This window comes from Achromobacter sp. JD-1, assembly GCF_038594925.1.
In the GTDB taxonomy this organism is placed as follows: domain Bacteria; phylum Pseudomonadota; class Gammaproteobacteria; order Burkholderiales; family Burkholderiaceae_B; genus Achromobacter; species Achromobacter spanius_C.
This window is the reverse complement of the sequence record NZ_JBCGCS010000031.1, coordinates 1-55,797: the sequence shown is the minus strand read 5'-3', so window position 1 is coordinate 55,797 and position 55,797 is coordinate 1. Positions and strand designations below refer to the sequence as shown.

The 55,797-nt window shown below is 63.7% G+C and carries 56 protein-coding genes (1 of these 56 only partly in view); 32 read left to right on the top strand and 24 right to left on the bottom strand.

The window, feature by feature from the left end; all coding sequences use genetic code 11:
- From WBR68_RS29050 to pcaH, 5 genes are all read right to left on the bottom strand, one after another.
- Positions 1-972, bottom strand: the 5' portion of a protein-coding gene (locus WBR68_RS29050) for a Bug family tripartite tricarboxylate transporter substrate binding protein (RefSeq protein WP_050449592.1). 45 nt of this gene lie to the left of the window's left edge; only the first 972 of its 1,017 coding nucleotides appear in the window; it begins with the start codon at positions 970-972; its stop codon lies off the left edge, out of view.
- 244 nt (positions 973-1,216) lie between these two features.
- Complete coding sequence (gene pcaC / locus WBR68_RS29045) at positions 1,217-1,591, bottom strand: 4-carboxymuconolactone decarboxylase (RefSeq protein ID WP_050449591.1); 375 nt, start codon at positions 1,589-1,591, stop codon at positions 1,217-1,219.
- The gene (locus WBR68_RS29040) at positions 1,584-2,984 is read right to left on the bottom strand and encodes a 3-carboxy-cis,cis-muconate cycloisomerase (protein WP_050449589.1); all 1,401 of its coding nucleotides are present in this window, start codon (positions 2,982-2,984) and stop codon (positions 1,584-1,586) included. The genes pcaC and WBR68_RS29040 overlap by 8 nt, the downstream gene beginning before the upstream one ends.
- Before the next feature lie 10 nt (positions 2,985-2,994).
- The gene (pcaG, locus tag WBR68_RS29035) at positions 2,995-3,585 is read right to left on the bottom strand and encodes a protocatechuate 3,4-dioxygenase subunit alpha (protein ID WP_050449588.1); all 591 of its coding nucleotides are present in this window, start codon (positions 3,583-3,585) and stop codon (positions 2,995-2,997) included.
- A gap of 2 nt (positions 3,586-3,587) precedes the next feature.
- Complete coding sequence (gene pcaH / locus WBR68_RS29030; protein WP_230695977.1) at positions 3,588-4,298, bottom strand: protocatechuate 3,4-dioxygenase subunit beta; 711 nt, start codon at positions 4,296-4,298, stop codon at positions 3,588-3,590.
- A 96-nt stretch (positions 4,299-4,394) separates the two neighbouring features.
- On the opposite strand from pcaH, the gene WBR68_RS29025 reads away from it, so the two are divergent.
- From WBR68_RS29025 to WBR68_RS28960, 13 genes are all read left to right on the top strand, one after another.
- Positions 4,395-5,336 carry a LysR substrate-binding domain-containing protein gene (locus WBR68_RS29025; RefSeq protein ID WP_050449585.1) on the top strand — a complete coding sequence of 314 codons (942 nt, stop codon included), beginning with the start codon at positions 4,395-4,397 and terminating at the stop codon, positions 5,334-5,336.
- 70 nt (positions 5,337-5,406) lie between these two features.
- Positions 5,407-5,721 carry a hypothetical protein gene (locus WBR68_RS29020; protein WP_050449584.1) on the top strand — a complete coding sequence of 105 codons (315 nt, stop codon included), beginning with the start codon at positions 5,407-5,409 and terminating at the stop codon, positions 5,719-5,721.
- 570 nt (positions 5,722-6,291) lie between these two features.
- The gene (groES, locus tag WBR68_RS29015; protein ID WP_006221616.1) at positions 6,292-6,579 is read left to right on the top strand and encodes a co-chaperone GroES; all 288 of its coding nucleotides are present in this window, start codon (positions 6,292-6,294) and stop codon (positions 6,577-6,579) included.
- 37 nt (positions 6,580-6,616) lie between these two features.
- The gene (gene groL / locus WBR68_RS29010) at positions 6,617-8,257 is read left to right on the top strand and encodes a chaperonin GroEL (RefSeq protein WP_104142010.1); all 1,641 of its coding nucleotides are present in this window, start codon (positions 6,617-6,619) and stop codon (positions 8,255-8,257) included.
- A 261-nt stretch (positions 8,258-8,518) separates the two neighbouring features.
- A complete protein-coding gene (locus WBR68_RS29005; protein WP_230695976.1) occupies positions 8,519-9,442 on the top strand; it encodes a YihY/virulence factor BrkB family protein in 924 nt (307 codons plus the stop codon).
- Positions 9,443-9,571: 129 nt separating this feature from the next.
- Positions 9,572-10,528 (top strand): LysR substrate-binding domain-containing protein, encoded by a 957-nt coding sequence (locus WBR68_RS28995; protein ID WP_050449581.1) that lies wholly within the window; start codon positions 9,572-9,574, stop codon positions 10,526-10,528.
- A gap of 215 nt (positions 10,529-10,743) precedes the next feature.
- Positions 10,744-11,280, top strand: coding sequence for a 3-hydroxyanthranilate 3,4-dioxygenase (locus WBR68_RS28990; RefSeq protein WP_050449580.1), 537 nt, complete (start codon positions 10,744-10,746; stop codon positions 11,278-11,280).
- A gap of 126 nt (positions 11,281-11,406) precedes the next feature.
- Positions 11,407-12,408: an amidohydrolase family protein gene (locus tag WBR68_RS28985; RefSeq protein WP_230695975.1), complete on the top strand. Its 1,002-nt coding sequence runs from the start codon at positions 11,407-11,409 to the stop codon at positions 12,406-12,408.
- Between the two features lie 74 nt (positions 12,409-12,482).
- Complete coding sequence (locus WBR68_RS28980) at positions 12,483-13,676, top strand: ABC transporter substrate-binding protein (RefSeq protein ID WP_230695974.1); 1,194 nt, start codon at positions 12,483-12,485, stop codon at positions 13,674-13,676.
- Positions 13,677-13,716: 40 nt separating this feature from the next.
- Positions 13,717-14,637 (top strand): branched-chain amino acid ABC transporter permease, encoded by a 921-nt coding sequence (locus tag WBR68_RS28975; protein WP_230695973.1) that lies wholly within the window; start codon positions 13,717-13,719, stop codon positions 14,635-14,637.
- 10 nt (positions 14,638-14,647) lie between these two features.
- A complete protein-coding gene (locus WBR68_RS28970; RefSeq protein WP_230695972.1) occupies positions 14,648-15,643 on the top strand; it encodes a branched-chain amino acid ABC transporter permease in 996 nt (331 codons plus the stop codon).
- Complete coding sequence (locus WBR68_RS28965; protein WP_230695971.1) at positions 15,640-16,446, top strand: ABC transporter ATP-binding protein; 807 nt, start codon at positions 15,640-15,642, stop codon at positions 16,444-16,446. Before WBR68_RS28970 ends, WBR68_RS28965 begins: the two co-directional genes overlap by 4 nt.
- The gene (locus WBR68_RS28960) at positions 16,443-17,153 is read left to right on the top strand and encodes an ABC transporter ATP-binding protein (protein WP_230695970.1); all 711 of its coding nucleotides are present in this window, start codon (positions 16,443-16,445) and stop codon (positions 17,151-17,153) included. Before WBR68_RS28965 ends, WBR68_RS28960 begins: the two co-directional genes overlap by 4 nt.
- On the opposite strand, the gene WBR68_RS28955 is transcribed toward WBR68_RS28960, so the two are convergent.
- The 9 genes from WBR68_RS28955 to WBR68_RS28915 all read right to left on the bottom strand — a co-directional run bounded on the left by WBR68_RS28955 (position 17,150) and on the right by WBR68_RS28915 (position 27,235).
- Complete coding sequence (locus tag WBR68_RS28955) at positions 17,150-18,202, bottom strand: Ldh family oxidoreductase (RefSeq protein ID WP_050449573.1); 1,053 nt, start codon at positions 18,200-18,202, stop codon at positions 17,150-17,152. The genes WBR68_RS28960 and WBR68_RS28955 overlap by 4 nt on opposite strands.
- Before the next feature lie 72 nt (positions 18,203-18,274).
- The gene (locus WBR68_RS28950; RefSeq protein WP_050449600.1) at positions 18,275-19,795 is read right to left on the bottom strand and encodes a mannitol dehydrogenase family protein; all 1,521 of its coding nucleotides are present in this window, start codon (positions 19,793-19,795) and stop codon (positions 18,275-18,277) included.
- Between the two features lie 162 nt (positions 19,796-19,957).
- Positions 19,958-21,493: a UxaA family hydrolase gene (locus WBR68_RS28945; RefSeq protein ID WP_230695969.1), complete on the bottom strand. Its 1,536-nt coding sequence runs from the start codon at positions 21,491-21,493 to the stop codon at positions 19,958-19,960.
- A gap of 50 nt (positions 21,494-21,543) precedes the next feature.
- Positions 21,544-22,410 carry a fumarylacetoacetate hydrolase family protein gene (locus tag WBR68_RS28940; protein WP_050449570.1) on the bottom strand — a complete coding sequence of 289 codons (867 nt, stop codon included), beginning with the start codon at positions 22,408-22,410 and terminating at the stop codon, positions 21,544-21,546.
- Positions 22,411-22,441: 31 nt separating this feature from the next.
- On the bottom strand, positions 22,442-23,188 hold the full coding sequence (locus WBR68_RS28935) for an SDR family oxidoreductase (RefSeq protein ID WP_230695968.1): 747 nt from the start codon (positions 23,186-23,188) through the stop codon (positions 22,442-22,444).
- Positions 23,189-23,201: 13 nt separating this feature from the next.
- On the bottom strand, positions 23,202-24,611 hold the full coding sequence (locus WBR68_RS28930; protein WP_127185762.1) for a TRAP transporter large permease: 1,410 nt from the start codon (positions 24,609-24,611) through the stop codon (positions 23,202-23,204).
- A gap of 58 nt (positions 24,612-24,669) precedes the next feature.
- On the bottom strand, positions 24,670-25,320 hold the full coding sequence (locus tag WBR68_RS28925) for a TRAP transporter small permease (protein ID WP_083447543.1): 651 nt from the start codon (positions 25,318-25,320) through the stop codon (positions 24,670-24,672).
- 78 nt (positions 25,321-25,398) lie between these two features.
- Entirely contained in the window at positions 25,399-26,373 is a 975-nt protein-coding gene (locus WBR68_RS28920) for a sialic acid TRAP transporter substrate-binding protein SiaP (RefSeq protein WP_050449567.1), read from the bottom strand.
- Between the two features lie 127 nt (positions 26,374-26,500).
- The gene (locus tag WBR68_RS28915) at positions 26,501-27,235 is read right to left on the bottom strand and encodes a FadR/GntR family transcriptional regulator (protein ID WP_050449566.1); all 735 of its coding nucleotides are present in this window, start codon (positions 27,233-27,235) and stop codon (positions 26,501-26,503) included.
- A gap of 200 nt (positions 27,236-27,435) precedes the next feature.
- Between WBR68_RS28915 and WBR68_RS28910 the strand changes: the two genes are divergently transcribed.
- From WBR68_RS28910 to pyrF, 3 genes are read left to right on the top strand one after another with little or no spacing between them, the layout of a single operon-like run.
- A complete protein-coding gene (locus tag WBR68_RS28910; protein WP_050449565.1) occupies positions 27,436-27,834 on the top strand; it encodes a diacylglycerol kinase in 399 nt (132 codons plus the stop codon).
- A 48-nt stretch (positions 27,835-27,882) separates the two neighbouring features.
- Positions 27,883-29,202: an NAD(P)/FAD-dependent oxidoreductase gene (locus WBR68_RS28905; protein WP_050449564.1), complete on the top strand. Its 1,320-nt coding sequence runs from the start codon at positions 27,883-27,885 to the stop codon at positions 29,200-29,202.
- An 8-nt stretch (positions 29,203-29,210) separates the two neighbouring features.
- Complete coding sequence (gene pyrF, locus WBR68_RS28900; RefSeq protein WP_050449563.1) at positions 29,211-30,029, top strand: orotidine-5'-phosphate decarboxylase; 819 nt, start codon at positions 29,211-29,213, stop codon at positions 30,027-30,029.
- 41 nt (positions 30,030-30,070) lie between these two features.
- On the opposite strand, the gene WBR68_RS28895 is transcribed toward pyrF, so the two are convergent.
- The 6 genes from WBR68_RS28895 to ribBA all read right to left on the bottom strand — a co-directional run bounded on the left by WBR68_RS28895 (position 30,071) and on the right by ribBA (position 34,563).
- Positions 30,071-30,628 (bottom strand): CinA family protein, encoded by a 558-nt coding sequence (locus WBR68_RS28895; RefSeq protein ID WP_050449562.1) that lies wholly within the window; start codon positions 30,626-30,628, stop codon positions 30,071-30,073.
- Positions 30,625-31,161, bottom strand: a complete 537-nt coding sequence (locus WBR68_RS28890; RefSeq protein WP_230695967.1) for a phosphatidylglycerophosphatase A family protein — start codon at positions 31,159-31,161, stop codon at positions 30,625-30,627. The genes WBR68_RS28895 and WBR68_RS28890 overlap by 4 nt, the downstream gene beginning before the upstream one ends.
- A gap of 66 nt (positions 31,162-31,227) precedes the next feature.
- Positions 31,228-32,193 carry a thiamine-phosphate kinase gene (gene thiL / locus WBR68_RS28885; protein ID WP_230695966.1) on the bottom strand — a complete coding sequence of 322 codons (966 nt, stop codon included), beginning with the start codon at positions 32,191-32,193 and terminating at the stop codon, positions 31,228-31,230.
- Between the two features lie 174 nt (positions 32,194-32,367).
- Positions 32,368-32,877: a transcription antitermination factor NusB gene (gene nusB, locus WBR68_RS28880; protein WP_230695965.1), complete on the bottom strand. Its 510-nt coding sequence runs from the start codon at positions 32,875-32,877 to the stop codon at positions 32,368-32,370.
- Positions 32,846-33,376, bottom strand: a complete 531-nt coding sequence (gene ribH / locus WBR68_RS28875; protein ID WP_050449558.1) for a 6,7-dimethyl-8-ribityllumazine synthase — start codon at positions 33,374-33,376, stop codon at positions 32,846-32,848. Before ribH ends, nusB begins: the two co-directional genes overlap by 32 nt.
- A complete protein-coding gene (gene ribBA / locus WBR68_RS28870; RefSeq protein WP_230695964.1) occupies positions 33,373-34,563 on the bottom strand; it encodes a bifunctional 3,4-dihydroxy-2-butanone-4-phosphate synthase/GTP cyclohydrolase II in 1,191 nt (396 codons plus the stop codon). Before ribBA ends, ribH begins: the two co-directional genes overlap by 4 nt.
- Positions 34,564-34,711: 148 nt before the next feature.
- On the opposite strand from ribBA, the gene WBR68_RS28865 reads away from it, so the two are divergent.
- The 9 genes from WBR68_RS28865 (at position 34,712) to WBR68_RS28825 (ending at position 45,162) form a co-directional block, all read left to right on the top strand.
- Positions 34,712-35,548, top strand: a complete 837-nt coding sequence (locus WBR68_RS28865; RefSeq protein ID WP_230695963.1) for an HAD-IIB family hydrolase — start codon at positions 34,712-34,714, stop codon at positions 35,546-35,548.
- A 13-nt stretch (positions 35,549-35,561) separates the two neighbouring features.
- On the top strand, positions 35,562-36,377 hold the full coding sequence (locus tag WBR68_RS28860; RefSeq protein WP_230695962.1) for an IclR family transcriptional regulator: 816 nt from the start codon (positions 35,562-35,564) through the stop codon (positions 36,375-36,377).
- Positions 36,378-36,535: 158 nt separating this feature from the next.
- Positions 36,536-37,534: a phosphate/phosphite/phosphonate ABC transporter substrate-binding protein gene (gene phnD, locus WBR68_RS28855; RefSeq protein ID WP_050449554.1), complete on the top strand. Its 999-nt coding sequence runs from the start codon at positions 36,536-36,538 to the stop codon at positions 37,532-37,534.
- A 6-nt stretch (positions 37,535-37,540) separates the two neighbouring features.
- Positions 37,541-38,311, top strand: a complete 771-nt coding sequence (phnC, locus tag WBR68_RS28850) for a phosphonate ABC transporter ATP-binding protein (protein ID WP_050449553.1) — start codon at positions 37,541-37,543, stop codon at positions 38,309-38,311.
- A 29-nt stretch (positions 38,312-38,340) separates the two neighbouring features.
- Positions 38,341-39,192, top strand: coding sequence for a phosphonate ABC transporter, permease protein PhnE (gene phnE / locus WBR68_RS28845; RefSeq protein ID WP_230695978.1), 852 nt, complete (start codon positions 38,341-38,343; stop codon positions 39,190-39,192).
- Positions 39,189-40,013: a phosphonate ABC transporter, permease protein PhnE gene (gene phnE, locus WBR68_RS28840; RefSeq protein ID WP_050449551.1), complete on the top strand. Its 825-nt coding sequence runs from the start codon at positions 39,189-39,191 to the stop codon at positions 40,011-40,013. The genes phnE (WBR68_RS28845) and phnE (WBR68_RS28840) overlap by 4 nt, the downstream gene beginning before the upstream one ends.
- Positions 40,014-40,253: 240 nt before the next feature.
- Positions 40,254-41,912, top strand: a complete 1,659-nt coding sequence (locus tag WBR68_RS28835) for a CYTH and CHAD domain-containing protein (RefSeq protein ID WP_127185768.1) — start codon at positions 40,254-40,256, stop codon at positions 41,910-41,912.
- Positions 41,913-42,747: 835 nt separating this feature from the next.
- Entirely contained in the window at positions 42,748-42,927 is a 180-nt protein-coding gene (locus tag WBR68_RS28830; RefSeq protein WP_230695961.1) for a hypothetical protein, read from the top strand.
- A gap of 36 nt (positions 42,928-42,963) precedes the next feature.
- Positions 42,964-45,162: a phosphocholine-specific phospholipase C gene (locus WBR68_RS28825; RefSeq protein ID WP_230695960.1), complete on the top strand. Its 2,199-nt coding sequence runs from the start codon at positions 42,964-42,966 to the stop codon at positions 45,160-45,162.
- 58 nt (positions 45,163-45,220) lie between these two features.
- Here the strand turns inward: WBR68_RS28825 and ftsY are convergent, their stop codons facing one another.
- Positions 45,221-46,312, bottom strand: coding sequence for a signal recognition particle-docking protein FtsY (gene ftsY, locus WBR68_RS28820; protein ID WP_342490523.1), 1,092 nt, complete (start codon positions 46,310-46,312; stop codon positions 45,221-45,223).
- Positions 46,313-46,340: 28 nt separating this feature from the next.
- Here ftsY and WBR68_RS28815 point away from each other — a divergent pair, with 28 nt between their 5' ends.
- The 5 genes from WBR68_RS28815 to WBR68_RS28795 all read left to right on the top strand — a co-directional run bounded on the left by WBR68_RS28815 (position 46,341) and on the right by WBR68_RS28795 (position 49,421).
- A complete protein-coding gene (locus tag WBR68_RS28815) occupies positions 46,341-46,676 on the top strand; it encodes a hypothetical protein (RefSeq protein ID WP_342490522.1) in 336 nt (111 codons plus the stop codon).
- 48 nt (positions 46,677-46,724) lie between these two features.
- Positions 46,725-47,291, top strand: coding sequence for a 16S rRNA (guanine(966)-N(2))-methyltransferase RsmD (gene rsmD / locus WBR68_RS28810; protein ID WP_050448038.1), 567 nt, complete (start codon positions 46,725-46,727; stop codon positions 47,289-47,291).
- Between the two features lie 58 nt (positions 47,292-47,349).
- Positions 47,350-47,853 (top strand): pantetheine-phosphate adenylyltransferase, encoded by a 504-nt coding sequence (coaD, locus tag WBR68_RS28805; protein WP_046807920.1) that lies wholly within the window; start codon positions 47,350-47,352, stop codon positions 47,851-47,853.
- A 105-nt stretch (positions 47,854-47,958) separates the two neighbouring features.
- On the top strand, positions 47,959-48,210 hold the full coding sequence (locus tag WBR68_RS28800) for a YfhL family 4Fe-4S dicluster ferredoxin (protein ID WP_006221659.1): 252 nt from the start codon (positions 47,959-47,961) through the stop codon (positions 48,208-48,210).
- Positions 48,207-49,421, top strand: a complete 1,215-nt coding sequence (locus WBR68_RS28795; RefSeq protein ID WP_230695958.1) for a benzoate/H(+) symporter BenE family transporter — start codon at positions 48,207-48,209, stop codon at positions 49,419-49,421. The genes WBR68_RS28800 and WBR68_RS28795 overlap by 4 nt, the downstream gene beginning before the upstream one ends.
- Positions 49,422-49,499: 78 nt before the next feature.
- Here the strand turns inward: WBR68_RS28795 and WBR68_RS28790 are convergent, their stop codons facing one another.
- Together WBR68_RS28790 and WBR68_RS28785 are read right to left on the bottom strand one after the other, a co-directional pair.
- Entirely contained in the window at positions 49,500-49,886 is a 387-nt protein-coding gene (locus tag WBR68_RS28790) for an MOSC N-terminal beta barrel domain-containing protein (RefSeq protein WP_050448040.1), read from the bottom strand.
- Positions 49,883-52,381 (bottom strand): AsmA family protein, encoded by a 2,499-nt coding sequence (locus WBR68_RS28785; protein ID WP_230695957.1) that lies wholly within the window; start codon positions 52,379-52,381, stop codon positions 49,883-49,885. Before WBR68_RS28785 ends, WBR68_RS28790 begins: the two co-directional genes overlap by 4 nt.
- A 419-nt stretch (positions 52,382-52,800) precedes the next feature.
- On the opposite strand from WBR68_RS28785, the gene WBR68_RS28780 reads away from it, so the two are divergent.
- Positions 52,801-54,399 carry an MDR family MFS transporter gene (locus WBR68_RS28780; protein WP_050448042.1) on the top strand — a complete coding sequence of 533 codons (1,599 nt, stop codon included), beginning with the start codon at positions 52,801-52,803 and terminating at the stop codon, positions 54,397-54,399.
- 3 nt (positions 54,400-54,402) lie between these two features.
- Positions 54,403-54,849, top strand: a complete 447-nt coding sequence (locus WBR68_RS28775; RefSeq protein WP_230695956.1) for a MarR family winged helix-turn-helix transcriptional regulator — start codon at positions 54,403-54,405, stop codon at positions 54,847-54,849.
- A 20-nt stretch (positions 54,850-54,869) separates the two neighbouring features.
- Here WBR68_RS28775 and WBR68_RS28770 read toward each other — a convergent pair whose 3' ends face one another.
- A complete protein-coding gene (locus WBR68_RS28770) occupies positions 54,870-55,778 on the bottom strand; it encodes a Fic family protein (RefSeq protein ID WP_230695955.1) in 909 nt (302 codons plus the stop codon).
- Positions 55,779-55,797: the final 19 nt, after the last annotated feature.

Here is a 55,797-nt window from a genome sequence, read left to right as displayed (position 1 = left end):
CTTCCCCTCTGCCTCAATTGCACCCCGGTAGGCTTCCGGAGTGCCGCCTACAGGCTCTATTCCAAGGGTGTTGAACTGCTTCACCACAGCGGGATCTTTCACCGCCTTTGCGATTTCTTCACTCATGCGTTTGACTGCGAATGGAGGTACTCCCGATGCCCCCAACGCGCCCACCGTGACAGCGAAGTCGAATCCCGGAACGATCTCGGCAATAGCGGGAACGTTGGGAGCAAGCACAGACCGCTTTCCGCTGTTGGTCGCAAGGATCTTTGCCTGTCCCTTTTCCGCGAAGCCAGACAGTGACGGAAGCGCTGCGAACACCACATCGACCTGCCCCCCGATCATCGCGGGAACAGACTGCCCCGAGCCGCGGAAAGGAACGTGGGTAACCTTGGAATTGAGGGCAACGTTGAGCGCCTCCATAGTGAGATGATGCGTGCTTCCCACTCCGGAAGATCCATAGTTCATCTTCGCACCATCGCGCTTCGCGCGATCTACAAACTCCTGAAGCGTATTGATATTGCTCTGGCTGTTAGACGCCAGAAACAATGGAGATGTGGCGATCAACGAGACGGGAACAAAATCCCGCTTTGGGTCATAGGAGAGGTCTTTGTACAGTGCGGGGTTGATGGACATCATGGAGCCATCGGTCACGAGGTACGTGTAGCCATCGCGCGGGCTGCTGGTAAGCGTCTGCGCGGCTATCACACCATTGGCGCCGGGCTTATTCTCCACAACGACAGCCTGACTGAGATTCTGGCTGACGCGCTGAGCAACGACGCGCGCGACCGTGTCCGGAAGTCCGCCTGCGGCGTATGGAACGATGAAGCGGATGGGACGATCTGGGAACTTCGCTTCGTCGTTGGCGAAAGCGGCTTTCGACGACGTCACGGCGGAGAGAATGGCTATGAGTGCAAGCCCCAGACGAGCGGCATGACAGGATGCGGGGAGCTTCGAAAAATTCTTGAACATGTTTGTCTCCATTAGGTCTGCGCCTTCTCGTAAAGGGAAGTTCCGACGTTCTATGTCGTCTGGAACATCCCAAGCGCGTACCGAGAATAATATTAGAGACCTAAGTATTGTTCAATAAATTGATGCGCGTCTACCCGTTCACGTTTTCCCTGAAAACACACCGCCAGCGCAAGCTTTCGCGGGACGAGCGCAGGCGTCCCTGCGAACAAACGCAGGGACGCTAAAGGACTTTTGTCGAGCGAAACTACTCAGAAGCCAATGAACGCTCAAAGAGATGAAATGCTGAGTTTGCCGCAGGCACTCCGCAGTAGATGGCCGTCTGCAGCAGTACCTCTTTTATCTCATCCGTAGATACGCCATTGTTCTTTGCCGCGATGAGATGTAGCAGGAGTTCCTCTTGGCGATTTAGGGCAACCATCAGACCAATAGTGATGAGACTACGCGTACGCCTCGGCAATCCATCCCGCGTCCAGATCTCTCCCCACGCATAGCGCGTTATGAGATCTTGAAAATCCGTGTTCACTGAGGTGCGATTATCTAGAGAGCGCTGTACGTGCGTGTCCCCGAGCACCTCGCGCCGGACTGCCAATCCTGCCTCATATCGGTCATGTTCATTCATCGCCTTCCTCCACCTCCTGCTCGACCTGGCGGCCCATGTTTGGCCCATTTACGCGTAGCTGGTATCTAGCCAGCACAGCATCGACATAGCTCATAGACTGGCCGCAATAGTTGAGCGGACTTAGCAACTCGACAAGCCGCCCATGGGATAGAAATTTGGTTACCGCTCTGTCTTGTGTGAGCACGTCTAGCAATGAGAGCTCTGACTCTACGGCACGCTGAGACGCCTTTTCGAGCAATTCGTGCGCTGAACTTCGCCCCATGTGTCTTCCGAGCTCAAGCATTACTGCTTCCGCCTGAATCACGCCTCGGGTCAAATTTAGATTTCGCATCATTTGGTCTGAGTGCACTTCCAGCCCTGACATGATGTCGGCAGTCGTCGCTACGGCGCCACAAGCTATCAATGCGAGCTCTGGCAAAACATCCCACTCGGCCTGCCACCCGCCTAGCGCCCGTTCGTGCTCTTGAACCATGCTGCTGAAGATGCTCGAGACCAGGTGTGGCGCCTTTACACCTGCACTGAGCACAGCCGCACAACCAACGGGATTTCGCTTATGCGGCATGGTAGATGAGCCACCCTTACCTCTGCCGCTTGCTTCTGCGACCTCACCGACCTCCGTCTGAGCCAGCAAGCTCATATCACGAGCCATCTTGGCGCAAGCTCCAATTAGCATGCCCATGAATGCCGCCACGGATACGAGGCGATCCCGTTGGGTGTGCCAGGGAATGTCTGGCAGCGACAACCCGAGATTGCACGCCAGAGAACGAGAAACAGCAGGCGCGTGCTCTCCCAGACTAGCCAGCGTGCCCGCCGCGCCACCAAACTGTAAGACCGCGACGCTTTCTTGATGCGTCACGAGGGAATCATGTAATCGACCGACGGCGTCTAGGTACTGAGCGAATTTCAACCCGAAAGTCATTGGTAGAGCCTGCTGCAACCACGTCCGCCCCACTGTCGGCGTACTACGATGCTCTATCGCCTGCGCAGCCAGGCTTGATGCAAGACGGTCCACTTGCTCCCGAATAATCACGAGTGATGCACGCAGTTGCAGTACGAGCCCCGTATCGATGATGTCTTGGCTTGTGGCCCCCCAGTGCACGTATCCGGCTGCCCTGCTATCAATGCGCCTCACCTCTGCCGTGAGTTGCCGAACTAGCGGGATTGCCACATTCCCGCCAGCAGTGGCACCCTTTCTCAGGGCGTCCATATCGAACAAATCAGCGCGACATGCGGTCACTATCGGAGCAACAACATCACCCGGAATGACACCGCTTTCAGCGCAACTTTTTGCCAATGCAGCCTCGACATCGAGCATAGCCTGCAGCGTTTCGACGTCAGACCAAACAGCGTTCATGGCGGGATGGCCGCGTAGCAGATCTGTCAGCGTGCGCATCGTCGCTCCATCAGTAGTCAAAGAAAACCGTCTCTTCTGGACCTTGAAGATGGATGTCAAATCGATATAGCTTCACACCCGCTCTATCGTCGAGTTTCGCGATGAGAGTCTGTCGGCGAGCAGAAGGAACACTGTTAAGCACTGGGTCATCATCATTGGCTGCGGACTCATCTTCGAAATATAGCCGCGTGAACGCGTGCATCAACATCCCGCGCATGTGGAGAATTATGTCGATATACGGAGCAGAACCGACGCTAACCGATCCAGGTTTGATCGTACGTATCACGAACCTGTTTCCCTCTTCTGTGCCGGTTCCGACTCGACAGAAGCCAGAGAATCCCCGAGCGGCCGCGTCGTCTTGACTGGCAACGTATTGGCCCGCGGCATCCGCCTGTAGGGTCTCCACAATGGCGTCACCCACAGCACCGCCGCTACCGTCGTAGACCGATCCCATGACAATGATGTGTTCGCCGATGGCGTTAGGCGCGGCGGCATTCGCGGTGAAAAGGCTCTTAAAATCAAAGTTGTATTGCTCGGGACAGAGTCCGTAGGCAAAAAATGGACCGACCGTTTGAGATGGGGTCTGTTTGAGCTCACTCATGATCACTCCGTAGGCGTCTGGCGCACACCGCGCAACACGATGTCAAATTCGTAGCCGAGTGCCACCCCTTCCTGGGTCGCTTCGAGAGAAAAACGTGCTACGAGGCGGTCACGCGCATGTTCTGGAACTCCCTGGAATATCGGATCCAGCGAGAGCAATGGATCGCCCGGAAAGTACATCTGCGTCACTAGCCGTGAGGCAAAGTACTGACCGAAAAGAGAGAAGTGAATATGGTTGGGACGCCAAGCGTTGCTATGGTTTCCCCACGGATATGCACCCGGCTTGATAGTGGTAAAGCGATATCGCCCCTGATCATCCGTAATGCAGCGACCCGCCCCGAGAAAGTTGGGGTCAAGCGGTGCGTCATGCTGGTCACCCTTGTGTACGTACCGACCAGCCGCGTTGGCCTGCCAGATCTCCACCAGTGTGTGTCGTACCGGCCTGCCTGATTCATCGAGCACACGGCCCGTCACAATAATTCGCTCGCCGATGGGCGCGCCATTTCTAGCCGCGTTGACAGTTAGGTCATTGTCCCAATCTCCGATTCGGTCGTTCCCGTACACCGGCGCGAGCCGATTGCCAAGTGCCCCTTTGAGCGGCACTAGCGGCTGGGATGGGCTTCGCAATATGGAAGATTTGTAGGCGGGATGCCTGTATGGAGGATTTGCTTGCCAATCCCGCGGGGTGAGGAGGATTGCGTCTTCTTTGCTCAAAGTGTTCCCCATTTCATAGACTGAATGGGATGACTTTAACCATGGCTCAAAGTTATATATAGTGATCTTTTCTACCTGAAAGCAGTCCGATAAGTTATGGATCTAGACATCCAAGGCAATCGAATCAAACTTCGGCACCTTCAATGTTTTATAGCGGTTGCCCAGTTGCACAGCCTACAAAAGGCGAGTGAAGCGCTTTCCATCACACAACCTGCCGTTTCCAAAACTCTGGCGGAACTGGAGACGGCGACTGGCACCAGGCTGTTCGAGCGAGGGCGAAAAGGAGCTGAACTTACCGATCAGGGTCGAATGTTTGCCCCCTACGCGAATGCGGCCCTCTCGGCTCTCCAAGAAGGCGTGCAAAAGCTACAAGGAGGAAGTCACCGAGTGCCATCTATCGTGCGCGTTGGGATTCTTCCCACCCTTGCTCGTGTGTTGTTCCCTTCGGCCTTGGCGGCCTTCAGAAGGTCTTTCGTCGCGGTCAGCATCGAAGTTCATACCGGCCATAATTTGGAACTGCTTCGAAGCCTCAAGGCGGCTGAAGTCGATTTTGTCGTAGGCCGGCTTGGCGAGCCGTCGTCCATGACCGGCATGAGTTTCGAGCACCTCTTTCGAGAGCCACTCACGATTGTCGTCCGCGCGGGGCATCCCATACTCCGCGGCCCCATAACGGCAAGCACGCTCGCCTCCTACGACCTTGTTTTGCCCCCTATTGGCACACTCATTCGCCAGTCTGCGGACAGCGTACTCGCTGCATTAGGTGCACCAGAGCGTGCATCAGTGATCAGCAGCCTTTCGGTCTCCCTAAACCTCCAACTTACCCTTCACAACGAGGCGATTTGGTTCGTTCCGGCCAGTTTGGTCGAGAGCTACGTGATCGACGGTGAACTGATGCGCGTTCCGATGCCCGCGGGTGGAACTGATGAGCCAATAGGCCTACTGAGGCGCACCGACGTGGCGCTTTCATCCCATGGAGCCGCGCTCTTCGAGGCGTTCAAAGCCGCGGGCATGGAACAAAATCGCCGACGCAGTGCTTGAACGCGGCCTGCAAATCAACAAACAGTTCCTTCGCCTGCACGAATAGGCGATACGGTGCGAAAAGTGGGTCATGGAGGGGAACTACACGAGCTGCATTGATCAACGGCTCGAGCGCGCCACCGGCTTCATCCTGCTCGATGTGTCGACAGCCACCAGCCTCTTTCGATACTTTCGCCGAACCTTGTTCGAACGCGACCGGCACGGCGCGCTTGAAGGAAACCTGGACTCCCTGAAATGGCGAATGATCAGGCACATAACAGTTGCCACCCCGGCCAACCGACGGCGTTATGCAGAGATGTACGAGAGAATTGTCCTGCCCAAACTGAAACTGGCGACGATGTCGGACCTCAGGAACTTCTATCGAGCAGAGCAACTGAGCGTCTAGGCAGTGCATCGGGCTCGGATTCCGGAGCTTTAAGCCCGTATTAAAAAACCGCTTCGGGTCGCAAGCGGCCGGACGTGAGCGCGGTCATCCTAGGGTTGCGGTGGGGGAGACCGTCAATCTCCGGCCATCGTCCGGAAACCGCTGGCGTGCTTACTCGACGGTAGACCCATCCCTCCTTACTGAGCACGGTCACAGCCGCTACTGCCAGCCACCGTATAGCCAAATTTACCTGCTCCGGCTTCAAAGTCGCGCGATCTGCGAAGTCTGTGCCCCAAATCGAGGCCGCTTTCGGTAGACGCGGAGTTCCACTTATGAATGCGAGGCTTCCATGCCCAAATGCGCTGCTGTGTTGACTCTTCAGGGATAGAGAGTTCCAAACTCAATGACAGAAATTCCAAACTCAATGAAATTCGACAATCGGGCCACCCCTCAAATATGTAACAGCCGCCCTTCCCCCCCTTGAACCCTGGAACATCATCCCTATAATTAGCACTCGACACCGGTGAGTGCTAACAGCCCTCCCGGGGCTAACCGATCATTCACTTTCATTCAAGTAAACAGGAGTTCCTCATGGCCTTGCGTCCCCTGGGCGATCGCGTGATCGTCAAACGCCTCGAAAACGAGCGCAAGACTGCCTCGGGCATCGTCATCCCCGACAGCGCCGCTGAAAAGCCTGATCAAGGCGAAGTCGTGGCCGTCGGCCCCGGCAAGAAGACCGAAGACGGCAAGATCCTGCCGGTCGACCTGAAGGCTGGCGACAAGGTTCTGTTCGGCAAGTATGCCGGCCAGTCCGTGAAGGTTGATGGCGAAGAGCTGCTCGTCATCCGCGAGGACGAAATCCTCGCCGTGGTTCAGTAATCCCCGCCTCAAACGAATTTTCGAAGGAAGCTAAGAAATGGCTGCCAAGCAAGTATTGTTCGGTGACGACGCCCGTGTGCGTATCGTCCGCGGCGTGAATGTTCTCGCCAACGCTGTTAAGACCACCCTGGGCCCCAAGGGCCGTAACGTCGTTCTGGAGCGCTCGTTCGGCGCCCCGACCGTTACCAAGGACGGCGTGTCCGTCGCCAAGGAAATCGAACTGAAGGACAAGTTCGAGAACATCGGCGCACAACTGGTCAAGGACGTTGCCTCCAAGACCTCCGACAACGCCGGTGACGGCACCACGACCGCCACCGTGCTGGCTCAAGCCATCGTCATGGAAGGCCTGAAGTACGTTGCCGCCGGTTTCAACCCGATCGACCTGAAGCGCGGCATCGACAAGGCTGTCGCCGCCGCCGTGGCTGAACTGAAGAAGCAATCCAAGCCGGTCACGACCAGCAAGGAAATCGCTCAAGTCGGTTCCATCTCGGCCAACAGCGATGCCTCCATCGGCCAGATCATCGCTGACGCGATGGACAAGGTTGGCAAGGAAGGCGTCATCACCGTCGAAGACGGCAAGTCGCTGGAAAACGAGCTGGACGTCGTCGAAGGCATGCAATTCGACCGCGGCTACCTGTCGCCCTACTTCATCAACAGCCCGGAAAAGCAAGTTGCCGTGCTGGAAGATCCGTATGTCCTGATTTTCGACAAGAAGATCAGCAACATCCGTGACCTGCTGCCCGTGCTGGAGCAAGTTGCCAAGTCGAGCCGTCCGCTGCTGATCATCGCCGAAGACGTCGAAGGCGAAGCGCTGGCCACCCTGGTTGTGAACAACATCCGTGGCATCCTGAAGACCACCGCCGTCAAGGCGCCGGGCTTCGGCGACCGCCGCAAGGCCATGCTGGAAGACATCGCCATCCTGACGGGCGGCACGGTGATCTCCGAAGAAACCGGCATGTCGCTGGAAAAGGCCGGCCTGGCTGAACTGGGCCAAGCCAAGCGCATCGAAGTGGGCAAGGAAAACACCACGATCATCGACGGCGCTGGCGACAGCAAGTCGATCGAGGCTCGCGTCAAGCAAGTCCGTATCCAGATCGAAGAAGCCACGTCCGACTACGACCGTGAAAAGCTGCAAGAACGCGTGGCCAAGCTGGCCGGCGGCGTTGCCGTGATTCGCGTTGGCGCTGCCACCGAAGTCGAAATGAAGGAAAAGAAGGCTCGCGTCGAAGACGCCCTGCACGCTACCCGCGCCGCAGTGGAAGAAGGCGTTGTGGCTGGCGGCGGTGTTGCACTGCTGCGCGCCAAGCAAGCCATTGCTGAACTGAAGGGCGACACGCCTGACCAGAACGCCGGTATCAAGCTGATCCTGCGTGCTGTGGAAGAGCCGCTGCGCACCATCGTCACGAACGCCGGCGAAGAAGCCAGCGTCGTGGTCAGCAACGTGCTGAACGGCAAGGGCAACTACGGCTACAACGCCGCAACTGGCGAGTACACCGACCTGGTTGAGCAAGGCGTTCTGGATCCCACCAAGGTGACCCGTACCGCCCTGCAAAACGCTGCCTCGGTTGCCAGCCTGCTGCTGACGGCTGAAGCCGCCGTGGTCGAACTGGCCGAAGACAAGCCCGCTGCTCCGGCCATGCCGGGTGGCATGGGCGGCATGGGCGGCATGGACTTCTAAGTCCCGCTTTCCTTGCACGGCCTCCCCGGCGTCACAGCCGGGGAATGCAGTATCTGAAAAACCCTCGGACCTTCGCCCCGGGGGTTTTTCTTTTTTTGTCGGTCGCCAACGTGCACAGCGTGGCGGCCGCAGTGTTTTGCCTGTTGTGACCAGGGAGCGTCTACCCGCCCCGCGCGCACACGTTTGCGCACAAACTCACGGTTTCCCCAGGGCACATGCGTCCCTACAATGAAGGCTTCTTCGCCCCACGCCGCCCAGCCCATGCGCCTTCCCCAAAGCCTGCGAGCCCTGCGTCCGTCCGAGATCGGCGGGCTGTTAATGGATTCCGCCAACCAGTGGTCGACCCATCGCGCGTCCAGCAAGGGCGCCGCGCTGGCGCTTTACATGGTGTTTTCACTGGCGCCGATGCTGATCCTGGTGATCGCGGTGGCGGGCGCGTTCTATGGCGAAGACGCGGTGCGTTCCGAACTGTTCCTGCAAATGCGCGACTTGACCGGAGAGCGCGGCGCGGAAGTGATTCAGACGGTATTGGCCAGCGCCCATGAATCGGGCGGCGGGTGGATTGCCGCGCTGATCTCGATTTTTGTACTGATCTTCAGCGCCACCACGGCGTTTGCCGAACTGAAAGCCAGCCTGGACGATTTGTGGGACGTGTCCGCCAACCAGAAAGGCGGCATCCATGGCATGGTGCGCAGCCGCATGCTGTCGTTTGGGCTGGTGTTGGTGCTGGCACTGTTCCTGCTGGTGTCGCTGACCGTGAATGCGGTGCTGGGCGCCGCGAGAAAATTGTATGGCGACCTGTGGATGGCCTCGACTTTCGCGACGGTGCTGGACTGGGTGTCGACGCTGTTCTCTTTTTCGGTGGTGGTGGCGCTGTTTGCGGTGATCTTCAAGCTGCTGCCCAGCGCCAAGATTTCCTGGCCGGACGTGATACCCGGCGCCATCGTGACGGCCGCGCTGTTCCTGGTGGGCAAGTGGGGCATCGGCCTGTATTTGAGCCGGGGTGCGGCGGTATCGGCCTATGGCGCGGCGGGGTCGCTGATTGCCCTGTTGCTATGGATTTACTATTCCGCGCAGATCTTTTTCTTTGGCGCGGTGTTCACGCGGCAGTTCGCGCTGCGATTCGGCGATGCCGCAAAGCCTGGCGAGTCGGACCCGGCCCCAGCAGCACCCCCACAAGCCTAGGCCGCTCTAGATACAATCGCGTCTACCGCGAGTTCTTCGACGCTGATGGCCCCGCCCGCGCACCCGCAGCGGTGCATCCGTTGCCGCACCCGCACTTGCTGATTCGAACCAAGGCGGGCGCCACCAAGCATGTCGAACTTCCGCATCACGCCCAACGCGCTCAGCCACAAGCTGAAGCTGCATCAATTGCAGATTTTTGAACGCGTGCTGGCGCGCCGGTCGCTGTCGCGCGCGGCCAGTGAACTGCACCTGACCCAACCCACCGTTACCAAGGCCATCCATGACCTGGAGGCCTTCTTCGGCGCGACCTTGTTCGAACGGTCGAACCGAGGCGTCACGCCCACCGAGCTAGCTTTAGTGTTGGGGCACCGCGTTCACGCCATGTTGGCCGAAGTGCGCTACATGGCGGATGACATCGACGCGGTGCTGGGCGGCGCCAGCGGTCATGTGGTGGTGGGCACGCTGATTGCCGCATCGGCCAAGCTGCTGCCCGAAGCCATTGCAGGTTTGATGACCGACCACCCCGGCATCCAGGTCACCGTGCGCGAAGGGCCGTCCGCGCAACTATTGCCGGCACTGGCCACGGGCGACGTGGACATCGTGGTGGGCCGCCTGCCCGGCGCCGACATGGCGTCGATTTCCGGCGTGGCGGTGGACCACCACAAGCTCTACCGCGAAGCGCTGTGCCTGGTGGTGGGTGCGCAGCATCCGCTGGCCGGCGCGCAAGACATCGCCTTGGCGGATCTGGCCGATCACATCTGGATCCTGCCCGCGCCCACCTCGCCGTTGCGCGCGTCCGTGGAGCGCACCTTCTTTGACGCGGGCTTGCGCTTGCCCGCCCGCCACGTGGAATCGCTGTCGCTGCTGACCAATATCGGCATCCTGATGCACAGCGAGGCGCTGGCGCTGATTCCCTATGACGCGGCGGCGCAGTTCCTGTCCATGGGTTTGCTGGCGCGGCTGCCTACCAGCGTGTTCGGGGATTTTGGCGACGTGGGCTATTCCATCCGCGCCGATCGCCCGATGACGCCCGCCTGCCAACGGCTGGTGGAATATCTGAAAGCCATCGCGGCGCAGCGCGACTGAACCCACGCGCGCCGCGCGACGATGCTGAAAGCACGCAGCGCAATGATGCTGAAGGCGCACCGTGCATCGACGCTGAAACCGTGCCTCGGCCTGCCGCGCGCCCTCTACGGGAAACCCCGCGATAGATAAGCCGCATACCCAAGCGCGCAATTTCTATTATTCCCCCGGCGCGCTCGCCGCCTAGACTGCATCAAACTCGCCTTCCGGAGATCTTCATGCCCGCCTACGGCCCGCCGTTGAATTTCCAGCGCTGGATCGACGACCACGCCCACCTGCTCAAGCCGCCGGTCGGCAATCAGCAGATCTGGCAAGACGCCGACTTCATCGTCACCGTGGTCGGTGGCCCGAACCACCGCACCGACTATCACGACGACCCGCTGGAAGAATTCTTCTACCAGTTTCGCGGCAACGCCTGGTTGTCCTTGTGGGTGGACGGCAAGGCCGAACGTGTCGACCTTAAGGAAGGCGACATCTTTCTCTTGCCGCCGCACGTGCGCCATTCGCCGCAACGCCCCGAAGCGGACAGCGCCTGTCTGGTCATCGAACGCCAGCGCCCGGTGGGCCTGGTCGATGGATTCGAATGGTATTGCCCGCACTGCGGCCACTTGGTGCATCGCGTGGAAGTGCAATTGAAAAGCATCGTGACCGACCTGCCGCCGCTGTTCCAGGCGTTCTACGACAGCCCTGACAAGCGCACCTGCCCCGGCTGCGGCCAGATGCATCCCGGCAAAGGCCACGCGCCCACGCAGTAGGCGACCCCGCAGACGACCCAGCCGGCCACGTAGCTAGGCACTGAGCCAGCCACCGAGCCAGCCACGCAGCAAGCCAAATAGCAGGCCAAACCCGCCTCTAGCATCCTCTCTATTGCAAAGCCCCCCATGATTCAAAAAATCGACATGCACGCCCACTTCTTTCCGCCTATCACGCGGCAGGAAGCGGCGGCGCTGGACCCGGTCAACGCCCCCTGGCTGCGTCCGGATGCCGACGGCGCCACCGGCCAGATCATGGCGGGCGACCGCGAGTTCCGCCCGGTGGACGCCACCTTGTGGGACCCGGCGCTGCGTATCGCGCAGATGGACTGCCACGGCGTGGACGTGCAGATTCTGTGCGCCACGCCCATCATGTTCGGCTACACCTACCCCGCCCAGGCTGCCGCCGATTGGGCCGCCCGCATGAATGACCTGGCGCTGGAGCATTGCGCCCACGCGCCGTCGCGCCTGAAAGCGTTGGCGCAAGTGCCGCTGCAAGACCTGGACCTGGCCTGCAAGGAAGCGTCGCGAGCACGAGCCGCCGGCCATCTTGGCGTGCAGATCGGCAACCACGTCGGCCCCCGCGATCTGGACGACGAATTGCTGGTGCAGTTTCTGATTCACTGCGCCAATAACGACATCCCCGTGCTGGTGCATCCCTGGGACATGATGACCGACGGTCGCATGAAGAAATGGATGCTGCCGTGGCTGGTGGCCATGCCGGCTGAAACGCAGTTGGGGATTCTGTCGCTGATTCTGTCGGGCGCGTTTGAACGCATTCCGCGCAGCCTGAAGCTGTGCTTCGCGCATGGCGGCGGCAGCTTTGCCTATCTGCTGGGGCGCGTGGACAACGCCTGGCGTCATCGCGACATCATCCGGCAGGACTGCCCGCAATTGCCTTCGTCGTACACCGACCGCTTTTACACGGACAGCGCCGTGTTCGACGCGCGCTCGCTGCGACTGTTGATCGACGTCATGGGCGAAGACCGCGTGTTGCTGGGCTCCGACTATCCCTACCCCCTGGGCGAGCAGGAGGTGGGCCGCCTGGTGGCGCACGCCGAGCTGGTGCCGGACGTGCAGCAAAAGATTCTGTTCCGCAACACGATGACGTTCTTTGGCCTGACGCCGTAGTTCATCAGCCCGCACTTCGCCAGCTATAGCAAAACACCACGACCGTGACACACGGCAACTCAAGGGAAAACACCATGAAACGCACCATCACGCTGACCGCCACCGCGGTCCTGGGACTGGGCCTTAGCCTGGGCCTGACCCTCCCCGCCGCCGCCATGGCCGACGTGAAGATCGGCCTGCTGACCACCTTGACCGGCCCCGGCTCCGTCCTCGGTCAAGACCAACTGGACGGCTTCATGCTGGCCGTGGAGCAAGGCGGCGGCAAGCTGGGCGGTGTGCCGGTGCAGGTCATCAAGGAAGACGATCAGTTCAAGCCCGAGGTGGGCGTGCAGGCCGCGCGCAAGCTGGTGCAAAGCGACAAGGTGCCGATCATTACCGGCGTGGTGTATTCCAACGTGATGCTGGCCGTGGTGCGGCCGGTGACGACCGCCGGCGTGTTCCTGGTAGGGTCCAACGCGGGGCCGACCAACCTGGCCGGCAAGGACTGTTCGCCGTATTTCTTTTCCACGTCCTGGAACAATACCCAGCGCCACGAAGGCAGCGGCGAAATGGCCAACCAGATGGGCTTCAAGAAGGTCTACCTGCTTGCCCCCAACTACCAGGCCGGGAAAGACGCCATGGCCGGCTTCAAGCGCTTCTACAAGGGCGAGGTCGCCAACGAAGTGTTCACGCAGGTCAACCAGCCCGACTACTCGGTGGAACTGGCGGCGCTGGCGGATGCCAAACCCGACGCCGCCTACGTGTTCTTTCCTGGCGGCATGGGCGTGAACTTCATCAAGCAGTACCGCCAGGCGGGACTGTTCGGCAAGATTCCGCTGTTGTCGGTGGACACCATCGACGGCGCCACCCTGCCCGCCTTGCAGCAAGACGCGCTGGGCGCGGTGACCAACGTGCCGTATTCGCCCGACCTGGACAACGCCGCCAACAAGGCGTTTGCCGCCGCGTTTCGGCAGAAGTACGGCCGCGAACCGTCCAGCTACGCCGCGCAATCGTTTGACGCAGCCCAATTGATTGGCTCGGCCTTGAAGAAAACGGGCGGCAAGGTTGACGACAAGGACGCGCTGCGCAAAGCGCTGGAAGCCGCCGACTTTGCCTCCGTGCGCGGTGAATTCCGCTACCAGCCCAACCACTTCCCGGTGGCCGGATTCTTCCGCGCGGACGTCCAGGCGGGCGCGGACGGCAAGGTGGCGTTTGTGAACAAAGGCCCTATCTTTCCGGACCTGTCCAAAGTGTCTGACCAGTACGCCGCCCAATGCGTCATGAAGTAAAGCGGGTGGCCGTTCTGGCCGCTTGCGCAAGGGGATTCCCATGTCCATGACACTGCTGCTGGTGCAGGCCTTGAACGGCTTGCAGCTAGGCATACTGCTGTTCCTGCTGGCTGCCGGACTGACGCTGGTGTTCGGCATCATGAACTTCATCAACCTGGCGCACGGGTCGCTGTACATGATGGGCGCGTTCATCGCGGCCACCGTGTTCCGCCACACGGGTTCGTTCCTGCTGGCGGGCGCCGCGGTCATCGCGGGCATGGCGGCCTTGGGCCTGCTGCTGGACCGCATTGCGCTGGCGCGGCTGTACCCGCGCGACCATCTGGACCAGGTGCTGGCCACCTTTGGCTTCATTCTGTTCTTCAACGAACTGACGCGCATCATCTGGGGACCCGCGCCGATCAGCATGGGGTTGCCGTCGTGGCTGTCAGGCACCATCGACATCCTGGGCGTCACCTACCCGCTGTACCGCTTCCTGATCATCGTGGTGGGCCTGCTGGTGGCGGCCGGCTGCTATGTGCTGATCCACCGCACGCGGCTGGGCATGCTGATACGGGCGGGGTCCAGCGACCGCATGATGGTGGGTGCGCTGGGTGTGAACATCGCGCGGCTGAACACCTTGCTGTTCGTGCTGGGCGCGGTGCTGGCGGGCCTGGCGGGGCTGATGGCCGGCCCCATCCTGTCGGCGCAGACCGGCATGGGCGAACCCATCCTGATCCTGACGCTGGTGGTGATCGTCATCGGCGGTATCGGCTCGGTGCGCGGGGCGTTTCTGGCCGCGCTGATGGTCGGGCTGATCGACACGCTGGGCCGCGCGCTGCTGCCCACGCTGCTGCGCGCGGCTTTGCCGCCCGCCGCCGCCAACGCAGCCGGCCCGGCGATTGCTTCCATGCTGATCTACATCGTGATGGCGCTGGTGCTGGCGATGCGGCCGCAGGGCCTGTTTCCCGTCAAGCACGGATAAGGGGAACCTCATGCACATGCTGTCTCCGCGCTTTCTGGTGGCCGCCGCCCTGCTGCTGTTGCTGGCCCTGGTGCCGGTGTACGCCCACTGGCAGGGCGAGCCTTTTTTGTTGGCGCTGTTTGGCCGCGTGCTGGTTTATGGCGTGGCCGCGCTGGCCTTGAATCTGCTGCTGGGCTTTGGCGGCATGGTCAGTTTTGGCCATGCGCTGTACCTGGGGCTGGGCGCGTATGCCGTGGGCGTGATGTCGCACTACGGCATTGAAAGCGGCTGGCTGCATCTGGCCGGGGCGCTGGCCGCCTGCGCCGTGGTGGGCTTGGTCAGCGGCTACGTGGTGATGCGTACGTCCGGCATCGCCTTCATCATGATCACGCTGGCGTTTGCGCAGATGTTCTATTTTCTGGCGACTGGGCTGGACGGTTTTGGCGGCGACGATGGCATGTCGCTGTTTGCCGGCAGCGACTTCGGCGCGTTCCGGCTGGATACGCCGCTGGCGCTCTACTACACGGCCTTCGGCGTGTTGCTAGCGGTGCTGGGCCTGATGCATCGGCTGATCCATACGCCCTTTGGCATGGCGTTGCGTGGCTGCCAGGCGAACGAACGCCGCATGCGCGCGCTGGGTTTTCCCACCTTGCGCTACCGGCTTGCGGCCTATGTGATATCGGCCATGATTTGCGGCGTGGCCGGCGTGCTGCTGGCGAACCTGACCATGTATGTGTCGCCGTCCTACCTGGCCTGGACCACATCGGGCGAACTGATCGTGATGGTGGTGTTGGGCGGCATCGGCACATTGTTCGGCCCCGTGGCCGGCGCGCTGGCGTTCTTGTTGCTGGAAGAAGGGTTGAAGCTGCTGACCGGGCACTGGATGCTGATCATGGGCTTGCTGATCGTGGGCGTGGTGCTGGTGTCGCGGCGCGGGGTGTACGGCAGCCTGCGCGACACGCCCTGGCGTGGCCGCAACGCGGCGCGGCGGCAACCTTCGGCAGACGTTCAGGGAGAAACACCATGACCGCGCTGCGTGTCGAGAACTTGGTGAAGCGCTACGGCGGCCTGACAGTTACCGATGACTTGTCGCTGGACGTGCACGCGGGCGAACTGCACGCCGTGATCGGGCCGAACGGGGCGGGCAAGACCACGCTGATCGGCCAGCTTAGCGGCGAACTGCGGCCCGACAGCGGACGCGTGCTGCTGAATGGCCGCGATATTACCCGCATGCCTGTGAACACGCGCGTGCGCCACGGGCTGGCGCGTTCCTACCAGATCACCTCTGTCTTCAAACCCTTCACCGCCCTGGAAAACGTGGTGATGGCGGTGCAGGCGCGGCGCGGCCACAGCTTCCGGTTCTGGACGCCCGTACTGTCGACCGCCGCCCTGACCGACCCGGCCCAAGACGCGCTGGCGTTGACCGGCTTATCAGCCCGCGCCAATACGCCCGCGGGTGAACTCGCGCACGGCGAACTACGGCAATTGGAACTGGCGATGGTGCTGGCTTGCCAGCCGTCGCTGCTGTTGCTGGACGAGCCCATGGCGGGCATGAGCCAGCATGAATCCGAGGCCATGACGCGCCTGCTCTTGCAACTGCGCGGTCGCTACACGATCTTGCTGGTGGAACACGACATGCAGGCCGTGTTTGCGCTGTCCGACCGCATTACGGTACTGGTGTATGGCAGCGCGCTGGCCTGCGGCACGGCGGACCAGATCCGCAACAACCCACAGGTGCGCGAATGCTACCTGGGCAGCGAACGCGCCAGCGCGCGCGGCAAGCAGGGGCAAGTTGACCAGGCCGAAGCAAAACAAGGGGAAGCCGCATGAGCGCGCTGCTATCGCTGCGTGGCGTGACCGCGCACTATGGCGCCAGCCAGGCGTTGTTCGGCATCGACCTGGATATCGGGCCGGGCCAATTCGTGACCTTGCTGGGCCGCAACGGCATGGGCAAGTCCACCACCGTCAAGACAGTGATGGGGCTGGCGCGCGCCACGCAAGGCAGCATCGTCTTCGATGGTCGGGACATCAGCCGGCTGCCGTCGTACAAGGTGGCGCAATGCGGCATCGGGCTGGTGCCGGAAGGCCGGCACATATTCCCCAACCTGTCGGTCCGTGAAAACCTGGTGGCCACCGCGCACAACCGCCAGGGTTTGTCGGAACCATGGACGCTGGACCGCGTGTATGCGCTGTTTCCGCGCCTGTCCGAACGCGCGCGGCATCTGGGCAGCCATCTGTCGGGCGGTGAACAGCAGATGCTGGCGATCGGGCGGGCGCTGCTGACCAACCCGCGCCTGCTGATTCTGGATGAAGCCACCGAAGGCCTGGCGCCGGTGGTGCGTGAAGAAATCTGGGCGGCGCTGGACAGCCTGAAACCAACCGGCCTGGCCGTGCTGTGCATCGACAAGAACCTGGAACCCCTGCTTGCCACGGCCGACCATCACGCCATTGTCGAAAAGGGGCGCGTGGCGTGGACGGGCTCGTCGCAAGCCTTCCTGGACGACGAGCCGCGCCTGTTGCAGTACCTGGGCGTTTAAGCGCGGCGCGCGGGCAGCGCCACGCCCAGGCGCTGGCTCCAGGCCTGCATCTCGTTCCACAGGGCGGGGGGCACGGGAATGCCATCGTGCAGGCGCTCGGCCTGGGCCTCGGCTTCGGGGTCGCCGGGCATGCGCGGCGTACCAGGCGCTTGTGACAGTTCCACCGTCATCGCCGCCACCACGCCCGCCAGCGCGGCGCCGCCCGCAAAGCGTTGCGGGTCAATCACGATAAAGAACGCGCCCAATTCCCGTGGGCGCTCAAGCGCGTCGTACATCGGTGAAATGTGCGGCCCGAAGGGGTTGCCGTTCAAGGGGCCGCACAGCAGTTCAATCATCATGGCCAGCCCGTAGCCCTTGTAGCCATACGTTTCGCCGCCCAAGGGCCGCAAGGCGCGCGCCTGATCGGCGTCCGTGCAATCACGGCCCTGGGCGTCCAACGCCACACCCGACGGCAAGGCGACGCCGTCGCGGCGGGCGTTCATCACGCGGTTCCACGGGATGGCGGTGGTGGCCATGTCCAGGCACAGCGGCTCGCCGTCCGCGCGCGGAAACGCTATCGAAATGGGGTTGGTGCCGAAGAAGGCTTGCTGGCCGCCGTGGGGCGCGGCGATGGCATCCGAATGCGTGAAGGCAATGCCGATCAAGCCTTGCCGGGCTGCCGCGCGGCTATACAGGCCCACCGCGCCGCAGTGCGACGAATCGCTGACACCGACGGCCGCGATGCCGGCTTCGCGCGCCATGTCCATCGCCAGCGCGTTGGCGCGGTGCGCCACCACAATGCCCTGCCCCTGCCCGCCGTGCAATTGCGCCGTGCCCGGCCCGGTACGTTCCATGCGGATGACCGGACGCGCCAGGATGGAGCCATGCGCCACGCGGTTCAAGTAGTGCGGCAGCCGCGCAATGCCGTGCGAATCGATGCCCCACAAACTGGTTTGGGCCAGGCTGGCCGCAAGGCTGCGCGCATCGTCCTGATTGAAGTCTTGCGCGCGCAGGCAGGCAATGGCCCAGCGTTCCCATTCAACGGCGTCCACTCGGCTATCCGCAGGCATGCCATGCCCTCCCTGGTTCTGGGTTCGCGACCCTTGCGTTGCAGCCTTGATCTGCTGCCTGGATTTGCTGCCCTAAGTTGCCGCCTTCACCGCGGCCATGACACCGTGCTCGCGCAGGTTTTCCAGATGCGTCGCCAACGCGGTGACGAAGTCGGGCTTTTTGCCCAGGTCGCCAAACACGGGTTTGAAGCCTGCCAGCACCATGGCGCGGCGGTGCGCTGCTTGCGACGGGGCCGACGCCCGCGCGGCCACCTCGGCACGCGACAGCAGCTTGGCCAGCCGCGCCGCCATCGGGTCTTCGATGGCGTAGCGCGCACCCTGCTCGTCTTCGCCGCGCAGATAGTGCAGCCACGCCGCCACGGCCAGCGCCAAACGGTTGAAGTCGTCCCCCGTGCGCAGGCGGTCGCGTATGGTCTCAAGCAGGCGTTGCGGCACTTTCTGCGAGCCATCCATGGCCACTTGCGCGGACGGATGCGGCAAAGCCGGGTTGGCGATGCGGGCCAGGAAGCGGTGGCGATATTCCTCCAGCCCGCTGGCCGGGATGCCCTTCAAGGTGGGCGCGATTTCCAGCCGCATCATGGCGTCGACAAAATCCCGCAAGGCCGGCGTCTGCACCGACTCGCTGATGGTCCGGTGCCCCAGCAGCGTGCCCAGATAGGCAAGGGTGGCGTGCGGCCCGTTCACCATGCGCAGCTTCAGGCGTTCATAGGGTTCGGCATTGCGCACGAAGGTGGCGCCGCCATGCGTCTCCCATGCGGGGCGGCCGGCGGCGAATTTATCTTCGATCACCCAGTTCAGATAGGGTTCGCCCACCACGGGCCAGGCATCTTGCACGCCCAGTCGCGTGGCGATGCGCGCGCGGTCGCCGTCGTCAGTGCCGGGCACGATGCGGTCCACCATGGAATTGGGAAAGGTGCAGTGCGTATCAATCCACGCGGTCAACGCCACGTCCACGCGCAAGGCAAAGGCCAGCACCAGGCTGCGCAGCATGTCACCGTTGCCCAGCAGGTTGTCGCAAGACAACAGCGTGACGGGTGGCAAACCGCGCTCGCGGCGCAGCGCCAACCCGTAGACCAGGATGCCGATGGTGCTGCGCGGGCGCTGCGGGTTTTCAATGTCATGAAGAATGTCGGGGTCATCCCAGCGCAAATAGCCCGTGGCCGGCTCGTGGCTGTAACCCTTTTCGGTCACCGTCAGGCTGACGATGCGGGTCTGCGGATACGCAATGCGCTCAAGTACCGCGTTGGGATCTTCCTCGGCCACCATCACGCGCAGAACGGATCCCACCACGCGAAGCTGTTCGTGGGTTTGCCCATCGGTTCTGCCCTCGCGCAAGGCCAGCGTGTACAGGCCGTCTTGTGGCGTCAGCGCGTCACGCGTGGCGCGGCTGCGCAGCGACACGCCCAGAATGCCCCAACTAAGGTCGCCGCTGGCCTCGATGGCCAGGTCCGTCATCACCGCCTGATGCGCGCGGTGAAATGCGCCCAGGCCCAGATGCACGATGCCGGGCGTGAGACGGCTGCGGTCATAGGCGGGCTTTTCCACGTCTGCGGGCAGGCGCGGCAACGACTCCGAATTCAAACGTTCAAGCATGGTTGACCCAGGGCGGAAGGCGCCATGCACCTGTCGGATGACCGGCCAGTCGGCGCGCGGATGAGGATATCTGTAGCGGCTGAATTCTTCGACACCAAGACGGTGACTAAATGCAACGCCAGCGTCCACCAGCACCCAAAACCCCTCCATCACCGATGGCCCCTACATCACCGCGCCCAGTTGCCACGGCACGAATTCGTTCTGCCCATACCCATGCTCTTCGCTGCGCGTGCGGCGACCCGATGCCGTTTGCAGCATCAACTGAAAAATGCGTTCGCCCATCTGCGCCACGCTTTGCGCGCCGTCCACCACTTCACCGCAATTGATGTCGATGTCGTCCGACTGGCGCTGCCACAAGGCGGTGTTGGTCGACAGCTTCAAGGATGGCGCGGGCGCGCAGCCGTAGGCGGAACCCCGGCCGGTGGTGAAGCAGATCAGGTTGGCGCCGCCCGCCACCTGGCCGGTGGCGGACACGGGGTCGTAGCCCGGCGTGTCCATGAACACCAGACCGCGCGCGCGCACGGGTTCGGCGTACTCGAACACGTCGGTCAGGTTGGTGGTGCCGCTCTTGGCGATGGCGCCCAGCGATTTTTCAAGAATGGTGGTCAGGCCGCCCGCCTTGTTGCCGGCTGATGGGTTGTTGTCCATCTCGGCGTCGTTGCGGGCGCAGTAGTCTTCCCACCAGCGCACGCGCGCCAATAGTTTTTCAGCCACGTCGGGCGTTTGAGCGCGGCGCGTCAGCAGGTGTTCGCCGCCATAGATCTCGGGCGTTTCCGACAGGATCGCGGTGCCGCCGTGGCGCACCAGCAGGTCCACCGCCGCGCCCAGCGCCGGGTTGGCGCTGATGCCCGAATAGCCGTCGGAACCGCCGCATTGCAGGCCCACCGTCAGATGGCTGGCCGGCACCGGCTGGCGCCGCACCTGATTGGCCTGGTCCAACATGCGCTCGACCAGTTCAATGCCACGCGCCACGGTTTTGCGCGTACCGCCGGTGTCCTGGATATTGAAGGTATGCAAGAGCCCGCTTTCACGCAGCCCTTCTTGTTCCATCAAGCCGCCGATCTGATTGGTTTCGCAGCCCAGCCCCACCACCATCAGCCCGCCGAAATTGGCGTGGCGCGCATAGCCGCCCAGCGTGCGGCGCAGCACTTTCAGCGGCTCGCCCTCGCTGCCGGTGGCACAGCCCGCGCCGTGCGTCAGCGCCACCACGCCGTCCACGTTCGGACAGGCGGCCAGCGCGTCGGGATGGATGTCGCGGCGGAAATGGTCGGCGATGGCGCGCGCGACGGTGGCCGAACAGTTCACGCTGGTCAGGATGCCAATGTAGTTGCGCGTGGCGATGCGGCCATCGGCGCGCACGATGCCTTCGAAAGTGGCGGGCTGCGCCACGTAATCGGTCGCGTGCGCGCCCTGCCCCACCGCGTAGTCGCGCTCGAATTCCGAGAACTCCAGGTTGTGCGTGTGCACGTGCTGCCCGGCCGCGATAGCCTGGCGCGCCACGCCGATGATCTGGTTGTAGCGGCGCACCGGCTCACCCGCCGCAATGGCGCGCACGGCCACTTTGTGGCCGGGCGGCACCAGCCCCTGCACCGTCACGCCTTCGCCTTCCAGCCGCGTGCCGCTGACCAGTTGGCGCCGGGCGATCACCACGTTGTCCGCCGGGTGGATGCGGATGAACGCCAATTCGTTCTGGGACATGAGGACTCCGGAAAGTAAGGGGTACGGGCGGGCTGCCGGCGGGGTTGATATCAGCCGTCGATCAACGCCGGATCCCAGGCGTGCACGCGCTGGCGCTGTTCGCCCAGGCCCGCGATGCCCAGCTTGATTTCGTCGCCGGCCTTCAAGTAAATGGGCGCGGGCTTTTGCCCCATGCCCACGCCGGGCGGCGTGCCGGTACTGATCAGGTCGCCGGGGTACAGCGTCATGAAGCGGCTGACATACGCCACCAACTGCGCCACGCCGAACACCATGGTGCGCGTGCTGCCGTTCTGGTAGCGCTTGCCGTTCACTTCCAGCCACATCTCCAGGTCTTGCGGGTTGGGAATTTCATCGGCGGTGGCCAGCCACGGGCCGATGGGGCCGAAGGTGTCGCAGCCCTTGCCCTTGTCCCAGGTGCCGCCGCGCTCGATCTGGTATTCGCGTTCGGACACGTCGTTCACTACGCAATAGCCGGCCACGTGTTTCATGGCGTCGGCCTCGCTGACGTAGCGCGCCTTCTCGCCGATGACCACGCCCAGCTCCACTTCCCAATCGGTCTTGATGGAATCCTGCGGCAGCACGACGGGGTCGTTGGGGCCAACGACAGCTGACGTCGGCTTCATGAAGATGACGGGTTCGGCCGGCACGGGCAGGCCCGATTCGGCGGCGTGGTCGGCGTAGTTCAGGCCGATGCAGATGAACTTGCCCATGCCGCTCCACGGCGGCGCCACGCGGCCCGGGTTCGCCACCAGCGGCAGCGTGGACGCATCCAGCGCACGCAGTTCGGCCAGGCGCGCAGCGCTCAGTGTTTGCGCGGTGATGTCGGGCAGCACAGAAGACAGGTCACGCACCTTGCCCTGCGCGTCGATCAGGCCGGGCTTCTCGGCACCTTTGGCGCCATAGCGCATCAATTTCATAACGGTTCCTTGTTGCGAAAAGAGGAAAGCTTCAGTTGGACCAGCCGCCGTCGATCACCTGGGCGGTGCCGGTGGTGAAGGCGGATTCATCGCTGGCAAGATACACCGCCAGCGCGGCGATTTCTTCGGTACGGCCGATGCGGCCCATCGGTTGGCGAGCGGTGAACGCGGCTTCGACCGCGGCTATCGTCTGCCCGCAGGCCGCGGCCTGCGCTTCGATGCGCTGACGCAATGACGGTGATTCAACGGTGCCCGGGCAGATGGCGTTGCAGCGGATGCCTTGCGCCACGAAGTCCGCCGCCACCGACTTGGTCAGCCCGATCACGGCGGCCTTGGTGGCGCCATAGGCGCAGCGGTTGGGCGCGCCCTTGATGCTACCCGCGACCGACGCCATGTTGACGATGGCCCCGCCGCCGCGCGCCAGCATGCCGGGCAGGCACGCGCGGATCAACCGGTACATGGACCGCACGTTCAGGTTGAAGGAAAAGTCCCAGGCGTCTTCGTCGCAGTCCAGGATGGTGCCGGCGTGGACGAAGCCCGCGCCGTTGAACAGCACATTCACCGGCCCCGCGCCTTCCACCAGCGCGGTGATGGCGCGGCCATCGGTCACGTCCAGCACCTGTGTGCGGCAACCGGACAGCGTACTCAGCGCCTCGGCATTGATGTCCACGGCCAGCACGTCCGCGCCTTCGCGCATAAATGCCTCGGCCACGGCGCGGCCGATACCTTGGCCGGCGGCGGTCACGATGGCGGTCTTGCCTTGCAGTTTTTGCGACATGAATGCGTGCTCCTTATTTGCCGGCCATGCCCATGGCGGTGGGCAGCCACAGAGTGATCTGCGGGATGTAGGTAATGGCGATCAGCGCCGCGAACAACGGCAGCAGCCACGGCAGGATGGCCATGGTGGTGCGCTCGACCGACAAGCGCGACACCCTCGCCAACACGAACAGCACCATGCCCATGGGTGGATGCAGCAGGCCGATCATCAGGTTCAAGACCATGATCAAACCGAAATGGATGGGGTCGATGCCCAGCTTCAGCACGATGGGCAGCAGGATGGGAACCAGGATCGTGATGGCCGCAATGGTGTCGATGAAGCAACCCACGATCAGGATCAGCACGTTGGCCATCAGCAGGAACACCCACTTGTTCTGCGTCACGCTCAGAATGGCGTCGGTCAGCGCCTGCGCGGCCTGCGTCGTGGTCAGCAGCCAGGCAAAGACCGATGCCGCCGTCACGATGAACAGCACGGATGCCGTGGTTTCGATGGTGTCGAATGACGCCTTGGCCAGCGTGCGCAACGTCATCGAGCGGTAGCGCACCAGGCCCAGGAACAGCGCCCAGATCACGGCGGCCACAGCGGCCTCGGTGGGGGTGAACCAGCCCAGCGTCATGCCGCCAATCAGGATCACCGGCGCCATCAATGCCATAACGGCCGAAAAGTTGAAGCGCCAGTCCATCAACAGCAGCGCCGCGAACGCAATGCCGGTGGCCAGGTTGGGCGACACGCCGGCCAGCGTCATCAACCAGATCGACAGCGGAAACGCCAGCACGATCAGCACTTCCAGCCCCGCGCCACCCAGGCGTTTCCAGTTGAACGCAACGTCGCCGCCCCAGTTGTTGCGGCGCGCGTAGTACGCCACGGTCAGCATCATCAACAAGGTCAGCACGACGCCAGGAATAAGGCCCGCCAGGAACAGCGACCCGATCGACACGTTGGCCATCATGCCGTAGATGACGAAGGGCAAGGACGGCGGAATGATGGGACCCAGCGTGGCGGACGCGGCGGTGACCCCGACCGCGAACTCGGTGTTGTAGCCATGGTCTTTCATGGCCTTGATTTCAATGGTGCCCAGGCCCGCCGCATCGGCAATCGCGGTGCCCGACATGCCGGCGAACACCACCGAGCCAACGATGTTCACCTGCCCCAGGCCGCCACGCATCCAGCCCACCAGCGCCACCGCGAAGTTGTAGATGCGGCCGGTGATGCCGGCAATGTTCATCAGGTTGCCCGCGAGGATGAAGAATGGCACGGCCAGGAGCGGAAACGACTCAATGCCCGCGATCATGCGCTGCGCCACCACCACGTCGGGCACGCTGCCGGAAACCAGAATGAACAGCAGCGATGCACCCACCATGGACACCGCCACCGGCAGGCCCAGGATCATCAACAACAGAAACGTTCCAATCAAAATGCCCATGTCTTGCTCCTGGATAGGCAATGCGGGGTCATCAGGAATTGCGCCACTGCGAACACGATCAATCCTGCGCGTCGTAAGCCGCGGGGTTTTCCAGGATGGAATAGCCTTGCCGCCAGTTGCGCGCCGACACTTGCAGCGACCGCAGGAACATCATGGCAAAGCCCGCCAGCGCCATCCAATACACATAGGCCTTGTTCCAGAACAGCGTGGTCATGGGTTCGTCGCCCACCAGCACGATGTAGCGGTAGGTCAGCCACACCGCGTAGCCGAAGAACGCGGTGCGCAAGATATCGATCGCGGTGGCCAGCACACGGCCCACCGGCTTGGGCAGGTAGCGGTACAGGAAATCCACCTGAATGTGGCGGCAGGTTCGCACGCACATGGCGGCGCCCAGGAACACCACGCCAATCAGGCAATACACGGCCAGTTCCTCGGTCCAGGCAAAGGAGTCATTCAGCACGTAGCGCGAGAAAAACTGCAAAAAAACCAGCAAGGACATCACCCAGAATATGCCCAGGCAAATCCAGTCTTCAGGCTGGTAGCCGCTAAGGTCTACCTTGTGCTGGTCGGCCTCTTCGAAACTGTGGACGATCTCGTCGACGCTGGTCTGGTGTGGGCCAGGTGACGGGTTGGTGTGGCCGGGTGCCGACGCCGGGCCGGGCCGATGGCTCACGGCCGCCATCGGCGCCGCTTTCGCGTTGGAATGCATGACGTTCCCCTGATCGGATATCGGTGGGTCGGCGGGCCGCATGGGCCCGCCGGTTCCGTGGTCGTTAACCGCAGGCGGCTATTTCACCGCCTGGATCTTTTCCCAATCCGATTTCTGGTAGCCGTACTGTTCGAACGGCACCTTTGCCAGCACGGTCTTGCGGAAGTCTTCAACATTGACTTCGGCCACGTTCAGCCCGCGCTGCTTGAACACATCCACCATTTTCTTTTCGCTCGCGGCGACTTCGGCCGAGGCCTTCTCCGCCGCCTGCTGCGCGACTTCAGCGAAGACCTTCTTGTCGGCGTCGGACAGGCTCTTCCAGAGCTTGCCCGAGATGACCGTGTTCAGGTGGTCGACGATGTGACCCGTCAGGATGATGTTCTTCTGCACCTCGTAGAACTTCTTCGCTTCGATGGTGGTCAGCGGGTTCTCTTGCGCTTCAACCGTGCCGTTCTGCAAGGCCAGGTAAACCTCGGCGAACGCAATTGGCGCGGTGTTGGCGCCACAGGCGCGCGGCATGGCCAGATAGGCGGCCACGTCCGGCACCCGGATCTTCAAGCCCTTCATTTCAGCGCACTGGGTGAAGGCGCGGTTGGACGTGGTCTGGCGCGTGCCGTAGTACGTGGTCGCGACGATATGGTTGCCGCTTTTCTGGTCGTAGCCTTGCGTCAGCTCTTTGTAGATGTCGCTCTTGGTGTAGGCGATCAGGTGCTCGGGGCTGCGGAAGGTGTAGGGGTAGTAGGTGACGCCGATGCGCGGGAAGCTCTTGGCGGCGAAGCTGGACCCGGAAATGATCATGTCCACCGTGCCCAGGGTCAGCCCCTGGTTGATGTCGTTTTCCTTGCCCAGCTGAGAGGCGGGATAGACATCGATGTGATAGCGGCCGTTGGTGCGTTTTTCGATTTCCTGCGCCGCCCACACCGACGAGGTATGGAAGGGTTCGGAAGTCTCGTACACATGCGCCCATTTCAACTTGGTTTGCGCCAGCGCGCTGCCACTGACGGCCAGCGCGACGGCGGCAAACAGCACTTTGATAGCGTTGCCTTTATTCATGTTGTCTCCTCTCTTTGAGGTGGCGGGCGCGGCGAATGTTGTTATGAGCCGGCCCGCTTTATGTTTCACATCGGGATTTCACCTACAGGTTGCAACTTCGTACTGCGACTACGGATCCCCGGTGGCGTCAGGACGCCGCCGGCTCTTTGCTATCGATACGCATCGTTTCGGCCGCGCCCGGCCAACTGGCGGTCAAGCGGTCGAACGAGCAGGAAAGATGGTGATGCATGGCGGCGCGCGCAGCGGCTTCGTCGCCCGCGGCAATGGCGCTGATAACGCGGCGGTGCTCGGTGATGGCGGCGGCCCAGCTATCGGGGTTTTCGAAGTAGTCGCCCAGCTTTACGGACAGCGGGTTGTGGCGTTCGTCGAACAGTTCGCCCACCACGCGCACCAGCACGGCGTTGCTGGCCATTTCGGCCACGCGCAAATGGAACAGCCGGTCGCCGCGGATGGGCACGCTGGCCGCGCGGGCTTCGTCTTCCATGGCGCCCACCGCTTCCAGCAGGCCATCGACCAGCGCGGGCGCCGGGTTGCGGGCCGCCTGCGCGGCAAGTTCGCCTTCGATGGTCCAGCGCGCGCGGATGGTTTCCAGCGGGCTTTCCGCCGTCAGGCTGGCGCGCGGCGCGCCCGACAGGCTTTGTACATACACGCCCGAGCCCATGCGCACTTCCACCCAGCCTTCCACTTCCAGCGCAATCAGCGCTTCACGCACCGACGGGCGCGACACGCCCAGCTTCAGCGCCAGGTCACGTTCCGGGGGTAAACGGGCGCCCACGGGAAATTCGCCGGCTTCGATCAGCAAACGCAGCTGGTCGGCGATCTGGCGGTATAAGCGGCGCGGCTCGATGGTCTGGATCGGCATGGTGGCGGTTGGGTCTGCGGGGCCTGGACGGTGTCCGGGCGGTGCAATATCAGAAAGGTAAAGTGGCCTTACCAATTGACCAGAATCCTGCGCTTGACCGCGATGCGTCACAATTAGGGTTTGCCCATAGCCAGACATCACGACATGCGGGCAACCCAACTCTGTTAAAAAGCGGCCACCTTCCGCCTTTCTACGCGCTCATGACCTACGACCCGCAACACTCGCCCTTCAAAAGCTCCGGCGGCTTGCGCCGCATCCTGAATGCGCTGCGCTATTCGTGGCAAGGCCTGAAAGCGGCCGTCAAATATGAAGCCGCGTTCCGCCAGGAACTGGCGCTGGCCGTGCTGATGATTCCGGCGGCATTTTTCCTGGGGCGCACCACGGTCGAGGTGTTTTTCCTGGTGGGCACGGTGGTGATGGTGTTGGCGGCCGAGCTGCTGAATTCCGCCATCGAAGCGCTGGCCGACGCCCTGTCGGTGGAACGCCACCCGCTGTTGGGACGCGCCAAGGATCTGGGCAGCGCGGCCGTGATGCTGCTGCTGATCTTCGCCGGCGTCGTGTGGGTGGGCGTGGCCATCAGCCGATTCGTCATGCATTGACACGGGCTGCATCCCACGAGGGATGCGACCGTATTTATACTGGGAGCCATGATGCCTAATTCGACGTCAGCACGCTCTGAACGCATCGTCATCGTTGGCGGTGGCGCGGGTGGCCTGGAACTGGCCGCCAAACTGGGCCGCATTCACGGCCGCCAGCACATCACGCTGGTCGACAGCCGGCCCTTCCACATCTGGAAGCCGTCGCTGCACGAAGCGGCGGCAGGCACGCTGGATATCCACCAGGAAGGCTTGTCCTACCTGATGCTGGCCCACATGAACGGCTTTTCTTTCGCGCAAGGCAGCCTGGTCAGCGTAGACCGCGAACGCCGCCAGATCGTGGTGGACGCCGTCAACGATGCGCAGAATCAGGAAGTGCTGCCGCGCCGTGAATTCAGCTACGACACGCTGGTGCTGGCCCTGGGCAGCACGTCCAACTTTTTCAACACGCCCGGCGCGGCCGAACACGCCGTCACGCTCGACACCACCGAAAACGCCGAACAGTTCCGCCTGACCATGCTGAAAGCCATGGCGCTGGTGGACTTGGCCAAGGTGCGCAATCCGTCGGCCCGGCTGGACCTGGTGATCGTGGGCGGCGGCGCCACCGGCGTGGAACTGGCTGTGGAACTGACTGAAGCCAGCCACGTGGTCAGCGCCTACGGCTTGCCGAACTTTCGCGCTGAGCGCGACCTGGCCATCACGCTGGTGGAAGGCGCGCCGCGCATCCTGTCGGCACTGCCTGAAAAAATATCGGAAGCAGCCACCAACCGACTGACCGAGCTGGGCATCGGCGTGGAAACGTCGTGCCGCGTGTCGGAAGTGACGGGTGATAGCGTCAAGACCGCCGACGGCCGGGAATTCCCCGCCCAATTGTGCATGTGGGCGGCCGGCATCAAGGGCCCCACCCTGCTGGCCGATCTGGACTTGCCGCTGAACAAGCTGGGCCAGTTGGAAGTGAACGAACGGCTGGAATCCCCCGATCCGCACATCCTGGCCCTGGGCGATTGCTGCGCGGTGCCCTGGCGCGACGGGCGCACCGTGCCCGCCCGCGCCCAGGCCGCGCACCAGCAGGCCGACTACCTGGCCAAGAAGCTGACGGCGCGCCTGCGTCGCACCGCCGAGCCGACCGCGCCCTACGTCTACCAGGACCATGGCTCGCTGGTGTCGCTGGGCCAGGACGCTGGCGTGGGCAGCCTGATGGGCAAGCTGGCCGGACGGGGACTGTTCGTAAGCGGTACACTGGCGCGCTTGATGTACATGAGCCTGCACCTGATGCACCACAAAGCGGTGCTGGGCATCTCGCGCACGGCCTCCCTTGCCCTGGCCCGCCTGCTGATGCGGCGCACGCGCCCCCGGGTCAAACTGCACTGAACTCCCCCATGAATTTCCTGCAAAAACTCGAACACGCCTGGACCACCAGCAACTCACTTCTGCAAGTGGGCCTGGACCCCGACCCCCAACGCTTTCCGCGCGAATTGCAGGACAAGCCGGACGCCATCTTCCAGTTCTGCCGCGACATCGTCGACGCCACCGCGCCCTACGCTTGCAGCTTCAAGCCGCAGATTGCGTATTTCGCCGCGCACCGCGCCGAAGACCAGTTGGAAGCGCTGTGCCAGCACATCCGCGACAAGCATCCGGACCTGCCCATCGTGCTGGACGCCAAGCGCGGCGACATCGGCTCCACCGCCGAGAACTACGCGCGTGAAGCGTACGAGCGCTACCAGGCGCACGCACTGACGGTCAGCCCCTACATGGGCCTGGATTCAGTCGAGCCTTATCTGGCATGGCGTGACCGCGGCGTGATCGTGCTGTGCCGCACGTCCAACCCGGGCGGTTCTGACCTGCAATTTTTGAAGATGGATAACGGCGAACCGCTGTACCTGCACGTGGCAGGGCTGGTGGCCGACAAGTGGAACGCCAACGGCCAGTGCGGCCTGGTGGTGGGCGCCACGTTCCCGAACGAACTGGCGGCGGTGCGCCAACGCATCGGCGATGCCCTGCCCCTGCTGGTACCGGGCATCGGCGCGCAAGGCGGCGACATTACCGCCACCGTGAACGCGGGCGCCAATGCCGCGCGCAGCGGCATGATGATCAACTCGTCGCGCGCCATCATCTACGCCAGCGGCGGCGACGACTGGCGCGAAGCCGCCGGCCAGGCCGCGATGGGCCTGCGGGATGCCATCAACGCGGTGCGTTGATTTTCTGAGTCAACGCTCTGCGTTGATTCAGGCCCGCTGACTCAGGCTGGCTCGCCCAGGAATTCCAGCAAGCCGCGCATCGCGAATTCCACGGCGGCGTGACGCACCTGCGTGCGGTCGCCATTGAACACATGGGTGACGGCGCGGCTGCTGATGCCATCGTCCACCCGCATCGCAAAACCAAAACACACCATGCCCACAGGCTTGCCCGGCGTGGCCCCGCCCGGTCCGGCGATGCCGGTGGTGGATACCGACATGTGCGCGCTGGGCGATGCCAGCAACACGCCATTGGCCATCTCCAGCGCCACGGGTTCGCTGACCGCGCCGAAGTGGTGCAGCGCGTCGGGCGACACATCCAGTTCGGTCACCTTGGCGTCGTTGCTGTAAGTGACGAAGCCGCGTTCGAACCAGTCGCTGGAACCGGCCACCGACGTCATCGCCCCGGCCAAAAGGCCGCCCGTGCACGATTCCGCGGTGCCCAACATCCAGCCTTTGCGCCGCATTGCATCGCCCAGCCGTTCAGCCAGGCCGACCAGCGTGGCTTCCGACAACTGCGCCGCCGACAGATTCGAACGGGTGACTGCTTGCTGTTCGTTCATCCCAAGACTCCTGTACGCACTACCAAGGCCATGACCAGCAAGGCGTAGCCGGCCGCGACGATATCGTCCCACATGACGCCAAAGCCACCTTTGACGTGGGCGTCGAAGAACTTGATGGGCGGCGGCTTGACGATGTCGAACGTGCGAAACAGCGCGAACGCCAGCAACTGCGACACCCAGCCGGCCGGCGTCAGCCAAAGCACCAGCCAGAACGCCACCATCTCGTCCCAGACCATTCCGACATGATCGGATTGCCCAAGTTCACGGCCCACCCGATGGCAGGCCCAGCAACCGTACACAAAGGCCAGCGCCAGGAACACGCCGATGGCCAGGTTCGATGCGGCGGGCGCGGCGGCCACCCAGATCCCCCAAGCAAGTAGCGTGCCCCAGGTGCCCGATGCCGGCCGGATCAAGCCGCTACCCAGGCCAAAGGCGATCAGGCGGCCGGGGTCGCGGCACACCCATGAAAGCGCGGGATACACGGCGCGCGAACGTTCGCGGATGGAGCGAGATGGCTTGGAGGAAGAGGACATGGATCCTGGGCCGATGGGGGGGAAAGGGGAATGGGGAAAGGAGAATGGCGAAGCGCGAACAGCCGCTCAGGCGCCAGGGAAATGATCGAAGCCACCCGGCAAGTCGGTCAGTTGCCGGCCCCGTCCGTCCAGCACTTGCAGCCCGGCTTGCGCCAGCATCTGCCCCACGCGAGTGACCTGAACGCCGACCGCGCGAGCGGCGGCTTGAACGGCATCGCGCTGCGCGGCCGAGGCGGTGAAACACAGTTGGTAGACGTCGCCACCGCCCAGCACCGCGCGACGGCGAGGCGCGTCTTCCAGCGCCGCCACGGCGGCGGCCACCGGCATGCTGTCGACTTCCAGGCGCGCGCCCAGCCGGCTGGCGGTCAGGATGTGGCCCAGGTCTTGCAGCAGGCCGTCGGATAAATCGACGGCGGCATGCGCAATACCGCGCAACGCCATCCCCAGCGCCACCTGCGGCTGCGGCCATTCCAGCGCGGCGCGCGTGGCGGCCAGCAAGGCGTCGTTGGCGGGGTACTGGCCGTCCAGCAGGCGGTAGGCGACATCGGCCGCGCCCAACTCGCCGGATACCCAGATGTCGTCGCCCGCTTGTGCCGCATCGCGCCGCAGCGCCTGGCCGGCAGGTACTGCGCCAAAGACCGTGACGCTGATCGCCAGGTCATGCGCGCTGCGGGTGGTGTCGCCGCCGATCAGCGGGCAGCCATGGGCAGCCGCCAGCGCATGGAAGCCATCGGCGAAGGCGGCCAGCCAGGGCTCGTCCAGACGCGGCAAGGCCAGGCCCAGCACGCAGCCAATGGGACGCGCGCCCATGGCGGCCAGGTCGGACAGGTTCACGGCCAGCGACTTGTGGCCCAAGGCGCGCGGGTCCACGTCGGAAAAGAAATGGCGGCCTTCCAGCAGCAGGTCGGTGCTGATGGCGACCTGCTCGCCCGCGGGCACGGGAAACAGCGCGCAGTCATCGCCCACGCCCAGCAAGCCGGCGGGCGCGGCCCGGGTGAAATAGCGCGCGATCAATTCAAATTCGGACGCCACGGCAACTCCGAGAGGCCGGCACGCGGGCCGGCGGGGAAAACAAACATCGGATACACGAAGGGGTCAGGTGCAGACCACGCCTGGCGCACTGGAAAAGTGCGCGCAGGGCGGCATGCGCCTGACCCCTACACAGACCATTGGCCCGGACCCGTGGCCCGAACCAATAGCCCGGATTCAGCGTCGCTGCTGCGCCGCGGCCTGGACCTCGTTCGCACGCACATCGGCGGCCAGCTTGTCGAGCACGCCGTTGACGAACTTGAAGCCATCGGTGCCGCCAAACGACTTGGCGAGTTCAACGGCTTCGTTGATGGCAACCTTGTACGGCACTTCAACATGATGAATCAGTTCGAAGCTGCCGATCAGCAGGATGCCATGCTCAACGGGCGACAACTCGGCCAGCGGGCGGTCGACGTAAGGCGTGAAACGCTCGCGCAGCGCGAGCGCTTCGCGCAGGACACCATGCAGCAAGGTCTTGAACCATTGCGCGTCGGCCTCGGAAAAATCCTCGGTGTCGCGCAGATGGGCGTCGATCTCGCCGGCGTCCTGCGTGCCTTCGCCCCCGCGCAGCAGCCACGCATAAACGCCCTGCAGCGCGAATTCGCGTGCACGGCGGCGTGCGCTGCGCGCGTTGGCGCGGGCTTGCGCCGCGCTATCAGCGCTGGTCGTCGTCTTCTTCGTCGTCAAAATCTTCGTCCTCGTCGTCTTCGTCTTCGTCTTCTTCCTCGGGTTCCAGCGCCGCCACCAGGTTGGCCATTTCAACGGCCACCTGGGCGCAATCGCGGCCCTTGCCCGCGGCGCGGGCTTGCGCCTGCTCGTCGGTGTCGACGGTCAACACGCCGTTTGCGATGGGGATGCCGGTTTCCAGGGAGATACGGGTGATTGCAGTGGCCGTTTCATTGCTGACCACTTCAAAGTGATAGGTCTCGCCACGAATGACGGCGCCAAGCGCGATCAGTGCGTCGAATTCAAACGTTTCGGCCATGTGGGACAGGGCCACGCCCAGTTCCAGGGCGCCCGGGACGGTGGTGACCATCACGTCGCGTTCGTCCACGCCCAGCTCGGCCAGTTCCTTCAGACACGCTTCGAGTTCGGCCTGGCCGATTTCTTCGTTGAAGCGGGCGCGTACGATGCCGATGTGCAGCCCTTCGCCGTTCAGGTCGGGGGTAAGGATGTAAGGGTTCATGTGTCGGCCTTAAGTGTTGCGGGAGTATTCTGCGGGTCGCAATCGTAACCCGTAATGGTGAGGGAAAAGCCCGCCATGCTGGGCATCTTGCGCGGTCGGGCCAGGAGCCTCATCTGGCCCACATTCAGGTCGCGCAGAATCTGTGCGCCGATGCCATAAGTGCGCAAGCCGAAACGGTCGGTGCTGGCGGCGGCGTTGGCCTGCGCCTTCGGGTCGTTCCAGCCGGCAATCTGGCCAAACAGGTGTTCGGTGGACGACTGGCAATTCATCAAGACAAGCACGCCAGCGGGTGCGGCGGCAATGGCCTCCAGGGCCTTCGCCACGCCCCAGCTATGCGGGCTGGCGCCGGTGTCCAGCACGTCCAGCACGGAGGCCGGTTCATGCACGCGCACCAGCGTTTCAACGTCGGGGGAAACGTTACCATGCACCAGCGCCAAGTGGGCGGAGCCGGTGGCAGCGTCTTCGTAGGCCACGGCCTCGAAAGTGCCCCAGGCCGTCTGCATGGGCCGCTTGCCCACGCGCTTGACGATGGATTCGTGTTCGCTGCGGTATTGAATCAGGTCGGCAATGGTGCCGATCTTCAGGTTGTGCTGGCGGGCGAATTCCACCAGATCCGGCAAGCGGGCCATGGTGCCGTCGGGCTTCAGGATTTCGCAGATGACGGCGGCGGGCGTCAGGCCGGCCATGGCGGTCAGGTCGCAGCCGGCTTCGGTGTGGCCGGCGCGCACCAGCACGCCACCAGGCACCGCGCGCACCGGGAAGATGTGGCCGGGCTGAACCAGGTCGGACGGCTTGGCGTCGCGCGCCACCGCCACCTGAATGGTGCGGGCGCGGTCGGCGGCCGAAATACCGGTTTCGACGCCTTCGGCGGCTTCGATCGACTGCGTGAAGTTGGTGCCGTAGCGCGTGCCGTTGCGGGCCGCCATCATGGGCAGCTCCAACTGGCGGCAGCGTTCTTCGGTCAGGGTCAGGCACACCAGGCCGCGGCCGTGGGTCACCATGAAGTTGATGGCCTCGGGCGTGACGAATTCGGCGGCCATGACAAGGTCGCCCTCGTTTTCACGGTCTTCTTCGTCAACCAGGATGACGATACGGCCGGCGCGCAGCTCGGCGATGATCTCGGCTACCGAAGCGATACCGAAGGATTCCGGCTCGGAGCCGGGCAAAGAGGACAACTGGACGGACATGGCGGGCACGCAAACCAGGCGGGAAAGCCCGGATTTTAGCGCCCCTCGGGCCAGAACCCCTATTGGTCTGCAAGAAGCCCGTCCGGCGGGGGGCGTACGGTTAAACTTTCGCCCGGAGATCCCCCTTAAAACTCGAAGGAAAAACCTCATGCAAGCCCTTGCGGCCATGCCTTTGACCGTGGCGGCGGCGGTTCGCGTCGTCCTGACCGATATCGACGACACGCTGACCACCGAAGGCCGTTTGCCGGCCGACGCCTACGCCGCGCTGGAGCGCCTGGAGGCTGCCGGCATCCAGGTGGTGCCCATCACCGGCCGTCCGGCCGGCTGGTGCGACCATATCGCCCGCATGTGGCCGGTGCGCGCCGTGGTGGGGGAAAACGGCGCGTTCTACTACGCCTACGACCGCCAGGCCCGCCGCATGACCACCCATTACTGGACGGACGCCGCCTCGCGCCAGGCCAGCCGCCAGCGCCTGGACGCCATCCGCGACCGCGTGCTGGCCGAAGTGCCCGGATGCGCCGTCGCCAGCGACCAGGACTACCGCGTGGCCGATCTGGCCATCGACTTCTGCGAAGACGTGCCCGCCCTGCCGGACGAAGCGGTCACGAAGATCGTCCAAATCTTCCAGGACGCCGGCGCGCAGGCAAAAGTCAGCTCGATCCATGTGAACGGCTGGTTTGGCGACTACGACAAGCTGACCATGACGCGCACGATGTTCCAGCGCGAATTCGGCCAGGACGTGGCCGATGCGCTGGACAGCACGCTGTTCATTGGCGATTCGCCCAACGACGAGCCGATGTTCGCGTACTTTCCGATTTCGGTCGGCGTGGCGAACATCCAGGCGCAATTGCACCGTTTGACGGATCGCCCCGCTTTCGTGGCGGCCTTCCACGGCGGCGCGGGCTTCGTCGAAATGGCCAACCGGCTGCTGGCGGCGCGCCAAGCGCCGCAGCTCTCGCAGCCAACCCCGGCCCAACCGGCGTAAGGGCAGACACACCGTGGCCACCTCCAAGACCCCCGCTGCCTCCGCCAATGACGGCCGCCGCAGCATCCAATCCATCGAAGTAGGCGTGCCGCTGCTGGCCGCGCTGGTCGACGCCGGCAAGCCCCTGACCCTGCGCGACCTGGCGGCGGGCGCGGGCATGACCTCAGCCAAGGCGCACCCCTACCTGGTCAGCTTCGTGCGGGTTGGCCTGGTGCAGCAGGACGCCGTCACCGGCCAGTACGAACTGGGACCCTTTGCCTTGCAGATGGGGCTGGTCAGCCTGCAGCGGCTGGACCCCGTGCGCATCGCCATGCCCGAGATCGCCAAGCTGCAATCCGATATTGGCCATACCTTGGGCATCGCCGTGCTGGGCTCGCACGGCCCCACCATGATCCACATGACCGAAGCCAGCTATCCGGTCCACGTGAACATGCGCAAGGGCACGGTGATGTCCATGCTGCACACCGCCACCGGGTTGGTGTTCGCGGCGTGGCTGCCGCCCAAGGTCAGCGAACACTACATTGCCCGCGAAGAGGGCGACACCGCCGTCATCGCCAGCGTGCCACCACCGCGCAAGGCGTCGCGCGCCAATATCGACGCGCAGTTGGCCGACATCCGCGTGCATGGCATGGCGCGCGCGCTGGGCAACCCGCTGCCGGGCGTGGACGCGCTGTCGGTGCCCGTGTTCGACAACACCGGCAACATCGTGCTGGCGCTAACCAGCCTGGGGCCGACGGGCTTGTTCGACGTGTCGTGGGACGGCACGATCGCCCGGCCGCTACTGGCCTGCGCGCAAGAGATTTCGCGCAAGCTGGGGTATCGGGGGTAACGGTCCGTGCTTTGAACGTTCGAAAATAAACGAACATAAAACGAACAATTCGAACAATTCTCGAAAAAAAAGGCAGGGACTTTCCCAGGTGCGCGTTTTCCCTCTTGTGTGTTTGAATTCAGGAAATATTCAAATTCATTCCCCTGAGGAGACAAACCATGCACGCGATGCGTCTATTGCAAGCGGCCGCCCTGGCCGCATTCGCCGTTGGCGGCTCTGCCGCCAACGCCGCCGACACCTGCTCCAACCGCGGCGATCTGGACCAGATGTACTGCGACGCCAACAAGGATCTGGTGGCGGACACCCCCACTGACGCATCCAAGCTGAAGACCCCGTCCACCCTGGTGTTCACCTACACCCCCGTGGAAGACCCGGCGGTCTATGAAGACATCTTCAAGCCCTTCACCAAGCACCTGTCCCAATGCACGGGCAAGCGCGTGGTGTTCTACCAAGTGCAAAGCAACGCCGCCGAAATCGAAGCCATGCGCTCGGGCCGCCTGCACGTGGGCGGCTTTTCCACCGGCCCCACCGCGTTCGCCGTGAACATTGCCGGCGCCGTGCCCTTTGCCGTGAAGGGCTATGCCGACAGCTTCCAGGGCTACAACCTGATCGTCATCGTCAAGAAAGACAGCCCGTACCAAAAGCTGTCCGACCTGAAGGGCAAGAAGCTCGCGCACACCGCGCCGTCGTCGAACTCGGGCCACATGGCGCCCGTGGCCCTGTTCCCAAAGGAAGGCCTGACGCCGGACAAGGACTACAAGGTGATCTTCTCGGGCAAGCACGACCAGTCCGTCATGGGCGTGAACTCCGGCGACTACGACGCCGCCGCCGTGGCGTCCGACGTGTTCAAGCGCATGGTTGAACGCGGCCAGGTCAAGGAAGCCGATTTCCGCATCATCTACACCAGCGAAAAATTCCCGACCTCGTCGTTCGCCTACGCGCATGACCTGGAACCGAAGTTCCGCGACCAGATGTTGAAGTGCTTCTACGACTACCGCTTCCCCGCGGAAATGTCGAAGGCCTTCGACGGCGCCGATCGTTTCTATCCGGTGACCTACCAGAAAGACTGGGCCATCGTCCGCCAAGTGGCTGAATCGGGCGGCGAAAGCTTCAACCGCGCCGCCTACGACCGCGAATCCGCCAAGAGCAAGAAGTAATCCAGCATGACGACGTCGCTACGCATTTCCGGCCTGGTCAAGGAATACCGGGCCGGCCGGCCGGTTCTCAATGGCATCAACCTTGAAATCGCCGGCCAAGGCCTGACCGCCATCATCGGCCCTTCCGGCACCGGCAAAAGCACGCTTCTGCGTTGCATCAACCGGCTGATCGAACCCACCCAGGGCGAGATCGTGCTGCAGTCCCAGGAAGGCAGCGTGGACCTGGCCCGCGTGCGTGGCGCGTCGCTGCGCCGCGCGCGCCGGCGCATCGGCATGGTGTTCCAGGAATACAACCTGGTTGAACGCCTGACCGTGATGGAAAACCTGCTGACGGGCCGGCTGGGGTATACCTCGGCCATGAAGGCCTGGATGCGCCGCTTTGAGCCCGAAGATATCGAGCACGCCTACAAGCTGCTGGATACCGTCGGGCTGGCGGGCTTTGCGGACCAGCGCGCGGACGCGCTGTCGGGCGGCCAGCGCCAGCGCGTGGGCATTGCCCGCGCCCTGATGCAGCGCCCTCAACTGCTGCTGGCCGACGAGCCCACCTCGTCGCTGGACCCCAAGACCTCGGTGGAAATCATGGAGCTGCTGTCCGCGCAGGGCAGCGCCACCGGCATTCCCGTCATCGTCAACATCCACGACGTGGATCTGGCCCGCCGCTACGCCACTCGCATCGTCGGCATGTCTGGCGGAGCCGTCGTCTATGACGGCGACGGCCAGGGCCTGGACGCCACCATGCTCAAGACCATCTACGGAGGCGAGTCTTGGCTGGAGTGACACCTCTTCAGGGCAAGCGCCCCTTTGCCATGTCCGGGCGCGCCAAGGCGGGCCTGGTGTTGCTGCTGATCTACACCGTCTACGCGGCCGCGCAACTGGATTTCAGTTGGGCGCGCTTTGAAAGCGGCATGGGGCACGCCTCGACCTTTCTGGCGCGCATGTTTCCGCCCAATTTCGAAAAGCCCGACACCTTGTGGAAGGGCATCGCCGAAAGCCTGGAAATTGCCGTGCTGGCCTCGGTGCTGGGCATTTTGTTCGCGCTGCCCGTGGGGCTTCTGGGCGCGCGCAACATGATGCCCGCCTGGGTGTCGTGGCCCGCCCGTTCGCTGGTGGCCTTGTGCCGCGCACTGCACCCGGTCATTGTCGCCATCCTGTTCGTCAAGGCCGTGGGCTTTGGCGCGCTGGCGGGCATTCTGGCACTGACGGTGGCGTCCATCGGCTTCATCGGCAAGCTGTTCACCGAGGCCATCGAAGAGATCTCGTTGAAGCAAGTGGAGGCGGTGCGCGCCAGCGGCGCGTCGTTCGCCAACGTGATCATCTTCGGCGTGCTGCCGCAGGTGTTCGCGCGCTTCATCGGCTTTGCCACCTACCAGTTCGACTCCAACCTGCGCAACTCCACCATGGTGGGGATCGTGGGCGCGGGCGGGGTGGGCGGCACGTTGTTCTCGGCGTTCCAGCGCTTTGACTACGACTTCGTCAGCGCCATCTTGCTGACCCTGATCGCCATCATCATGCTGGGCGAAATCATCGCGGGCTTCGTGCGCGCCGTGTTCCTGGACAACCTGGGCTTTGACCGCATCCTGCAAGGCCGCTTTGCCGGCGCGCGCGGCATCGGTTCCGGCAAGCCGCCGGTGGCCCGCAAGGCGGAGGTGGAAGAATGAACGCTCACGCCTCTACCCTGAACCCGGCGGGCACGCCGCGCGTATGGCAGCGTTACAGCATGGGGCAGCGGCTGCTGCGCTTTGCGCTGTACCTGCTGGTGGTCGCGGCCATTGTCCAAGCCATCCGTGGCGTGGAGGTCATACCGGAATTCCTGTATGACGCCCCCGAGCAGATGGCCGACCTGTTCCGCCGCATGTGGCCGATCGACTGGGCCTACTACCCGGATGGCGTGCACGCGGCGCTGATCGAAACGCTGCACATCGCCACGCTGGGCACCATCCTGTCCGTCTTCATGGCGGTGCCGGTGGGCTTGCTGGCGGCCAACAACCTGACGCCCAGCAAAACCATCAACATGCTGGCGCGCCTGATCCTGGTGTCCAGCCGCTCGGTCAATTCGCTGGTGTGGGCGTTGCTGTTCATCGCCATCTTCGGGCCCGGCGCGTTGGCGGGCACGCTGGCGATTGCGTTTCGCTCGATCGGTTTCGTCGGCAAGCTGGTGGGCGAAGCCATCGAGGAAGCGCAGCGTGGCCCCATCGAAGCGGTGACCGCCACCGGCGCCAGCAAGGGCGCGGTGCTGTGGTATGCCTACTGGCCGCAGATCCGCCCGGCGTTCTGGTCCATCGTGCTGCTGCGCTGGGACATCAACGTGCGCGAATCCGCCGTACTGGGCCTGGTGGGCGCGGGCGGCATCGGCATGGCGCTGGATACGGCGTTGAATCTGTTCCAGTGGGACCGCGTGGCCTTGGTGCTGGCCGCCATCTTCGTGGTGGTTGTGTTGGCCGAAATCATCATCACCCAGGCGCGCAAACGGATTCTGTAGTGATGGACCGGTAGTTGCAGGCCGTAGTTGAGTTCTATTTACGCTTGTCGGTTTCCCCTGACCAGCGCTCCTTGGCGCCGCCCTTGAAAAAGGGTGGCGCTTTTTTCTTTTGCTGCGGTGCCGACTTGTTTCGCGCAACAAATGGCGTCTATGCTCGATATGACCAAAATATGAACGGTCATCAAATCCCGCCCCTTGCTTGATTAACATCTCGGCTTTTGCCGTCGGACACCCACCGCCATGTCGGAACAGGAATTGAAACTGCACGTGCCCGCCGCGACGCGTCAGGCCGTGCTGAAGGAAGTCAAACAACGCGAAGCCACGCGCATCCGTTTGCATGCCATGTATTTCGATACGCCCGAGCGCGAACTGGCGCGGGCGCGCATCGCCATCCGCCTGCGCCAGGAAGGCCCCGATTGGGTGCAAACGCTGAAGATGCCCGGCATCAACGCCATCACCCGCATCGAACTGAACCACCCCCGCCCCGGCCCCGTGCTGGACCTGTCGGTATATGCCGGCACTGAAGTCGAAGCGGCGCTGAGCGCGATCAAGGGCGAACTGGGCCTGCGCTATGAAACCGATGTGCTGCGCCAACTACGCAAAGTCCGCACGCGATACGGCACGGTTGAACTGGCCTACGACACCGGCATCCTGCGCGCGGGCGCGCTGGAACTGCCCATTTCAGAATTGGAATTTGAACTGGTGTCGGGCCGCCCCGCCGCCATCTTTGCTGTTGCGCGCGGCTGGCAGCAGCGGCACAGCCTGGTGCTGGATCCCCGCAGCAAGTCCGAACGTGGCGATGCGCTGGCGCAGTTGGCCGAACGGCTTGCCGAGGAAGACGCCAAGGAGGGCGATGATCTGGAGGCGCGCCGCGCCCGGGCCATTGCCCAGTTCTGGGCGCCGCGCGGCGCATCCGGGGTCAAGTTGCGCGACGACATGACGGCGCCGCAGGCGCTGGGCCGCATCGCCGCGGAATGCCTGGACCAGATCGCGCGCAACGCCGCGGTGCTGGCTGAAGTGGATACCGAAGGCGTTTACCGTGCCGGCAATTCTGAACACGTGCACCAGTTGCGCGTGGGCGTGCGGCGGCTGCGGTCGGCGTGGAAGCTGTTCGAAGGCTGGGTAGCGCCGGTGCCCGACGCCATCCTGCAAGGCGCGCGCACCCACTTCGCCGCCTTCGGCGCCAACCGCGACCAGGACGTGCTGAACGAAACCGTGGCGCCCGCGCTGATCCGCGCCGGCATGCCCGTCATCCCGATGGAAGCCGCGCCGCCCGAGCAGGACGCGCAGACAATCGCCGGCGGCAAGGCGTTTCAGGCTTGGTTGCTGGAACTGCTGGAATGGAGCCTGGACGTGCCCCCGGCGTTGCCGTCGGACGGCACGCAAACCATCGCCAACGGCACGCCCAGCGACACCGCGCCCGAGCCCACCATCCGGCTGGAAGGCGGCTTGTCTGTATCAAGCGTCAAGCCCACCATCATTCCCATGCTGGCGCCCGAGCCTGAACGGCCTCATTTGCAGAAGCAACTCGCGCGCCGCCTGCATCGCTGGCATAGCAAAGTGGCCGACCAGGGCACGCAGTTCGCCACGCTGGACATCCCTACCCGCCATGAATTGCGCAAGCGCGGGAAAAGGCTGCGCTACAGCCTGGCATTTGCCGAATCGCTGCTGCCCACCACCAAGCTGCGCGGCTATCGCAAGCTCTTGTCCAAGGTGCAGGACGTGCTGGGTGAGATCAACGACCTGGCCGTCGCAAAGGACTATTACGAGTCGTGTACCGCCACCCATCCGCAAGCCTGGTTCGCGCTCGGCTGGATCAGCGCGCGCCTGGAGGAATTGGCGTTAGAAGCGCAAAAGGCGTTCGACGCGCTGGCGCAAAGCAAACCGTTCTGGCGCTGAACGTGATTGCCCCATTTTCACGACGAACCATGATCTCGTAGGATGGGTGCAGCGCGCGCGGACGGCGACTAGGTCGCTGACGCCTCTTCGCGCGTAACCCATCTTGCGGCGATCCGGTATATCTCCACCGGCGGCTGATGGGTTGCGCGCGTTCGTCTATTGCGCTTTTCTGAGGGTCTTCTCGCGCTTCACCCATCCTACGAACTCGGCGACCACATCGTAGGATGGGTGCAGCGCGCGCGGACGGCGGCTAGGTCGCTGACGCCTTTTCGCGCGGAACCCATCTTGCGGCGATCCGGTATATCTCCACCGGTGGCTGATGGGTTGCGCGCGTTCGTCTGTTGGGCTTTTCTGAAGGCCTTCTCGCGCTTCACCCATCCTACGAACTCGGCGACCACATCGTAGGATGGGTGCAGCGCGCGCGGACGGCGGCTAGGTCGCTGACGCCTCTTCGCGCGTAACCCATCTTGCGGCGATCCGGTATATCTCCACCGGCGGCTGATGGGTTGCGCGCGTTCGTCTATTGCGCTTTTCTGAAGGGCTTCTCGCGCTTCACCCATCCTACGGTCCCCTGGTACTCCATTTGCGCGACACGCCGCGTTGCGGGTTGCTCCTGGAAACGCATCTCGCATGGCGTTTCAAAAAAAGGGCCATAGTCAGCGGCGGGTCAGCTCTCGGTCAATTGTTCGACATCCTTGGCGCCAATACTGGGTTGCTGCCGCCCCGCCATCAGGCGTTGGGCGCAATCGTTGCCCGCTGCATTCGCCCGACATTCGTCCTGTGTGACGGCATGACGGCCCCTGGCGGGCCGTCAGCCACCCACAATGACCGAATCATGGAAAACCCATCCTGCTTATCCGCCTATGCAAGACGAGGCCTTGCGGCCTTTTGCGCCTTGTCGCTGGTCTTCGTGTTGTCCGCCTGCGGCGGCGACGACGACAACGGCACTGACGAACCGACTCCCGCCCCGCCCACCACGACGCCCGCCGCATGTGCCGTGCATTGCGCCCCTTGAGCACACTTCCCATCGATCACCAGGACAGGCAAGCCAATGACGTTCGACGCATCCAAAAGAAAGTTCTTCAAGACCACCGTGGGCGCTACCGCCGCGGTCAGCGCGCTGTCGATGTTCCCACCCAGCATCCGCCGGGCTCTGGCCATTGAAGCCAGCAACGCCACCGGCACCATCCAGGACGTCAAGCACGTCGTGCTGTTGATGCTGGAAAACCGTTCCTTCGACGGCTACTTCGGCACCTTCCCCGGCGTACGCGGGTTTGGCGACCGCTTTCCCATTCCGCTGGCCAACGGCAAATCGGTCTTCCACCAGACACGCAGCGATGGCACCGAAGAACTGCCCTATCACCTGGACACCACGCTGGGCAACGCGCAGCGCGCGGGCAGCACGCCGCACTCCTGGCCCAACTGCCAGGCCGCGTGGGACCACGGCCGCATGAACAAGTGGCCCAGCGCCAAGCAGCCGCTGTCCATGGGCTACTACGAAACCGCCGAAGTGCCGTTTCACCGCGCGCTGGCCGACGCCTTCACGCTGTGCGACAACTATCACTGTTCGATGCACGCGGGCACCATCCCGAACCGCCTGTTCTTCTGGACCGGCACCAACGGCCCATCGGGCGACAACGTGTCGGTAGTGATGAACGAATGGAACGACGGCGCCGACGTGGGCCCCTCCACCGAAGGCTGGACGTGGACCACCTACGCCGACCGGCTGCAAGCGGCCGGCGTCAGTTGGAAGGTCTACCAGAACATTCCCGACAACTTCGGCTGCAACGAAATGATGAGCTTCCGGCACTGGCGCGCCGAGATCGAAAAAATGCCTGCCGACCGCCAGGTCACCAACCAGGGCGGCCCCGCGTACAACCCCGCCATCGACGACCTGTACAGCCCGCTGGCCAAGGGCTTTGGCAACACCATGCCCGACGGCGGCTTTCTGCAAAGCCTGCGCGATGACGTCATGAACGGCACGCTGCCGGAGGTGTCGTGGATCATTCCGCCGGCCGCTTACAGCGAACACCCCGGCCCGTCCAGCCCCGCCAAGGGCGCGTGGTACATCCAGGCCGCGCTGGATGCGCTGACGCAGTCACCCGAGGTCTGGAGCAAGACAGTATTCCTGGTGACCTATGACGAGAATGACGGCTTCTTCGACCACATGCCCACGCCGTCGGCGCCGTCGCGCAACGATGACGGCACGCTGGCCGGCAAGTCCACGCTGAACGATGCGCAGATGGCCTTTGAGTACTTCACCTACCCGCCCGCAACGCCCAAGCAACTGACGGCCGATGGCAAGCCGTACGGCCCCGGCATGCGCGTGCCGATGTGGGTGATTTCACCTTGGAGCCGTGGCGGTTGGGTCAATTCGCAAGTGTTTGACCACACGTCCGCGCTGCGCTTTCTGGAGCAGCGCTTTGGCGTGGTCGAACCCAACATCAGCGCCTTTCGCCGTGCCGTGTGTGGCGACCTGACGTCCACCTTGAATTTCGTATCGCCCAACAGCGCCGCCCTGCCGACCCTGTCGGGCCGCACGACCAAGACGGATGCCGACGGGTTGACGACGTGGCAAGAAGCGCAGCCTGCCATCGCCATCCCTGCGCAGCAAACGCTGGCCAAGCAGGCTACGGGCACGCGCCCGTCGCGCGCGCTGCCGTATGAGCTGCACACCAGCGCGGTCGAGCAGGCCCGCGAGAACCGCGTGCAGCTATTGTTTGCCAACGCCAGCAGTGCGCAAACGGCAGCAGTCTTTCACGTGTACGACAAGCTGCACCTGGACCGCATTCCACGCCGCTATGTGGTCGAAGCGGGCAAATCGCTGGACGATGTCTGGGACGTGTCGGGCGACAGCGGCCAGTACGACTTGTGGGTGTTGGGCCCCAACGGCTACCACCGCTCGTTCGCGGGCGACTTGATGCGCGCGGCCGGCGCACAGCCCGAAATTCAGGTCTGCTACGTGCCGTGCGACGACGCCCAAATACAAGTGAAACTGCACAACCACGGCACGCAAGACTGCGTCTTCACGGTGCAGGCCATGGCATATCGCAGCGATGGCCCATGGACGGCAACGGTGGCGGCGGGGCAGGTCGGCGAACTGAGCTGGCAGGTCAGTGCCAGCGGCCAGTGGTACGACTTCGCGGTAGCCTGCGACGGCTACCCGGCGTTCAAGCGGCGCTTGGCGGGCCGCATGGAAACGGGCAAGGACGGCATCAGCGACCCGGCGATGGGTCAGTTGGACAGTTGAAAACAAAACGGGACGGCGCCTGGGCGTCGTCCCGTTCTGCAGTCCGGCAATCGTCGGATCAGTCCGCCAGCAACGCGCCAGCAAACTCGTCCGCCACAAAGGGTTGCAGGTCTTCCAGGCTTTCGCCCACGCCGATCCAATACACCGGAATCGGCCGCACGCCCTGGCTACCCGCAGCCACGGCGGCCAGCGTGCCGCCCTTGGCGGTGCCGTCCAGCTTGGTCACGACCAGGCCCGTCAGGTTGATGGCGGCATCAAAGGCGCGAATCTGCGCCAGCGCGTTCTGGCCGGTATTGCCGTCCACCACCAGCAGCACTTCGTGCGGCGCCGATGCATCCGCCTTGCCGATGACGCGGCGGATCTTTTTCAGCTCTTCCATCAGGTGCAACTGCGTGGGCAGGCGGCCAGCGGTGTCCACCATGACCACGCCCATGCCCCGCGCGCGACCAGCGTTGACGGCATCGAACGCCACGGCGGCGGGGTCGCCGCCGTCCTGCGAAATCACGCTGACGTTGTTGCGGCTGCCCCATTCCACCAGTTGTTCGCGAGCGGCAGCCCGGAAGGTGTCGCCTGCCGCCAGCAGCACGCTTGCGCCCTGGCGCTGGAACGTGTGCGCCAGCTTGCCGATGGACGTGGTCTTGCCCGCGCCGTTGACGCCGGCAATCATCACCACCAGCGGCTTTGCGCTATTCAGGTTGAAGCCGCGCTCCAGCGGGCGCAGGTGGTCGGCCAGCAACTGGCGCAGCGCCGTCTTCACCTTGGCGGGATCTTCGATGCGTTCTTTCTTGACCCGCGCGCGCAGCGCGGTCAGCAGCTTCTCGGTGGCCTCCAGGCCCGCATCGGCCATAATGAGCGCCGATTCGAGTTCCTCGAACAGGTTTTCGTCGACCTTGACGCCAACGAAAATACCGCCAATGCTCTGCCCGGTGCGCGACAAGCCCTGCTTCAGGCGCGACAGCCAGGAAGATTTCTTGGGCGCTTCGGCGGGCGCGGGTGTAGGCGCAGGCGTTGGCGTAGTAGTTACCGGCGTTACGATCGGTGCTGGCACGGCAGTCGGCGCTACCGAAACCGTGGGCGTAGCCGTCGGTTCAGGGGCTCGGACCGGCTCGATGGCCGGCGCGGTTGACGCGGCGGGCGCCGGTGAAACCACCCGCGCAGGCGCCGCAACCGGCGTCGAATTGGTCGGTACAGCGGTCCGCGTCAAAGTCGGTGGGGCGGTCCGCGTCAGTGTCGGCGCGGCAACCGGCGCTGAAACACTCGGTGCGGCGACCGGTGCAGCAGTCGGCGCGACCGCAGGCGCAGCCGGCGCTAAGGTAGGCGCAGCCGGAGAAACCGGCGGTGCAATCGAAGGCGAAACCGGTGCGGCGACAGGGTCCACGGCGGACGCGGGAGCAGGTGCAGACACCGGCTCGGCAAGCTCGGGACGCGGCGCGGGCGGCGGTATTACCGGCGCGGCGGCGGGCTCCGTGGGCGCCACGGCGGCGTCCACGACCTCCGGCGGCGGCACGGGCTGAGCCGGTGCGGCGGGCGGAGGGGATTTTTTCTTGAAGAAGCGGCTAAACATGGGTAACAAGTATATTCGTATCGTCGGGGGCCAATACAGGCGCACCCCCATCGCCGTTCCCGACGTGGAGACGCTGCGCCCCACGCCCGACCGGGTTCGCGAAACGCTGTTCAACTGGTTGAATCATCTTTGGGCCGGCGAGTTCGCCGACAAGCAGGTGCTGGACCTGTTTGCCGGCAGTGGCGCGCTGGGCTTTGAAGCGGCCTCTCGCGGTGTGGCGCATGTGCAGATGGTCGAGCGGGACAAGACCGCCGCGTCCGCGCTGCGGACACTGCGCGACAAGCTCAAAGCCGACATGATACGCATCCATGTGGGCGACGCCATGCAGGTTGCCGAGCGAATGGATGCGTCCCGCTTTGACCTCATCCTATTGGACCCTCCCTTTGGACAGGGTTGGCTGGCGCGCCTCTGGCCCATTCTGCCCGGCATTCTGAACGAGCATGGTCTCGTCTACGTCGAGGCGGAAGCCCCCATCGAAGCCCCGGAAGGATTCCAGATCTTGCGGCAGGACAAGGCAGGTGCGGTCCACTACCACCTGTTGGAATTTGCTGCATTGCGGAAATAGATCAATAATCCGAGCTTCGGAGGATGGTGTACACCACTAATAACGGTACGGAGCTCGCATGATCATCGCTGTATATCCCGGCACTTTCGACCCGCTGACCCGGGGCCACGAAGACCTGGTCCGCCGTGCGGCCACGCTTTTCGACAAGGTCGTGGTGGGCATTGCCCACAGCCGCAACAAGAAGCCTTTTTTCAGCATCGACGAGCGCGTTGAGATCGCCCGCGAAGTGCTGGGCCACTATCCCAACGTGGAAGTGCAAAGCTTTGGCGGCCTGCTGAAAGACTTTGTCCGCGACCAGAACGGGCGCGTCATCGTGCGCGGCCTGCGCGCCGTGTCCGACTTCGAATACGAATTCCAGATGGCCGGCATGAATCGCCATCTGCTGCCCGACGTTGAAACGCTATTCATGACGCCATCGGACCAATACCAGTTCATTTCGGGCACCATCGTGCGCGAAATCGCCCAACTGGGCGGTGACGTCAGCAAGTTCGTGTTCCCGTCCGTGGAACGCTGGTTGCAGGAAAAAGCCAAGGAGCGTCGCGAGCAATCCTGGCCGGGCTGATCGGCCAGCAAGCACCATCCCGAAGGGCGCATCTTGCGCCCTTCTTGAGCTTTGCGGGCCGGCGGTACAATGGCAGCCGCCCCCGGCTTTACACCGCTGCCCACCATGGCCTTGCTCATCACCGAAGAATGCATCAATTGCGACGTTTGCGAGCCCCAGTGCCCGAACGACGCGATCTCCATGGGTGATGACTATTACGTCATCGACCCCGACAAATGCACCGAGTGCGTCGGCCATCACGACGAACCCCAGTGCAAGGTGGTGTGCCCCGTGGAGTGCATTGAACTGCACCCCCAGTGGAACGAAGGCCAGGAACAGCTCATGGCCAAGTACCGCCGCCTGACCGGTGCCGCATGAGCGACGCCACGCAACGCAGCATCCCCCTTCCCTCGAATTCCCACCACGCGCGCCGCGATGTATCCGCATCGGCCATCGCCGCTGGCGTGGTGGCCGTGCTGGTCAGCTTTGGCGGCACCGCCGTGCTGATGGTGCAGGCGGGCCACGCGGCGGGGCTGGACCCCGCCCGCATCGGTTCATGGATCGGCTCGCTTAGCCTGGCTTTTGGGTTTGGCGGCGCGTTCTACAGCTTGCGCACCGGGTTGCCGATCGTCATGGCGTGGTCCACGCCCGGCGCCGCGCTACTGGTGACCGCACTGGTGGGCGTCCCGTTCAACGAGGCCATCGGCGCCTACATGCTGGCCGCCGGCCTGACGCTGGCCTGTGGCCTGTTTGGCTGGATCGACCCCATCCTGCGCCGCATCCCCGGCGAAATCGCCGCCGCCATGCTGGCCGGCGTGCTGCTCAATTTCGGCATGGGTATCTTCAGCAACGTCGCCCTGCAGCCCGGTCTGGTGCTGGCCATGTGCGCCACTTATCTGTTGTGCCGGCGCTGGGCGCCGCGCTATGCGGTGCTGCTGGTGATGGTGGTGGCCATTGCCCTGGCGTTCGCGCTGGACATGATCCGGCTGGATTTGCTGGACTGGCGCTTGACGGAATTCGTCTGGACCACGCCCACGTTCAGCATGCAGGCGGTGGTCAGCCTGGGCATTCCGCTCTTCGTGGTGGCCATGGCGTCGCAAAACCTGCCCGGCCTGGCGATCCTGCAAGCGGCCGGCTATCGCCCCCCCGCGTCCCGCATCGTGGCCGCCACGGGCTTGTTGGGACTGTTGGCCGCGCCCTTCGGCGCGCACAGCGTCACCATGGGCGCCATCAGCGCCGCCATCTGCACCGGCCCCGAAGCCCATCCCGACCCTGGCAAGCGCTATATCGCCGCCGCCACTTATGGCTTGGGCTACGTGGCCCTGAGCCTGGTGGCGGGCGCCGTGGCCGTCTTCTTCCAGGCCTTGCCCGCCGCCCTGCTGGCCGCGCTGGCGGGCCTGGCATTGTTGGGCACGATCATGGGCGGCATGTCCGCCGCCATGGTCAACCCGCAACGGCGCGAAGCCGCGCTCATCACCTTGTTGGCAACGGCGTCCGGCTTCAGTTTCTGGGGTATCGGGTCAGCCTTCTGGGGCCTGGTGGCGGGCCTGCTGGCCCACGCGGCATTCGAGTTCAAGCGCCGCGTCTAGCCCTATAGCGCTCGGGCTCGGGCTCCGGCGCTAGCGCGAGCCCTGCCCGCGCGGCGGCTAGTCAGGCCGGTCAGTAGGTCAGGCCGGCCAGTTTGTGACCGGCGTGTCGGGGTGCACCTTCATGATGCGGCAGGGCACCTGCACGAAGTTCGAAATCCAGGCCGCGGCCAGTTCGCCTTCGTCGATGACATCTATGGTCTGGTCGCCCACGTTCATGCTGTAGCGCACGCTGTCGTCGTCTTCGATGACGTCCAGCGGAATGTCCATGCGCAGCATGCCGGGCGCTTTCAGCACCAGATAGCCCAGCCGCAATTCCACCGACACATCGGCCAGCTTGGGACACAGCTCGCGATTCAGCCATTGGCCGGAGTCATTCGCAATGAGCCATTGACGGTGATAAGCCGCCGCATTGGGCTGGGTAGTGGTGCCGCATTGTGCGATGGGCTGGAACGTATCGGTGCTCATTTCCCTAGCAATCCCTTTAAAGCCTTGTCCACGGCCTCGCCGCCCTTGCCCTTGCCCGTGACGGCCTCGCGCAGCTTGTTTTCCAGGCTGCGCGTGAGGATGCCGCCGATGGCGTCTTTCCACAGCAAGGTGTACGTCGGTTTTTCGAACGGACCCTGTACGTGCACGGGAATGGTCACGTTTTTCAGGTCGATCAATTCCTGGCCTTCGGGGGCAGCCGCCGGGTTGACGACGCGCGCGCGCACCACCACGTCCAGCTCGCTTTTCACGAAGTCGATATTCGCCGGCGAGCCCTGAGTCACGCGCAACAACGGCGACACGATGTTCAAGCGCTTCACCGCCGCCACGCCCTTGGTAAAGGCCAGGTCCGCGTCCATTTCCGAGAATTCAGTCTGCTTGCTGGAGTCGGCCGGCACGGTCTCGTCTTGCGATTCCGGCTTGAACGCCGCCTTCAGCTCGCGCAGCGTCTGCGTCAGGTTGATGCCCTTGACGGCGCCATCACGCAAACGCACTTGCAGACTGCCACCCAGGGCGTTCTTCATGGCGTAGGCATTGGCGCCGGCGGTCTTCAAGTCCAGCGCCAGGCTGCCCGTGCCGCTAAGCATGTTGCGCTTGACCAGGTCCATCAGCAACGGCTCGATGGAGATACCGGCCAGCGACATCTTGGTGGCCAGCTGATTGCCTTGCGCGGCGTCCACCGACATGGCGCCCGCCAGCTTGCCGCCATACAGGCCGGCCGTGAGGCTGGAGATTTCAAGCTTGCCCTTGTCCAGCTTGACCACGGCCGACACCTCATCGGCCTTCAAACCACGCACCACCAGCTTGCCGACCTTCAAGGTGCCATTGACGCTGGGTCCCACCAGGGCAGACAGGTCGATGGTGTCGTCCACGGGCGCGGCCGGGACCGCCGGCGTGGCGGGCTTGGATTCGTCTTTCTTGCCGTCGGCGGGCGGCTTGGCCGGGGCCGGCACGACGGGCGGCGCCAGCTTGTCCAGGTCCAGCGTATCCACCGCCAGCGCAAACTTCACCACCGGCATTTCGGACAGCTTGGTGATGTCGGCGCTCAGATCGAATTTGCCGCCTTCCAGCACGGCATTGATCTTGCTGGTGGCCTGGTCTTTAAGCAGGTCGACGTTCACGCTGCCGATCACCGGAATCTGCAGGTTGCCCTTGGGCAGGCCGGGGTCGGTGATGTTGACGTCGCCCCGCAGCGCGGACAGGCTGCCGGTGCGCTGCCACAGGTTCAAGCTCAGCGGCGACGCAAAGTTCAGCTTCACGACGCGTTCGCCGTTCTTGGACGTGCTGTCGACTTTGGCTTCCTTGATGTCCAGCTCGGCGGCGTTGCCGCTGATGCCGTTCAAGCCAAAGCTGGCGTCCAGGCCGCTGAGGCGCACGCGTCCGGTCAGGGCTTCGCCCGTGGCCGACGTGGGCGAAATGTTCAGCGCGGGCGCGTCCACCGCAAACTCAAAGGGGCCATCAGCGGATCCGCCCTTGGCGCGCACGGCCAGCTTTTCAATCTGCAGTTGGCTCTTGTGGGGGTCGATGGCCAGCTTGGGCATGGCCACGCTGGCTTCCACATTGGTGGCGCGCGCGGCAGGGTCCGTGATGTCGCCCTGGAACACCACTTCAAGGCCCGCGATATCCAGCGACGACTTCTGTCCGTTGAAAGCCAGGTTGCCGCGCATGGCCAGGCTCTTGGCCTCGGCGCCGGGCAGCTTGCCGTCCATGCGCAAGTCAAGCTTCTGGGCCGCGTAGCGCTTGGCCGACGGGTCCAGCGTCAACAGCGCCTGCCCCGTCAGGTTGGCGTCCACGCGCGGGTTGCCGCCTTCCACGCGGGCCGTCAGGCGCACGTCAAAAGGTTGGTTGAATGTGACGCGTCCGGTGTTGGCGTTGATCTTCGTTACCGCCACGGCCATGCCCGAGATGGCGTCCTGCAACAGCACTTCGCCGTCCTTCAAGTCCAGGCCGGCGATGTCGATCTGCATGTTGTTGCGCGTGGCCGGCAAGGTGCCGCTGGTGATCGCCTGGGCCGCGGTCTGGGCTGCCCCCACCAGCGCTTCTGCCGGATTGGACGGCTCGGTGGTAATGGCCGGTGTGCCGCCCACCAGATTGCTGAAGTTGAACTGGCCGTCCTTGCCGCGCACCACGCGCGCCTTCAGCCCGCTGATGGCCACATGGTCCACCACGAAGCTGTTGGACAGCAAGGGCCACACGGCAACTGCCAGGCGCGTGCTTTCGATGGAGGCGAAGATGTCCGAGCTATTGGGCTCGGACAGCGACACGCCCTGCACAGACAGGCCGATACGCGGAAAAAGCGATAGCTCGATCTCGCCGTCGATCGTCAGGGTACGGTGATAGCGTTCCTGTACAAGCTCTTCCAGCTTGTACTTGTACGCGTTGGGGTCGAATGTCAGCAAGAAGATGGCCAGGCCAACGACGGCCACGACAACCAACACTACCAGGCCTATCAAAATGCGCTTGAACCACGTTTTCATTGCTGCCCCGTCGGTACCTCGACTGGAAATTCTTGGATGCCGCCCACCGCGCGACGCGCGTGGATGGTGCTGTGGCGGCGGAAAAAACCGCGCGCCGGATGGAACTGTCTGCCTGGAACTGTCTGCCTTCAGGGCGAGTCCCCGCTCCTGCCGAAAGCTTGCGGCTGCGGCTCAGGAAGGAAGGGTCTACCAAGGAAGGACTGCTGAAGACGCCAGCATGACCAGCGTGCAGATTTCGCTATCGTAACAAATCAGACCGGCTTCGCGAGGCCTTGTCAGACCATGACACCAAAAACGCACTTGCTTGCCAGCCCGAAGCGCCGCGAGGCCGTCCATTCAAGCCCGCGAATCTGACGACTTTCTGTTTGCGGATTGTAGGACTAGAATGATTGATCCATCAATCGTTGATGCATCCAACAATGTCCGCCCCCACCCCAAGTACCCCACATTCGCCCGGCCAGGTGCTGCCGTTCCGGCAAACGCTGCTGGCCATGCTGGGCATGTGCTTCGTCATGATGATGGTCGCCATCGACCAGACGGTCGTGGGCACCGCGCTGCCCACCATCGTGGCCGAGCTCAAGGGCTTTGAACTGTACGCCTGGGTGGCCACGTCCTACCTGCTGACCTCGGTCATCACCGTGCCCATCTTCGGCCGCCTGGGCGACTACTACGGGCGCAAGCCCTTTGTGGTGGCCGCCATCATCCTGTTCACGCTGGCCTCGGCCCTGTGCGGCGCGGCCGACAGCATGCTGTCGCTGGTGCTGGCGCGGGCCTTGCAAGGCATCGGCGGCGGCATGCTGGTGGGCACCGCATTCGCCTCCATCCCCGACCTGTTTCCCGACCCGCACGTGCGCTTGCGCTGGCAGGTGATGCTGAGTTCGGCCTTTGGCATTGCCAACGCCGTCGGCCCCACGCTGGGCGGCGCGCTGACCGAACACTACGGCTGGCGGTCCGTGTTCTATGTGAACCTGCCCATCGGCATCCTGGGCCTGTGGTTCGTGGCGCGTTACCTGCCGCACCTGCGCAACCACACGTCCGGCAAGGTTCGCCTGGACTGGCAAGGCGCCCTGCTGGTCGCGCTGGCGCTGGGCAGCCTGCAACTGCTGGTGGAACTGCTGCCCAAGGAAGGAATAAGCGGCCCCATCGTGCTGCTGGGCCTGGGCAGCATCGCCTCGTTCGTGCTGCTGGTGTGGTGGGAAAAGCGCTGCCCGCATCCCCTCTTGCCGCTGGACATGTTCCGCAACCGCGGCCTGGCCACGCTGTTCACGCTGGCGTTGCTGGTGGGCGTGACAATGTATTCGCTGTTGTTCTACGCGCCCCTGCTGCTGCAAGGCGGCTTTGGCCTGTCGCCGCAAGACGCCGGCATGCTGATCACGCCGATGGTCGTGTTCATTACCGTGGGCAGCATCATCAACGGCCGCATCATCACTCGCATCCGCAACCCCAACCGCATGCTCTATGCGGGCTTTCTGCTGATGGCGCTGGCGTGCCTGGGCATCGTCACCACCCACAGCTACACGTCGCATGTGCTGATTGCCGCCTACATGATGATGGCCGGCCTGGGCATGGGCTTCATCATGCCCAATCTGACGGTGTTCGCGCAGCAGACCGCGGGCCGCACGCACCTGGGCATCGCCACGGCGTTGCTGCAATCGCTGCGCATGATCGGCGGCATGCTGGGCACGGCGGTCGTCGGCACCATGGTCAGTCATAGTTATTTCAGCGGTGTCGAGTCCACGCTGCACGGCGCGTCAGCGCAATGGCTGCCGGAACTGAACGACCCGCAGATGCTGGTCAACCCGGCGGCGCAGACGCAGTTCCTGGCACAATTGGCGCATCAAGGCCAGGACGGTACGTCGCTGATCGAGATTGCGCGAGTCGCGCTGGTGGGCGCCATCCATGAAGGCCAGCTCATCGCGCTGGCCGTCGCCATCTTCGCACTCTGGTGCGTGCGGCGCGTGCCACTGGTGCAATTGGCCCGCCCAAGCAAGGCGGAGCCCGCTGGCGTCGGAGAATAGCTTTTGCCCAGACAACAACAAGGCCTGCAAGTCATCCAGCACATGGGGCAGACGTACCGCGTCATGCAAAGCGCATTCAGCAGCAAGGTAGGCCACGCCCTGCCCCGCTGGCGCATCTTGCTGGCGCTGCATGAAAACGGGCAGTGTTCACAGAAGCATCTGGCTGAGCGTTGCCGACTGGATCCCGCGTCATTGACCCGGCAATTGCAGGCGATGGAGAAAATGGGCTGGATAGCGCGTGCAGTGGATGACCAGGACAACCGACTGACGAATGCCACGCTGACGGCTGCCGGGCAGGCGGTGGTGAATGACGCGCTGCCTAAACGGGCGGCGTTTTTTGAAGAGGCGCTGAAGGGATTGTCAGCGGCGGATGTGGATACGCTTAACCGGGTGCTGAGCGTGCTGGAGGCGAATTTTTTACGGGCGGCGGGGGATAAGGCGGGGGGGTGATGGGGCGCGCAGAGCCAGGGTCAGTCAGGCTTCAATTCGTAGCTGGTGCTGCGGCCACCAGCCCCCGAGCGTTGCAACACGCCAAGATCAACTAGTTCGGTAATGTCGCGCAGCGCTGTATCGCTAGAACACTTCGCAAGAGCCGCCCACTTGCTGCTGGTCAGCTTGCCTTCAAAGCCGTCGAGCAAACGGTTCAACACCTTCACTTGCCGCTCGTTTAATGCGGCGCCGGACACACGGTTCCAGAACCGTGCTTTGCCCAGCACCGTATCCAGCGTGTGATGTGCCTGTCGCACCGCCTCATCCAGCATCTGCACAAACCACAATAGCCACGCCGTCACGTCCAGCGTGCCCTTCTGCGTGCGCTCAAGGATGTCGTAATAGGCATTGCGCTGACGCTGAATCTGCGCGGATAGGCTGTAGAAACGCCGCGGACTGCCATCGGCGCGGGCCAAGAGCAAGTCGCCGATCGCTCGGGCGATACGGCCATTGCCATCATCAAAGGGGTGCAAGGTCACAAACCACAGATGCCCCAGTCCGGCGCGGATCAAAGCGGGCTCCGACGCCCGTGGCGCATTCACCCAGTCCAGAAAGCGCATCATTTCCGCCGGCAGGCCATCTGCGGCGGGAGCTTCGAAATGAACCTTATGGCGCCCGACGTGACCCGACACCACCTGCATCGGCCCTTGGGCGTCATCCCGCCATCCGCCAGTGATGATCTTGCCGAGGCCCGAGTAGCCAGTGGGAAACAGCGCGGCATGCCAACCGAACAAGCGCTCAGCCGTCAGCAACTGGCTGCTGTTGCCACTGGCATCAAGCACCATGTCCACCACGCCTTCCACGTTGCGGTCGACTGGCGCCAAGGCGCCGATGTAATGACCCAGTGAAAACCTGCTCACGTCATAATCGAGGGAATTGACGATGAGCATGAAGATGGAAGACGACATC

What these genes read in the sequence shown, in the direction of transcription:
- pcaG (WP_050449588.1), bottom strand. Translation starts at nt 3,585, where the DNA reads ATGAGTGAGCTCAAACAGACCCCATCTCAAACGGTCGGTCCATTTTTT.
- WBR68_RS28915 (WP_050449566.1), bottom strand. Translation starts at nt 27,235, where the DNA reads ATGCCGATCCAGACCATCGAGCCGCGCCGCTTATACCGCCAGATCGCC.
- WBR68_RS28970 (WP_230695972.1), top strand. Translation starts at nt 14,648, where the DNA reads ATGCACATGCTGTCTCCGCGCTTTCTGGTGGCCGCCGCCCTGCTGCTG.
- phnE (WP_050449551.1), top strand. Translation starts at nt 39,189, where the DNA reads ATGAACGCTCACGCCTCTACCCTGAACCCGGCGGGCACGCCGCGCGTA.
- WBR68_RS28890 (WP_230695967.1), bottom strand. Translation starts at nt 31,161, where the DNA reads ATGTCCTCTTCCTCCAAGCCATCTCGCTCCATCCGCGAACGTTCGCGC.
- WBR68_RS29020 (WP_050449584.1), top strand. Translation starts at nt 5,407, where the DNA reads ATGGAGGGGAACTACACGAGCTGCATTGATCAACGGCTCGAGCGCGCC.
- WBR68_RS28960 (WP_230695970.1), top strand. Translation starts at nt 16,443, where the DNA reads ATGAGCGCGCTGCTATCGCTGCGTGGCGTGACCGCGCACTATGGCGCC.
- WBR68_RS28995 (WP_050449581.1), top strand. Translation starts at nt 9,572, where the DNA reads ATGTCGAACTTCCGCATCACGCCCAACGCGCTCAGCCACAAGCTGAAG.
- WBR68_RS28800 (WP_006221659.1), top strand. Translation starts at nt 47,959, where the DNA reads ATGGCCTTGCTCATCACCGAAGAATGCATCAATTGCGACGTTTGCGAG.
- WBR68_RS28935 (WP_230695968.1), bottom strand. Translation starts at nt 23,188, where the DNA reads ATGTCGCAAAAACTGCAAGGCAAGACCGCCATCGTGACCGCCGCCGGC.
- phnD (WP_050449554.1), top strand. Translation starts at nt 36,536, where the DNA reads ATGCACGCGATGCGTCTATTGCAAGCGGCCGCCCTGGCCGCATTCGCC.
- WBR68_RS28940 (WP_050449570.1), bottom strand. Translation starts at nt 22,410, where the DNA reads ATGAAATTGATGCGCTATGGCGCCAAAGGTGCCGAGAAGCCCGGCCTG.
- WBR68_RS28965 (WP_230695971.1), top strand. Translation starts at nt 15,640, where the DNA reads ATGACCGCGCTGCGTGTCGAGAACTTGGTGAAGCGCTACGGCGGCCTG.
- WBR68_RS28955 (WP_050449573.1), bottom strand. Translation starts at nt 18,202, where the DNA reads ATGCCTGCGGATAGCCGAGTGGACGCCGTTGAATGGGAACGCTGGGCC.
- pcaC (WP_050449591.1), bottom strand. Translation starts at nt 1,591, where the DNA reads ATGAATGAACATGACCGATATGAGGCAGGATTGGCAGTCCGGCGCGAG.
- WBR68_RS28795 (WP_230695958.1), top strand. Translation starts at nt 48,207, where the DNA reads ATGAGCGACGCCACGCAACGCAGCATCCCCCTTCCCTCGAATTCCCAC.
- rsmD (WP_050448038.1), top strand. Translation starts at nt 46,725, where the DNA reads ATGGGTAACAAGTATATTCGTATCGTCGGGGGCCAATACAGGCGCACC.
- WBR68_RS29005 (WP_230695976.1), top strand. Translation starts at nt 8,519, where the DNA reads ATGCGCCTTCCCCAAAGCCTGCGAGCCCTGCGTCCGTCCGAGATCGGC.
- WBR68_RS28830 (WP_230695961.1), top strand. Translation starts at nt 42,748, where the DNA reads ATGGAAAACCCATCCTGCTTATCCGCCTATGCAAGACGAGGCCTTGCG.
- WBR68_RS28990 (WP_050449580.1), top strand. Translation starts at nt 10,744, where the DNA reads ATGCCCGCCTACGGCCCGCCGTTGAATTTCCAGCGCTGGATCGACGAC.
- WBR68_RS28895 (WP_050449562.1), bottom strand. Translation starts at nt 30,628, where the DNA reads ATGAACGAACAGCAAGCAGTCACCCGTTCGAATCTGTCGGCGGCGCAG.
- WBR68_RS28910 (WP_050449565.1), top strand. Translation starts at nt 27,436, where the DNA reads ATGACCTACGACCCGCAACACTCGCCCTTCAAAAGCTCCGGCGGCTTG.
- groES (WP_006221616.1), top strand. Translation starts at nt 6,292, where the DNA reads ATGGCCTTGCGTCCCCTGGGCGATCGCGTGATCGTCAAACGCCTCGAA.
- WBR68_RS28945 (WP_230695969.1), bottom strand. Translation starts at nt 21,493, where the DNA reads ATGTCCCAGAACGAATTGGCGTTCATCCGCATCCACCCGGCGGACAAC.
- pyrF (WP_050449563.1), top strand. Translation starts at nt 29,211, where the DNA reads ATGAATTTCCTGCAAAAACTCGAACACGCCTGGACCACCAGCAACTCA.
- WBR68_RS28920 (WP_050449567.1), bottom strand. Translation starts at nt 26,373, where the DNA reads ATGAATAAAGGCAACGCTATCAAAGTGCTGTTTGCCGCCGTCGCGCTG.
- WBR68_RS28930 (WP_127185762.1), bottom strand. Translation starts at nt 24,611, where the DNA reads ATGGGCATTTTGATTGGAACGTTTCTGTTGTTGATGATCCTGGGCCTG.
- WBR68_RS28985 (WP_230695975.1), top strand. Translation starts at nt 11,407, where the DNA reads ATGATTCAAAAAATCGACATGCACGCCCACTTCTTTCCGCCTATCACG.
- WBR68_RS28905 (WP_050449564.1), top strand. Translation starts at nt 27,883, where the DNA reads ATGATGCCTAATTCGACGTCAGCACGCTCTGAACGCATCGTCATCGTT.
- coaD (WP_046807920.1), top strand. Translation starts at nt 47,350, where the DNA reads ATGATCATCGCTGTATATCCCGGCACTTTCGACCCGCTGACCCGGGGC.
- WBR68_RS28950 (WP_050449600.1), bottom strand. Translation starts at nt 19,795, where the DNA reads ATGCTTGAACGTTTGAATTCGGAGTCGTTGCCGCGCCTGCCCGCAGAC.
- phnC (WP_050449553.1), top strand. Translation starts at nt 37,541, where the DNA reads ATGACGACGTCGCTACGCATTTCCGGCCTGGTCAAGGAATACCGGGCC.
- WBR68_RS28825 (WP_230695960.1), top strand. Translation starts at nt 42,964, where the DNA reads ATGACGTTCGACGCATCCAAAAGAAAGTTCTTCAAGACCACCGTGGGC.
- WBR68_RS29040 (WP_050449589.1), bottom strand. Translation starts at nt 2,984, where the DNA reads ATGCGCACGCTGACAGATCTGCTACGCGGCCATCCCGCCATGAACGCT.
- phnE (WP_230695978.1), top strand. Translation starts at nt 38,341, where the DNA reads ATGTCCGGGCGCGCCAAGGCGGGCCTGGTGTTGCTGCTGATCTACACC.
- ribH (WP_050449558.1), bottom strand. Translation starts at nt 33,376, where the DNA reads ATGAACCCTTACATCCTTACCCCCGACCTGAACGGCGAAGGGCTGCAC.
- WBR68_RS28780 (WP_050448042.1), top strand. Translation starts at nt 52,801, where the DNA reads ATGTCCGCCCCCACCCCAAGTACCCCACATTCGCCCGGCCAGGTGCTG.
- WBR68_RS28785 (WP_230695957.1), bottom strand. Translation starts at nt 52,381, where the DNA reads ATGAAAACGTGGTTCAAGCGCATTTTGATAGGCCTGGTAGTGTTGGTT.
- groL (WP_104142010.1), top strand. Translation starts at nt 6,617, where the DNA reads ATGGCTGCCAAGCAAGTATTGTTCGGTGACGACGCCCGTGTGCGTATC.
- WBR68_RS28835 (WP_127185768.1), top strand. Translation starts at nt 40,254, where the DNA reads ATGTCGGAACAGGAATTGAAACTGCACGTGCCCGCCGCGACGCGTCAG.
- ribBA (WP_230695964.1), bottom strand. Translation starts at nt 34,563, where the DNA reads ATGTCCGTCCAGTTGTCCTCTTTGCCCGGCTCCGAGCCGGAATCCTTC.
- WBR68_RS28925 (WP_083447543.1), bottom strand. Translation starts at nt 25,320, where the DNA reads ATGCATTCCAACGCGAAAGCGGCGCCGATGGCGGCCGTGAGCCATCGG.
- WBR68_RS29025 (WP_050449585.1), top strand. Translation starts at nt 4,395, where the DNA reads ATGGATCTAGACATCCAAGGCAATCGAATCAAACTTCGGCACCTTCAA.
- WBR68_RS28865 (WP_230695963.1), top strand. Translation starts at nt 34,712, where the DNA reads ATGCAAGCCCTTGCGGCCATGCCTTTGACCGTGGCGGCGGCGGTTCGC.
- WBR68_RS28790 (WP_050448040.1), bottom strand. Translation starts at nt 49,886, where the DNA reads ATGAGCACCGATACGTTCCAGCCCATCGCACAATGCGGCACCACTACC.
- WBR68_RS28980 (WP_230695974.1), top strand. Translation starts at nt 12,483, where the DNA reads ATGAAACGCACCATCACGCTGACCGCCACCGCGGTCCTGGGACTGGGC.
- WBR68_RS28770 (WP_230695955.1), bottom strand. Translation starts at nt 55,778, where the DNA reads ATGCTCATCGTCAATTCCCTCGATTATGACGTGAGCAGGTTTTCACTG.
- WBR68_RS28975 (WP_230695973.1), top strand. Translation starts at nt 13,717, where the DNA reads ATGTCCATGACACTGCTGCTGGTGCAGGCCTTGAACGGCTTGCAGCTA.